This window comes from Bradyrhizobium sp. 521_C7_N1_3 (genome assembly GCF_052075975.1).
In the GTDB taxonomy this organism is placed as follows: domain Bacteria; phylum Pseudomonadota; class Alphaproteobacteria; order Rhizobiales; family Xanthobacteraceae; genus Bradyrhizobium; species Bradyrhizobium japonicum.
This window is the reverse complement of record NZ_CP197232.1, coordinates 9,228,258-9,282,938: the sequence shown is the minus strand read 5'-3', so window position 1 is coordinate 9,282,938 and position 54,681 is coordinate 9,228,258. Positions and strand designations below refer to the sequence as shown.

Below are 54,681 nucleotides of genomic sequence, written 5' to 3'. Positions count from 1 at the left end.
GAGTTCGGGGTGTCCTCCATCTCGCGGAGCAGGGCGTTCATCTCCTCGGGCCGCAGCCTGCGGCCGGCGCGCACCGAGCCGTGGCAGGCCATGGTGGCGGCGACATGCATCAGGCGGCGCTCCAGCGGCAGCGCCTCGTCCCATTCGGCCATGTGCTCGGAGAGATCGCGCAGCAGCCCGCCGGCATTGGTCTTGCCGAGCAGCGACGGCGTCTCGCGCACCGCGACCGCGCCGGGGCCGAAGGATTCGATGGCGAGCCCAAATGAGGCAAGCTCCTCGCTGCGCTCGAGCAGGCGCTCGACCGTCGCCTCGTCCATCTCGACGATCTCGGGGATCAGGAGGATCTGCCGTTGCACGCCGTTGGAGGCGAGTGAGGCCTTCAGCCGCTCATAGACGATGCGCTCATGCGCGGCGTGCTGGTCGACGATGATCAGGCCGTCGCGGGTCTGCGAGACGATGTAGGTCTCGTGGATCTGGGTGCGCGCCGCACCGAGCGGGCGGTCGACGAGGTCGCTGACGGGCTGTGCCTCGATCCGCACGTCCGCGCTCGGCGCGCCGACATCGAATGCCGCCTGTGCGCGCTCGGCGAAGACGGGCGCAGCCGATCCGTCGAACGACGGCATCGGCGCGACCGGGGCGGATGGCGAGGCGCGCCAGTCCCAGCTCGCAGGCCGCGGCGTGAACGCCGGCCGGAACGAGGACAACGCGCTCTCGCCACTGTTGGCGGCCGTGCGCCGGCCCTCCCGCGCGAGCGCGTCCTTCAATCCGTGCACGATCAGCGCGCGCACGAGGCCGGCATTGCGGAAGCGCACCTCGGTCTTGGCCGGATGCACGTTGGCGTCGACCTCGCGCGGATGGAGCGTCACGAACAACGCCAGCACCGGATGGCGGTCGCGCGGCAGATAGTCGGCATAGGCCCCGCGCACGGCGCCGAGGATCAGCTTGTCGCGCACCGGGCGGCCGTTGACGAAGAGATATTGCCCGAGCGCGTTCGCCTTGGTCAGCGCCGGCGCCGCGGCATAGCCGGCGACCACGACGCCCTCGCGCTCGGCATGGACCTCGATGGCGTGGCTGCGGAATTCTGCACCGAGGATATCGCCGAGCCGCGTCAGGCGTCCGGCGGCGCCGGGCAGCGCGGCGGTCCAGGTCACCGGCGCGCGTTCCTCGCCGGCCAGCGTGAAGGCGACGTCGGGCCGCGCCATGGCGAGGCGCCTGACCACCTCGCGGATCGCCTCCGCCTCGGTGCGATCGGTCTTCAGGAATTTCAGCCGCGCCGGCGTCGCATAGAAGAGGTCGTTGACCTCGACGCGCGTGCCGTGGGCCAGCGCCGCCGGCATGATCTCGGATTTGTCGCCGCCCTCGACTGACAGCGCCCAGGCATGTGGCTCGCTCGCGTGCCGCGTGGTGATGGACAGCCGCGCCACCGAGCCGATCGAGGGCAGTGCCTCGCCGCGGAACCCGAGCGTGCGGATCTGGAGCAGATCCTCGTCGTCGAGCTTGGACGTGGCGTGGCGTTCGACCGCGAGTGCGAGGTCCTTCGCGGTCATGCCGCCGCCGTCGTCGGTGATACCGATCCGCCGTCGGCCGCCGCCATCGGTGAAGACGTCGATCCGGCTCGCGCCGGCATCGATGGCGTTCTCGACCAGTTCCTTGACCACGCTCGCCGGACGCTCGACCACCTCGCCGGCGGCGATGCGGTTGACGACTTGCTCTGGCAGTTGGCGGACGGGCATGGGGCTTTCGATCTGGATTCGCTGACGGCGCTATTCTAGGCCGTGTTGCGTCAAAAGCATGTGTTGGGCAACAGCCGTGTGGTGGCCTGGGGAAGAGGGATGCCTATCACATTGAAGGGATTGGACGTTCGAGAAAATTGCGCAACCGGGATGGAGCGGTTGCCCTGCTACGGTCCTGATTGTGGGGGGCCGGACAGCGGTGTAGCATCGTGAAAAAATGGCAACAGGACGGGAGGACGCCATGTGCAATTTCTTCGCGCACCAGCCCCAACGCAACTACGAATCCCAGACCCGCTCGTTGCGGATCGGCGGGCACTGCACCTCGATCCGGCTGGAAATGGCGTTCTGGGACACGCTGGAGGAGATTGCGGCCAAGGAGAGCATGAGCGTCGGCAAGTTCCTGACCACGCTCTACAACGAGGTGCTCGACCATCACGGCGAGGTCAATAATTTCGCCTCGCTGCTGCGCTGCTCCTGCCTGATCTATCGCTCCAAGAGCATGGTGACGGTGCCGGAGTTCAAGGCCACTGTGACGCCCATTCTCGATGCGGCCGAGTAGAGGAGCGACACGCGTGTAGCCCGGATGGAGCGCGGCGCAATCCGGGATTCGCACCACAAGTGACGGTGGCCCCGGATTGCGCTTCGCTCCATCCGGGCTACGAGACTACCGTACTCTCTCCGCTGTCATTGCGAGGAGCTCTCGCGACGAAGCAATCCAGACCGTCACCGCAGTGGGATTCTGGATTGCTTCGCTTCGCTCGCAATGACGGCGAGAGAACACAGTTTTCTTTGGACCGTCAAATCTCCTTTTTCTGCATCGCGCCGGCGATGTAATCCGCTTGCCGGATCGCGAGCGCGACGATGGTCAGTGTCGGATTGCAGGCTGCGCCGCTGGTGAACTGGCTGCCGTCCGAGACGAACAGGTTCTTGACGTCGTGGCTCTGTCCGAACTTGTTGACCACGCCATCCCGGGGCTTCTCGCTCATTCTGTTGGTGCCGAGATTGTGCGTGCTCGGATACGGCGGCGTCGGATAGGTCACGGTGGCGCCGACGGCGTCGTAGACCGCCGCACCCTGCTTGTAGGCGTGTGCACGCATCGCGAGGTCGTTGGGGTGGTCGTCGAAATGCACGCTCGCGACTGCTTGGCCGAACTTGTCCTTGACGACGGGATCGAGCGTGATGCGGTTGGTCTCCTGCGGCATGTCCTCGCCGACCAGCCACATGCCGGCCATCCTGGGATAGCCGTCGAGCGCCGCGGTGAACGGACGGCCCCAGGCGCCGGGATTGAGGAACGCCGCCATGAACGGCAGGCCGATCGACAGCGTCTCCATCTCGTATCCGCCGACGAAGCCGCGCTTCGGATTGTTGGCGGCTTCATCGCGGATGATGCCGGCCATGGTGGTACCGCGATACATGTGCACCGACTTCTCGAACACGGCGTAGACGCTGCCCGTCATGTGCCGCATGTAGTTGCGGCCGACCTGGCCCGATGAGTTGCCGAGGCCGTCGGGGAACATGGTCGAGGCACTGTTCAAGAGCAGCCGCGGGCTCTCGATCGAATTGCCGGCCACCGCGACGATGCGCGCCTTCTGGCGCTGCATCGCACCGCTCTCGTCGGCGTAGACCACGCCGGTCACCTTGCCGCCGGCGTCGTGCTCGATCTTGATCGCCATGCTGCTCGGCCGCACTTCGAGATTGCCGGTCGCCTCGCCCTTGGGGATCTCGGTGTAGAGCGTCGACCATTTCGCGCCGGACTTGCAGCCCTGGAAGCAGAAGCCGATCTGCTGGCAGGCGCCGCGGCCGTCGCGCGGCTGGCTGTTGATCGCCATGTTGCCGGTGTGCACGGTCTTGTAGCCGAGCTTCTTTGCGCCGGCTTCGAGCACCTTGAAGTTGTTGTTGCCGGGAAGTCCGGGAATGCCGTTGGTGCGCGTCACGCCCATCTTGTTCTCGGCCTTGGCGTACCATGGCTCCATTTCGGCGAGCGTGACCGGCCAGTCCAGCAGGTTCGCGCCGGGAATGTTGCCGTAGGTGCTCTTGACCTTGAACTCATGCTCGTCGAAGCGCAGTGACGCGCCGGCCCAATGGGTCGTCGAGCCGCCGACCGCCTTGACGATCCAGGCGGGAAGGCCCGAAAAATCCTTGGCGACGCGCCATGTCCCCGACGTGGTGCGGGCATCGGTCCAGGCGAGCTGCGTAAAGCTCTCCCATTCGTCGTTGACGAAGTCCTGGTTCTCGATGCGCGGGCCGGCTTCGAGGATCACCACCTTGACGCCCTTCTGCGCGAGCTCGTTGCCCAGCGTGCCGCCGCCGGCACCGGAGCCGACGATCACCACAACGCTGGAGTCGTTCAGATCGAATTTTGCCATATGCGTTCTCCTGAACCGTTGGGGTGCACTTAGGCTTTGGGCAGCCAGTCGATGTCGGCAAAGCCGCGGTTGATGTAGCCGCCGTGCTCGGCGGAGGAGCCTTCGTAGCCGAAGCGCGGCCAGACCTCTTTCTGGTTGTAGAGCGACACGACGAGGTCGCCGCGTACCTTCTGGAAGAAGTCGCTTCCCTCGATCTCCTTCAGCAGCACCACGCGGTCGGCTTCCCATGGCACTTCGGCGTAAGCGACCTTGTGGCGATCCCGCGCATTCTGGTCGAGCCGCGTGATACCGTCGCTGATCAGCGATTTGACGGCGGGGTCCTTGGCTGCCTTGCCGTCCCACGGCTTGATCGCGATGATGTAGTAGCTGTCGCCGAGGACGTCGTGCGGATAGATGTCGCGCGCGACCTTCAGCAGCGTCTTCATCGTCGCGGGTGACAGCGTGCTGGCATCATCTGCCCAAGCATCCTCGATGCTGACGGCGACGCTGGTCGCCACAGCGACGACCGGTACGGCCGTCGCCGCGCCCTTGAGAAAGACGCGGCGGCTGTGCTTGCTTCGACGATCTATTTCTCTCATGGCATTCCTCCGTGGATTTTTGTGATTTGGATTTTTGTGATTTGTTTCAGCCGAAACGACCCCCTCGCTGGATCACCTCGATCTTGTAGCCGTCGGGATCGCTGACGAAGAAAAATCGCGCCAGCGTCTTGCCGTCGTGCTTGAAGTCGCGCAGCGGTCCCGGTGCGAGCTTCTCGCGCTCGAAGCGGGCATGTTCGGCATCGAGATCCTCGACCACCACGGCGATATGTCCGTAGCCGTCGCCGAGCTGGTACGGTTCCTTGCGATCGAAATTCACCGTCAGCTCGACCTCGAAAGGTGAGGAGGGGTGACGCAGATAGATCAGGGCAAAGTCTGAAAATTTGAGATGGTCGGCGACCTCCAAGCCGAAGGCGCGCTTGTAGAAGTCGAGCGAGCGGGCTTCGTCGAGCACGCGGATCATGGAATGAACGGGCTTTGCCATTCAATTCAGCTCCTTCAGGTAGGCGATGATGGCGGCGCGCGTCTCCGGCTTCGCCTGCCGGTAGACCATGGTCACGCCGGGAATGACGGCTTGCGGATTGCTCAGCCAGGCGTCGAGCCTGGGCTCGTCCCAGGCGAAGTCCGCTTTCGACAGCGCCTCCGAATATTTAAAACCTTCGGTCTTGCCGGCGGGACGCCCGACGACCTTCACCAGCGGTGGGCCCTGCCGCGCCGGCTCTGACAGGCTCGTCGTGTGGCACACCGCGCATTGCTGTTTGAACAGCGTCGCGCCATCCGGCGGCTTGGCGGTCGGCAAGGGCATTTGGGCATCGGCAACCCGCGTCACCAGCACCATCGCGGTGCACAATCCCAGCACGACTGCGCGCATCGCCAAGAATCCGCCCATCCACATCAACGTGCGCAAACTCTAGGCGGCGTCAAAGATGCGGTGGTAGTAGCGGGCTGTTTCGATGCGCGCGGAGATACTGGTGGCCGCGTGTGTTCCGCGATGCCTTATATGCGGAGCACAATTCCGCGAAACCGCCGTCAAATCCCTAAACGATCACCACACCATGCGCATTGCATGACGATTGCGCCGCTTGAACTCTCTACGCGATGCAATGACCCGGTGCAGGTGAGCGGCGCAGGATGCCGCCGGGCCATTCGTCGCGGAAAAATCCAGGAGAAATGGATGAAGTTGGTGAAGACCTCGATGATCGCATGCGCTCTGTCGGCTCTCATTGCGACGCCCGTGCTCGCGCAAGGCGCGCCACCCGCCAAGACAGGCGGCATCGTGCAAGGCAAGCCCATGCAAGGCGGCACGATGGGCAGCGGCGATGAGGAGATGAGTGCTCAGCCGGGCGCGGCGGGCGAGAAGACCGGCATGAAGTCGACCAAAGGCACCAGGGGCACGGTCGGCACCACCGGCAGCGCTGCGCATAAGGGAACCGCCGACGATTCCGCGACGGGCGGTGCAGCCCCGGCCAAGCGTTACTAGTCCCACCGGGTGAAGCAAGCGGACTCCGGTCGCCCTGCGGCCGGAGTTTTTTTGACTGGGTCTGCTTTGCTAGTCGTCGAAGCGGCCGCCGCCCCGCCCTGCCTTGATGTCGCTGCGGCGCTTCTTGCCGTCGAGCCGGCGCTGCTTGGAGCCAAGGGTCGGCCGCGTGGCGCGGCGCGGCTTTGGCCGTATCATCGCCTCGGTCAGGATCTCGGTGAGCCGGTCGATGGCGTCCTGGCGGTTGCGCTCCTGGGTGCGGAAGCGCTGGGCGTGGATCACGATCACGCCGTCCTTGGTCATGCGCTGGCCGGCGATGCGTGCGAGCCGGATCACCGCATCCTCCGGCAAGGTCAGCTTGCGCGTGTCGAAGCGCAGCTGCGCCGAGGTCGAGACCTTGTTGACGTTCTGCCCGCCCGGGCCGGAGGCGCGGACGAAGCCGATCTCGATGTCGTCCTCGTCGATGACGAGATCGCGGGATATCCGCAGCATGATGGCACCATTCGTGATGTCCGGACATATCGCGGACGTCCACGTTCGGCAATGGCGCATCCTGGAAACGCAAATGGCCGGGCGAGCCCGGCCATTTCAGGAAACGTCAGGAGACGTCAGTTCGACTTTGTCGCGGGTGCCGCGGCCGGTTGCGCGGCCGCCTGTGGGGCGCGGCCGACGACCACGGTCAGGAGGCCCTGGCCCCAGAGGCGCTTGGCGGCGGCCTTGGCGTCGTCCAGTGTCACCGCATCGACGATGGCGTTGCGCTTCTCGATATAGTCGATCGGCAGCTTGTCCTGCTGGTATTGCAGCAGCGCCTGCGCGAGCTTCGAGGAGGTATCCAGCGCCAGCATCTGCGAGCCCTTGAGGTAGGACTTGGCTTCGTCGAGCTCCTTCTGCGTCGGGCCCTCCTCGGCGATGCGGCGCACTTCCTTGTCGATGGCGTCGATGGTGTCGCCGGCACGGTCGGCGCGGGTGCCGGTGTTGCCGATGAAGACCGCCGAATGTTCCATCCAGAGCAGCGATTCGAACACGGAATAAGCCAGCCCGCGCTTCTCGCGCACCTCGCGATAGAGCCGCGAGGACAATCCGCCGCCGCCCAGGATGTGGTTGACGACATAGGCGGCCATGAAGTTCGGATCGCTGCGCTTCACGCCGGGGCCGCCGAAGGTGATGACGGTCTGCGGCACGTCGAGCGGCACGAAGGTGCGTTGCGGCGGTTTTGCCGCCTCGACGTCGGCGACCGGCGTGAGATTGGCCTTTGCGGGCAGGCTGCCGAACGTGTGGTCGAGCAGCTTGCCGAGCGTGGCCGGATCGACGTCGCCGACCACCGCGATCTTCAGCCCGTCCTTCGCGATCACGCGGCCGACATAATCCTTCAGGTCGGCGACCGTGATGGTCGGCACGCTGTCCAGCGTGCCATTGGTCTGCCGGCCATAGGGATGGTCGCCGAAAGCGACCTCCAGGAATTTGCGGCTCGCCAGCGACGACGGATTGGTGGTCTCGCGGCGCAGGCCCGAGATCACCTGTGAGCGGATGCGCTCGACGTCGACGGTGTCGAAATGCGGCGAGGTCAGCGCGCTCCTGAGCAGGTCGAAGGCTTCGTCCTTGTTGTCGCGCAGCATCCGCAGGCTGCCGCGGAACGTATCGCGGGTGGCGCTGAAGGAGAGCTCGATGGCGCGGCGGTCGAGCCGCTCATGGAAGGTCTTGGAGTCGAGATCGCCGGAGCCTTCGTCGAGGAGGTCGCCGACCAGATTGGCGACGCCAGACTTGTCCTTGGGATCCTGCGCCGAGCCGCCGGCAAAGGAATATTCCATGGCGATCAGCGGCACGGTCGCATCCTGTACGAACCAGGCTTCGATGCCGCCCGGCGAGGTCAGGTGCTGGATCTTTGCGGCCGCCTGTGACGGCGACACCGTAGCCAGCGCGAGTGCCGCGCCGGTGATAAGCGAGAATGCAACGCGTCGAAGGAAGGGATAGGTCACGAACGCTTCTCCTCGCGCTTGGCGGCACCGGTGTCCTTGATCAGATAGCCCGTCACCGAGCGCTTCTTCTCGAGCCATTTCTGCGCGACAGTGCGAACCTGGTCGGCGGTGACCGCGCGAATGCGATCGGGCCAGCTTCTGATGTCCTCGATCGAGAGGCCCGTGGTCAGCGCGCCGCCATACCACCGTGCCAGCACCGCCTGGTTGTCCTGGGCGTAGATCGCTTCCGCAATGAGCTGGGTCTTGACCCGCTCGAGGTCCTCGGCGCGGATCGGGTTCTGTGCGATGTCGGCGATGACGCCGTCGACCACTTGCTCGACATCGGCAAAGCTGACGCCCGGTTTCGGTGAGGCCGAGATCGCGAACTGGGTCGGGTCGAGCGAGATGCTCGAATAGCTGGCGCTGGCGGAGACCGCGAGCGGCTTGTCGACCACGAGCGCGCGGTAGAGATAGGAATTGCTGCCGCTGCCCATCAGCTGCGCCAGCACGTCGAGGGCGGCGCTCTCGCCGGCCGCGGCCGTGGTCGCGGAGGGCACCAGATAATAGCGGCGCAGGCTGGGCTGCTCGACGCGCGGGTCGGCCAGCGTGACGGTGCGCGGCGCCGCGGGCTCCGGCTCCTGCGGGCGGACGCGCCGCGCCGGGATTGCGGGCTGGGCCGGAATGGAGCCGAAATTGCGTTCGACCAGCGGACGGATATCGGCGGCTTCGACGTCGCCGGCGATCACCAGGATCGCGTTGTTCGGCGCGTAGAAGCGGCGGTAGAAGGCGAGCGCATCCTCGCGGTCGAGCTTCTCGATCTCCTGGTGCCAGCCGATCACCGGCCGGCCGTAGGGATGATTGAGATAGAGCGCGGCCATGATCTGCTCGTTGAGCCGCGCATCCGGATTGTTGGCGACGCGCATGTTGTACTCTTCGAGCACGACGTCGCGCTCAGGCAGCACGTTCTCGTCCTTGAGGATCAGGCCGGTCATGCGGTCGGCCTCGAACTCCATCATGGTCGGCAGCTGCTCTTTCGGCACGCGCTGGTAGTAGTTGGTGTAGTCGACCGAGGTCGAGGCGTTCTCGTTGCCGCCGACGCGGAGCACGGTCTGGGAGAATTCGCCGACCGGGTGCTTCGACGTGCCCTTGAACATCAGATGTTCGAGGAAGTGCGCGAGCCCGGACTTGCCCGGCGTCTCGTCGGCCGAGCCGACCTTGTACCAGATCATCTCCGTGACCACGGGCGTGCGGTGGTCCGGGATCACCACGACCTGCATGCCGTTGGCGAGCGTGAAGCTGGCGGGCGGGGCCGATGTCACGGTGGTCTGGGCGAGGGCGGCGCCGGCCGAGAGGACACTCGTCGAAAGCAGCGCGGCAAGGAGGCAGGCGGCCGATCGGTAAGCGGACATCATAATCCTTATGAAAAGGCCGAGCCCGGATGTCCGGCTCGGAGGCACGGCATGCTACACCGTGCGGCTGAGGCTTCGCGTCACGAAGCAGAGAACTCAACGCGTAGGCAAGTTACTGATTGGCAATTTGCAGACGGCGCCCGGCGTGCATAAGCCGCCGGTGCCAGGTTGGCGCCTGTCAGGATGTCGCGGTGGGGCAGGAACGCTATTATTCCTTGTCCTTGCCCGACATGATGTCGAAATAGGTCCGGCGCGACTTGTCCTCTCCGGCGCCATAGGCATAGCTCGGCGAAGGCGTCTGATAGCCCGGCGGCGGCTCGACCAGCGACTGGCGCGGCGGCTCGCTGGTGAATTGCTTGGTCTCGCCCTTGCCGCCCTTCATCATGTTCCACAGGCCGCCGGCGAAACCGAGTTCGGAGGGACTGAGCGACGGGTTACCGTTGGTGCCCGGCTGGATCGGATCATTGCTTGTACGGGGGGCTGCGGCGACCTCGCCGGCCTTCATCTCGGCGGGCGTCAGAGGCCGGGCGGCCTGCCAGTTTTCGGTTTCCTTGGTAGCCTTCTTGCGCGCGGCAATGGCTTCCTTGCGGCGCTTCTCCTCGGGGTCCTTGGGCCAGTTCGGCGCATTCTTGGCCTGCGTCGCCGGCGGCGGCAGGTCCAGCTTGGGCGGCACGACCAGCGGGGAGCGCTCGCGGTATTCGATGCCGGGCTTTTCCATGCTCTTGGCGCCGATGCCGGACATCAGATTGTCGATGATCTTCTCTTCGAAGGTCATCCCGTCATCATCATCGTCGTCGTCACCAGCACGGACCGGGCCTGCCGTCATGACGAGGCCGATGCCGAGCGCGACAGCGGACAATTTCAACGCCCGCCAGAACCCCGCTTTGGAGTCTCGAACCATCGAACCGCTGGTCTCGGAGCTGCGCATCACTGTACCTGTTCCATATTGTGGCAGATTGCTGCACTTTGCCGCTCGCACGCGGCCAATCCTCGCAAAAAGCAGGGTTCCACCTGCCGGTCCGTATCGGCCGGGATCAGGGCGCTTTTGCGGCGGGTACCCCCAAGAAGGAATCATACAATAGCGCCGCCACCCCGACAACGATGGCCACGTCCGCGAGATTAAACACGTACCAGTTATAGGTATTTCCGACGATCTCGATGTGGAACAGGGCGAAATCGACCACCGCGCCGTAGGCGAAGCGGTCGATGCCGTTGCCGATCGCGCCGCCGATGATCAGCCCGAGCGCGACGGTCGCCAGTAGGGTGTGCGAGCGGGCCATCCAGATCGCCAGGGCGACCACGGCGACGACCTTGACCGCCATCAGCGCGATCTGCGCCGACTGGCCGTCGTTCTGGAGCCAGCCGAAGCTGATGCCGATGTTCCAGGCCAGCACCAGGTCGAAGAACGGCGTTACCTTCACCACGCCCTTACGGGCGAGGTCGAACCCGTTCAGCAGCCACAGCTTCGAGGCCTGGTCGGCCACGAGCGTGACGATGGCCGCAAGGATGCCGGCGCGAAGAGGGGTCATGGCCGGGGATCAGACCCCCACCCCCAGCGTCTTCCATTCGCGCAGCGCCTGGGCGTCGCGCGGGGTGACGTCAGGGTATTCAGGGTCTTCACCGACCATGGGCGAGATCTTCCAGGAGCGGGCGCATTTGGTGCCCATAGCCTTCTCGACGACGACCGCGACGCCGGGCACGGCATCGAGACGGAACGCGCCCGCAGGCGCCTCGCCCTCACGCACCTCGTAGTTCGAGGTGATGCAGACCTCGGCGAGATCGGTGTCGAACAGCGTCGCCAGCATGTCGCGGTCGGCGACGTAGATCACCGGTGAGGCCTCGAGCGACGAGCCGATGTTCTTGGCAGCACGTTCGAGCTCCAGCGCGCCGGTGACGACGCGGCGGACGTTGCGGATGGTCTCCCACTTCGCGGCGAGCTTGTCGTCGCGGAGCTTCTCGATGCCTTCGGGAAACAGGGTCAGATGGACGGAAGGCTCCGCGTTCGGCCGGAACATGCGCCAGGCTTCATCGGTCGTGAAGCTCAGGATCGGCGCGAGCCACTTCAGGAGCGCATCGCACAACAGGTCGATCGTGGTGAGCGCGGCCTTGCGCGCCGCCGAGGACGGCGGGTCGCAATAGAGCGTGTCCTTGCGGATATCGAAATAGAACGCCGACAGCTCGGAGTTCATGAAGGCCGCGAGGCTCGCGACCACGGTCTTGTAGTCGAAGGCGGCATAGGCGTTGCGAACGGTTTCGGCATGGCCGGCCAGTTCGTGCAGCATCAGCCGCTCGAGCTCGGGCATCTCGGCATAGGCGACCTTCTCGCTCGCCTTGAAGTGATGCAGCGTACCGAGCATCCAGCGGATCGAGTTGCGCAGCTTGCGATAGGTCTCGATCGTGTTCTTCAGGATCTCCGGGCCGATGCGCTGGTCGTCGGCATAGTCGGTGGCGCAGACCCACAGGCGCAGGATGTCCGCGCCCGAATCCTTGATCACCTTCTGCGGCTCGACGGTATTGCCGAGCGACTTCGACATCTTGCGGCCGTTCTCGTCGAGCGTGAAGCCGTGAGTGAGCACGATGTCGTAGGGTGCGCGGCCCCGCGTGCCCGCGCTTTCCAGCAGCGAGGAATGAAACCAGCCGCGATGCTGGTCGCTGCCTTCCAGATACATCACGGTGTCGTTGCCGCCGTCGATCTTGCGGACGATGTTGCCGAGCTGCGGGAAGTTCTGGCGATCCTCGAGCACGAAGGCGTGCGTCGAGCCCGAATCGAACCAGACGTCGCAGATATCGTCGACCTTCCTCCAGTCCTCGCTCGCGCGGGACCCGAGGAAGCGTTCGCGGGCGCCGTCCATGTACCAGGCGTCGGCGCCTTCCTCCATGAAGGCTTCGGCGATGCGCTGGTTGACGATCTCGTCCTGCAGGATCTCGGCCGAGCCATCGCTCTTCTCGCGCACGAACACGGCGATCGGCACGCCCCAGGCGCGCTGGCGCGAGATCACCCAGTCCGGACGATTGGCGATCATGCCGTTGATGCGGTTCTCGCCCGACGGCGGCACCCATTGCGTGACCGAAATCGCGCGCAGCGCGCGGGCGCGCAGCGTGTCGCCCTTCTTCGCATGGCCGTCATCGCTGATGTCCTTGTCCATCGCGATGAACCATTGCGGCGTGTTGCGGAAGATCACCGGCTTCTTCGAGCGCCACGAATGCGGATATTGGTGCTTGAGGCGGCCGCGCGCGAGCAGCTTGCCGCCTTCGATCAGCGCCTTGATCACGGCCTCGTTGGCATCGCCCTTCTCGCCCTTGTCGTTGAGCACGCGCTTGCCGGTGAAACCGGGGGCCTGCGCGGTGTAGGCGCCGTTCTCGTCGACGGTGTAGGGGATCGCAGTCGGGATGCCGCGCGCATCGAGCTCGCGGGTGTTGGCCGTCCAGACGTCGAAGTCCTCGCGGCCGTGGCTCGGCGCGGTGTGCACGAAGCCGGTACCGGTGTCGTCGGTGACATGCTCGCCGGCGAGCAGCGGCACGATGAACTCGTACCCGCCGTCGAATCCGCGCAGGGGATGGGCGCATTCCACGGCATCCAGCGTGTCGCCGGGAATGTCGCGCACCTTTTCGTAAGACGTGACGCGCGCCTGCTTGAACACCTCTGCGGCGAGCGCATCGGCCAGGATCAGGAGATCGCCGGTCTTGGCCCAGTTGTCGGCGGGCGCATCCGTCACCTTATAAAGGCCGTAGGCGATCTTCGGCGAGAACGAGATCGCGCGGTTGCCGGGCAGCGTCCAGGGCGTGGTGGTCCAGATCACGACGGAGGCACTGGCGAGTGCGCCATGCGCCGGTGACGTGACGGGAAACTTCACCCACACCATGTCGGAGGTGTAGTCCTCGTACTCGACTTCGGCTTCCGCAAGCGCGGTCTTCTCGACCACGCTCCACATCACCGGCTTGGAGCCGCGATACAGCGTGCCGTTGGCCGCGAACTTCATCAGCTCGCGGGCGATCTGCGCTTCGGCCGGATAGCTCATCGTCTGATAGGGATGATCCCAGTCGCCGATGATGCCGAGCCGCTTGAACTCCTCGCGCTGCACGTTGATCCAGTGCGTCGCATAAGCGCGGCATTCCTTGCGGAACGCCACCATCGCCGCGGAGTCGCGGAAATCGGGCTTCTGCTTGCCCTTCTTGCGGTAGTTCTCCTCCTCGATCTTCCATTCGATCGGCAGGCCGTGGCAGTCCCAGCCGGGCACGTAATTGGAGTCGAAGCCGAGCATCTGCTGGCTCTTGGTCACGACGTCCTTGAGGATCTTGTTCAGCGCGTGCCCGATATGGATGTTGCCGTTGGCGTAGGGCGGGCCGTCATGCAGCACGAATTTGGCGCGGCCCTGGGCTTCCCGGCGCAGCTTGTCGTAGAGGCCGATGTCGTTCCAGTATTTCAGCAGTTCCGGCTCGCGCTGCGGCAGGCCGGCGCGCATCGGGAAATCCGTCTGCGGCAAATAAAGGGTCTTGGAATAGTCTTTGACTTCAGACTTTTGGGACTTTTGCGGCTTTTCGGACATGGGGCTGACTGGCTCGGAAGGGCGCGGAAACGGATAGCGACTGGAATCGCGGGGTGAAACGACAAAATCCCGGTCTTGCGCCGAGCCTTCAGGCTCAGGCGGAAGCCGGGCCGCTAATCCCTATGATGCGCCGCGCAAACATGGGCTCTCCATAGCAGGGGGGCAAGGGAAGCGCAAAAGGTAGAAGCGCAAAAGGTTCGGCGGGCCGGATTTGGGCCTCAATCGATCACGCCAAGCCGCGGAAACGCGTCCGGGGCGGCGGCCAGCATGGCGCGGGCGCGGGCGGAATCGTCGTCCATCTGGCGGATCAGGGCCTCCAGGCTGTCGAATTTCAGCTCCTCGCGGATGAAGCCGACGAAGGCGCAGTCGAGCGTTTGTCCGTAGAGGTCGCCCTTGAAGTCGAACAGGAAGATTTCCAGCAGCGGCGCGCCATTATCAAAGGTCGGACGGCGGCCGAAACTCGCCACCCCGTCCAGCCGCTCGGCGCCGCGGCCGACCCGCACCGCATAGATGCCGTGCTTGAGGCCGCAATTGGCATCGAGGCGGATGTTGGCGGTGGGATAGCCGAGGTCGCGGCCACGTTTCTCGCCGTGGATCACCTCGCCGGTGATGAACCAGGGCGCGCCCAGCATGGTGGTGGCCTCGTCGATGAGGCCCTCGGCGAGCGCGATCCGGATGGCGCTGGAGGAGACCGGCCGCTCGTCGATGTCGACATGGGCCTGCACGTCGACTTCGATGCCGAGCCGGGGCGCCTCGTTGACCAGGAGGCTCGGCGAGCCGACGCGACCCTTGCCGAAATGGAAGTCGTAGCCGACCGCGATGCCGCTGACGCCGAGGCGCCCGATCAGGTCATGGTGAATGAAGTCTTGCGCGCTGGTCCCGGCCCTGGCCTTGTCGAAGGTCATGACCACGGCGCCGGCGAGTCCGGTGCCGGCCAAAAGCCGCAGCTTGGCCCGCTCGTCCGTCAGGCGGAATTGCGGGGTGTTCGGGCTGAAAAACCGGCGCGGATGCGGTTCGAAGGTCAATGCCAGCGCAGGGCGGCCATGCGCCCGGCCCATTTCCAGGGCCGCTGCGATCACCGCGCGATGGCCGAGATGAACGCCATCGAAATTGCCCATGGCGACCACGGCGCCCCTCAAAATCGCGGAATCCGGCGTTGTGTCGCGGATAACGGTAAAATGCGGGACCATCAGGGGAATTCTCGAAGCGGCAGGACCTGCGGACCGTGGCTTGACCGGCCGGACGAAGTCAAGCGGCAGGGGAGCGGCCGCATTGAACGTGATTTCAGTCCTTCGGAGGCGTCCCCAGTTAACGCGCTGTTTAACGCCTTGGTGCTAGTCCTTGAAATGTGGAACAGCGGGGCTCCGGCCCCGGTGGGTCCGATCGTAATAATTCCTGGGTTTGCGTTGGGGGAGTCGAGATGGCGGTTGATTTGTCGATGTCGGTTCTGGTGGTTGATGACTACAGCACCATGATCCGTATCATCAGGAATCTCCTGAAGCAGCTTGGCTTCGAGAATATCGATGATGCAAGCGACGGTTCGGCGGCGCTGAACAAGATGCGTGGCAAGAAGTACGGGCTCGTGATTTCCGATTGGAACATGGAGCCGATGACGGGTTACGACCTGCTGCGCGAAGTGCGCGCGGATCCGAACCTCGCCACCACGCCTTTCATCATGATCACTGCGGAATCGAAGACCGAGAACGTGATCGCGGCCAAGAAGGCCGGCGTGAACAACTACATCGTCAAGCCGTTCAACGCGGCGACGCTGAAGACCAAGATCGAAGCGGTCTTCCCGGACATGGCGAGCGCGTAAGCGCCGCCTGACCGCACAGCAGCTCTCCATAGAGATCGTCATGCCCGGGCTTGTCCCGGGCATCCACGTTCTTGGATCCTGCAAATGAAGACGTGGATGGCCGGGGGCATAGGCGAGCGGAAGCGACGCCGTCCTTCGGACGGCTATGGCGAGCGGAAGCGACGCCGTCCTTCGGACGGCTAAGCCCGGCCATGACGGCATTCGGGTCTAAGCAATTGGTCTAAGCCCGCAGCACCTGCGTGGGCTCCACCATCACCACTTCAATTCGCGCATCAGCGCCTTCGGCGGGTGGCCGAACAACTCCATCACCGATTTCGGGTCGAGCTGGTCGAGGCCCTCGAACTCCTCGGCATGGATGCCGCGGGTGACGAACAGGCAGTCGATGCCGAATTCGCGCGCGCCGGTGAGGTCGGTCCGGACGGAATCGCCGATCGCCAGCACCTTTTTCCGGTCGATCATGTGGCCCTGGCGCTCGCCGGCGAGCATCATCGCGCGCTCGTAGATCGGGCGATGCGGCTTGCCGTAGAAGATCACCTCGCCGCCGAGTTCGCGATAGAGTTCCGCGATCGCGCCGGCGCAATAGATCAGCCGGTCGCCGCGCTCCACCACGATATCGGGATTGGCGCAGACCAGCGTCAGCTTGCGCTCGCGCGCCTTCAGCATCATGCCGCGATAGTCTTCCGCCGTCTCGGTCTCGTCGTCATAGAGGCCGGTGCAGACGATGTAGTCGGCTTCTTCCAGCGGCGCGGTCGTCGCATCGAGGCCGCGATAGATCGAGTTGTCGCGCTCGGGTCCGAGCCAGAACATCTTGCGGCCGGGATGCTCGGCGACATAGAGCCGCGTCAGGTCGCCCGACGAGACGATCGCGTCATAGGTCTCGTCCGCGACGCCGAGCTTGCGCAATTGCCGTTGGACGGAGTCGGCCGGGCGCGGGGCATTGGTGATCAGGATCACCGTACCGCCGCGGCTGCGATAGGTATGCAGCGCCTCGCAGGCCTCGGGGAAGGATTCCAGGCCGTTGTGAACCACGCCCCAGATGTCGCTGAGCACAACGTCAACGCCGCCCACGAGCTCGCGCAGGCTTTCGGCGAAATGCAGCGTGGTCATGATGCGAGCGGCCGATCAGATCCGGCGCGCGAGCGCCGCGTTGCCGGTGATACGTGGGGCTGGAGGCGCTGAAGACGCGGCACCAGATGTCGCGCCTTGGCTGGGAGAAGCGGAGCCATTGGATCCCTGAATTTCCTGCGCCGGGTTCGGCGAGGCCCCGCCGGTAGCAGATGCCCCCTCAGGCCGCAATGGCCGGGGCGGCGCGAACAGGAACCCCTGACCGAACCGCACGTCAAAGTCGAGCAAATCGACCACTGCGCGCTCGCCCTCGATCCGTTCGGCGATCAGGTCGATGCCGAAGCGGCCGAGCAGGTCGGAGAGGTCGGAAGGATGGATGTCCGAGGTCGAGGCCTGCCTGGGGTCGAGCAGCAGGGACGCCGGCACCTTGATGAAGCGCACGCCGCGATCGGCGAGCTCGCGCGGCTCGATCCTGAGGTCTGTGACATGGTCGATCGAGAAGCGGAAGCCGCGCTGGGCGAGCGCCGCGAGATTCTCGGTCTCGGCCGGGCCGAGGTTGCGGAAGGTCGACTGCTTGAACTCCAGCACCAGCGATGGCGCCAGCGCCCGGTTGGCCTCGAGGAAGTCGAGGCACTGCGCGAAGCTGGTGGAATTGCCGAGCGTGGAGGCCGCGACGTTGCAGAACACGCCGACATCCTTGTTGCGCACCATCAGGCGCCGCAGCACCTGCACACAGCGCAGCATCACCATGTTGTCGATGCGTCCGATCAGACCCGAGGCTTCGGCGATGCTGATGAATTCCTCGGCGGCGATCAGCTGGTCGCGCTCGTCGCGCAGGCGCGTCACGGCTTCGTAGAACCGCACCTTGCGCTGCGGCAGCGTCACCATGGGCTGGAGGAAGATGTCGATGCGGTTCTCGTCGATGGCGTTGCGCAGTGTCGTCAGTAATTGGGTCTGGTTGCGGCCATTGGCCGCCTGAACCGGAACGGCGGCCTGGGTCTGGATCGCCGGTGCTGGCCGCGGCGGCGGTGCGGGCCGTGGCGGAGGGGCGGCTGGCCGCTCCTCGAAGGCCGCAATCAGGTCGAGCGGTGCCTCCGGCTCCGGCCGGGCGACCGGGGCGGGGGTCGGCGCGGCCCCGGCCAAGAGGTCTTCATGGGCTGACACGGTGGTGGCGAGCTGCCTAACCAGCCCGCCGAGCTCGTTGATCTCGCCGACCACGGACTGGATGCGGTCGGAGTTGGTCGAATTGGCCGAGGCGATGCGCCCCTCCATCGCCGCGAGCCGGCGGCCGAACTCGGCGACCTGGCGGGCGAGGTCGGCGGTGCCGCGCGAGAGGTCGGCGATCTGGCCGCCGACGTCACTGCGATCGCGCAGCCGCATCGAGACCGCGTTGTAGAGGATCAGGAAGGTCAGCGCGGTCAGCGCCACGATGGCGGATTCCGTTCCGCTGATGCCGGCGACCGAGTAGAGGACAAGCCCGAGCGAGGCCGCGACCAGAACCATGCAGATGGCGATGAAGATCGTCGAAATGCGAATCATGCCGCGCGTTACGCCTCAAAGAGCTGACTGCCTCATCCGGGAAAACACGGGCCAGTGTGCGAACCCCGTCACGCCTCGTGCTCCCCCAAGCAAGGCGACCTTAACATCATTGTTGATTCGAGGGGATAGCGGCCTGTTCGCGGCGCCGGAGCATGATCCGGAAAAGTGCGCAGCGGTTTTCCCTCGCGACAAACGCGGAAAGCGTTTGCGCGGAGATCATGCCCGGACAGTCTAGGTCAGGCCGGCCCGGCGAAAGGCTTCGAGGTAGTGCTCGCGGTCGGCGGCGAGCTTGATCGGCATGAACTCGGCGATCCAGGCGAGCGAGACGTTGGGCTGGGCACGGTGGAGTTCCTTCAGTGCCGCGCGGGCGGTCTCGGCTTGCCCGGCCATGGCCGCGGCCGCGGTCAGCACCCGGTGCCCGCCGACGAAGTCACTGCGCTGGCGCAGGGCCTCCTGTGCGAGCCGGATCGCTTCCGCATAGTCCCTGCCGAGGAAGCGGGCAAAGGCGGCGATGCCGAAATAGACGGGCGCATAGGGGTCGCGCGGGCTGAGGCGGATCGCCCGCCGCGCGGCTTCGTCGGCATCCCGCCAGCGGCCGCAATAGCTGAGCGTCAGGCCATAATAGCCCTGTGCCAGCGCGAAGTTCGGATTGAGCCGCAGCGCGGTCTCGAATTCGGCAAGCGAATCCTCGAACCGGCGCGCGAACAGATCGACATGGCCGAGCGCATTATGCCCAGGCATCCTGGTCGTCGGCGCGGATCGCGGCCCGCGCCGCGCGCTCGGCCACCGGCAGCACCGCGGCCATCTCCATCCAGCCCATATGCGCCGTGAACATGTAGCTGGTGCCGAGCAGCCCGAGCGCCTTGCCGTAGTTCGGGTCGAGCGCGATGGCCTTTTCGAGCAGGGCTCGCGCCGCGACGTGATCCTGCCGCGTCACGCGCCAGTAATGCGAGAGGGCGCGCATCAGAAGGTCCCAGGCGTCCAGGCTGTCGGGCGGCTTGCGCTCGGCGCGAAAATTCTCCGCGGCATAGAGCTGCGGCTCGATCGCGGCGACGATGCGTTCGGTGATCTCGTCCTGTACGGCGAAGACGTCGGCGAGCTCGCGGTCGTAGCGTTCGGCCCAGAGATGACTGCCGGTGGCGACATCGTTGAGCTGCGCGGTGATGCGAACGCGATCGCCCTCCTTGCGGACGCTGCCCTCGACGACATAGCGCACGCCGAGCTCCTCGGCGACCTGCCGCAGGTGAACCGTGCGACCCTTGTAGATGAAGGACGAGTTGCGCGCGATCACGAAGAACCAGCGCAGCTTCGACAGCGCGGTGATGATGTCCTCGCTGATGCCATCGGAAAAATAATCCTGCTCGGCCTCGCCGCTCATGTTGGTGAAGGGCAGGACGGCGATTGCGGGACGATCGGGCAGTGGCAATTCCGTCGGTGTTGCGATGGGCGGCTTGCCCGGCGCCGGCGATGAGGCTGCGGCGGTGCGTTCGGTCACTTCGCCGACGAACCGCACGCCCTTGCGCGCGACGGTGCGGATCAGCCGCTGCTCTTCGCCATTGTCGTTGACCGCGCGCCGCGCCGCGTTGATCCGGCTGGTCAGCGTCGATTCCGAGACGACGCGGCCGTTCCAGATCGCGTCGAGCAGATTGTCCCGCGTTACCACGCGCTCGCGGTTGCGGATCAGATAAAGCAGGAGATCGAACACCTGGGGCTCGAGTGCGACGAGCGTCTCCGCGCGCCGCAATTCGCGGCGCGCGGGGTCGAGCACGAAATCCTCGAAATGAAATGTCACGCCGCCCTCGGCTCGCGCGGGGAAATCAAGATGTTCTCAGCGTAAAATAACGCCGCTCTCAAGGCCAGCGAGCCGCATGCGCCCTATCGTCCCGGCGTCTTCAACCGCAGGAGAATTGCCATGTCGACATCCGCCGCGCTCAAGCCGGCCATCGCCCAACCCGATCTCGCCGCCGTCAAGCAGCGCCAGCACGGCGCCTGGTCATCCGGCGACTATGCCATTGTCGGCACCACCTTGCAGATCGTCGGCGAGCAGCTCTGCGAGGCGCTCGACTTGCGCGCCGGCAGCAAGGTGCTTGATGTCGCCGCCGGCAACGGCAATGCGACGCTGGCCGCCGCACGGCGCTGGTGCGACGTCACATCGACCGATTATGTTGCAGCGTTGCTCAAGCGGGGACGCGAGCGGGCCGCGGCGGAGCATTTGATGATCGAATTCCGTGAAGCGGATGCCGAAGCGCTGCCGTTTGCGGATGCCAGCTACGACGTCGTGCTCTCGACCTTCGGCGTCATGTTCACGCCGGATCAGGACAAGGCGGCGTCCGAGCTCGCGCGGGTCTGCAAGTCCGGCGGCAAGATCGGCCTCGCCAACTGGACGCCCCAGGGCTTCATCGGGCAGGTCTTCAAGACCATCGGCAAGCATGTGCCGCCGCCGGCGGGCGTGAAGTCGCCGGCCTTGTGGGGCACCCCGGGGCGGCTCGAAGAGATGTTCGGCAGTCAGGCCTCCGAGATCGCCGCCGAGCCGCGCATGTTCGTCTTCCGTTATCGCTCGCCGGAGCATTGGCTCGAGGTTTTCAGGTCCTATTACGGGCCGATGCTGAAAGCGTTCGCGGCGCTGGAAGAGACGGGCCAGGCCGCGCTGCGGCGCGATCTCATGGCGCTGCTCGGCGAGTTCAACCGTGCCGACGACGGTACGGTGGTGGTGCATAGCGAGTATCTGGAGGCGGTGATCAGCAAGCGCTGAATTGCTGTCGCGATCCGGTCAGGCCGAGCCCCGGCCTGACCGCCGGCAATCAGGATGGCGCGGCGGCGCCGACCGTGTCGGCCGAGACGGCCTGCCGGGTGCCGAGCGGCTTGGGCGGCCCGGTGGTCGTATCCCGAAGGGTCTGCCGTTCGATCTCCGAGTTCAGCTCGGCCCCGAACATGATGACGATCGCCGACATCCACATCCACATCATCAAGCCGATCGCCGCGCCGAGCGAGCCGTAGGTCGCGTTGTAATTGGCGAATTCCGAGAGATACCAGGACAGGAGCGCCGAGCCGGCGATCCAGAGGATGGCGGCCGTCAACGCGCCGAGGCTCAGCCATTGCCAGCGCGGCGCGTCGCGGCTGGGTGCGAAGCGGTAGAGGACGGCAAGCGCCGCCAGCAGGATGATGAACAGCACCGGCCATCGCCCGAGAGCGACGATCAGCTTGCTCTCGGGCGCGATGCCGAGATGGTTGAGCGCGAGCGGGAAGGCGACCACGGTGCCCACCATCAGCAGCAGCGCCGCGATGCCGCCGAGGGTGAAAGCCAACGACACCGTGTTCAGCCGGATGAAGCTGCGCTTTTCGCGCTCCTCATAGGCGACGTTGAGGGCATCGAAGATGGCTTTGACGCCCGCATTGGCGCTCCAGATCGCGAGCAGGAGGCCAAACAGGAAGGTGACACCCAGGGCGGTATTGCCGTGGGACACCACGCGCGCGACCTGGTCCTCGACTATCTGGAACGCGCCCTCCGGCAGCATCATCGCGAGCGAATGCAGGTTGGAACTGATCGTCGAGGGATCGGCAAACAGGCCGTAGGATGAGACCAGCGCGGTCACGGCGGGAAAGATCGCGAGCAGCCCGAAGAAGACGACGCCGCCCGCGGTCGCGAGCAGACGATCGTCGTCGATGCGCTGATAGGTGCGCCAGAAGATGTCGTTCCAGCCCGCCCACGGGATCGCGAAGGGGCTTTTCGCGCGCCGGCCGTGGCCGGGCTGCATCGCTGCGCCGGCCGGGCTCGTTTCCGGCGAATTTGCTTCATTGTTGCGATGGTCTTGCGGAGGCCCTGACCGGATCGGGCCGGACTCCTGAAAGTAGCGTTCCGCAGACAGCACGAAGACGGCGGTGGCGGCGACCAGCAACCAGCTGTCGAGGTGCGCGGTGTGCCGCGCGCGCATTTCAAGCGTCCAATCTGTGGCCGTGCCGGCGCCGGCGTGCGGCCGTGAAGCCCAGCAGCCCGACGGCTGCGAGCATCAGACCCAGCTGCACGGGCCGGTTGGTCCGAGCCGACACGGCGTTGCCGCCACGGCCACGTTCGCCCGGTGCGAGCGGCACCAGCGGAATCGTCGTTGCGACCTCTTTCACCGCCTGCTTCACCGTTCCGCGCGGGATCCGCGGGGTGGCGATCGCAACGCGCATACGGCTGGCAAGCGGCACGATCGGCTTGTCCCGACGCTTCATTTGGGCCAGAGCCACGCCGGCGCAGGATACGGCCAGCACCAGGAGCACGGCCGCGACGGCACCAAAGCCCCAGAATTGTCCGTGAGTGATCGCGACCCAACGATAAAGGGCCATCAGGCCGACAAAGAGGGTGGCGATCAGGAACAGCCCGGCCAGTGCGAACAGTCCTGCCGCAACCGCATAGGATGTCGCGCGGCCGGTGGCCTGATTGGTGCGGTCGCGCAGGTAAGATCGCGCGGCGCGCTTGAGGTGATTGATCTTGAGCGCCATGCCGGCGCGCAGCAATTCGCCCGATGGCGCGAGCATGCGGACACCCTCCGAGAACGAAACATTCGTCGGGAGATGAACGTGGCGGAACTTCACTTGTTCCGCGCGGAGCGCCGGTGCCGGGACGGATCAGCCGAGATCGGCGGCCGCGATCCAGAACACCTCGCCCTCGGATTCCTCGGTGTCGAGCCAGAGCAGCGGCAGTTCCGGAAAGGCCTCGTCGACGAGTTCGCGGCCGCGGCCGATCTCGCAGATCAAGCCGCCATCCGGCGTCAGGTGATCGGGCGCATCGCGCAGGATCCGGCGCACCACGTCGAGACCGTCGGGACCGCCGTCAAAGGCGAGCTTTGGTTCGGCGCGGCATTCCGGCGGCAGCGCGGCCATGCCGTCCGCATCGACGTAAGGCGGATTGGTGATGATCAGGTCGTATCTGTTGTCGCCGAGCGGGGCGAACAGGTCGCCGCGATGCAGGCTGATCCGGTCATCGAGCCCGAATTCGCCGACATTTCGCGTGGCGACTTCGAGCGCGCCCTTGGAGATGTCGACGGCATCAACGGTGGCATTCGGGAAATGATGCGCGGCGAGGATGGCGAGACATCCCGAGCCCGTGCAGAGATCGAGCACGCGTTCGACGGCCGTGGGGTCGTCGATCAGCGAGCCCGCCTCGCCGTCGCCACCGAAATGCGACTCCAGCAGTTCGCCGATGAAGGAGCGCGGAACGATGACGCGCTCGTCGACATAGAAGGGCAGGCCGCGCATGTAGATCTTGTTGACGAGATAGGCGGTCGGTTTGCGCGTGGTGACGCGCTGATGGATGAGGTCGACGATGGTCTTGCCTTCCGCCGGCGTGACGCAGGCATGGGCAAAGATCTCGAACTGGTCGGGATGCAGATGCAGGGCTTCGCAGACCAGGAAGGCTGCTTCCGCGACCGGGTCGGTCGTGCCATGGGCGAAGGCGAGTTTTGCTTCAACGAAGCGGCTCACGGCATAGCGGACGAAATCGAGCAGCGTGAGCAACTCGCCGCGGCCGACCTTCGCGAGCTTTGGCGCGGCGCGGCCGCGCGTGGTCTTCTTGGGTGCTCTTGCCATCAGGATCGGGTCCAGCGTGCGGCGGCCTCGTCGTCACGGGCGTGGGCTTCGACCCAGCCGGTGCCGGTGGCGCTCTCTTCCTTCTTCCAGAACGGCGCGCTGGTCTTGAGATAATCCATCAGGAACTCGGCCGCCTGGAACGCTGCCTGGCGATGTTGTGAGGCCGTTAGCACCAGCACGATGTTCTGCCCCGGCATGAACCGCCCGACGCGATGAATGATGGTGACGCCGTTCAGCGGCCAGCGCGATGTGGCTTCGTCGGCATGGCGCTTGATCTCTTCTTCCGCCATGCCGGGATAATGTTCGAGCGTGAGGGCGGCGATCTTCGCGCTGTCCTCGTCGCCGCGGCAGATGCCGGAAAAGCTCACGACCGCGCCGATGTCGGTGCGGCTTCCGGTCAGGATCGCGATCTCGCGCGCGATGTCGAAATCGTCCTGCTGGATGCGGATGGTGACGGGGCAGGGGCTGACGGGGGAGGTGCTTACGGGGGAGGTCATGGCCTAGCCGCCGGTCATCGGCGGGAAAAACGCGATCTCGCGGGCGCCCGCGATCGCCGCGTCCGATTTGACGTGGGCATGATCGATCGCGGTACGAATCACCTTCGGCTTCTCGAAGGCGTAGGCATAGGCCTCGCTCTGGCCGGACAGCCAGGCGATCAGCTCCTCGACGGTGCGCACGGTCGCCGGCGGCTCGATGGTCTCCTCGGCCTTGCCGACGCGCTCGCGCACCCAGGCGAAGTACTTCACCTTCATGCCTCATCCTCCTTGATGAGGTGATGGATGCCGGCGCGGAAATAGTCGTAGCCGGTGTATATGGTGAGGATCGCCGAGGCCCAGAGCAGCGCCAGCCCGATCATCGAGACCACGGGCACCACCTCATCGCCGGCCGGGCCCGCGAGCAGGAAGCCGATGGCGATGAGCTGAACGGTCGTCTTCCACTTCGCAAGCTTGGTCACGGGAACGCTCACCCGCAACGCCGCGAGATATTCGCGCAGGCCCGAGACCAGGATCTCGCGGCACAGGATCACGATGGCGGCCCACAGCGACCAGCCATGGATGATGCCGTCGGCGGCGAGCATCAGCAGGCAGGAGGCGACCAGCAGCTTGTCGGCGATCGGATCGAGCATCCGGCCGAATGCGGATTGCTGATTCCAGATCCGCGCGTAATAGCCGTCGAGGTAGTCGGTCACTGCTGCCGCGATGAAGATGGCGACCGCGACCCAGCGCAGCCACAGCGGCTGATCCAGAATCGACTGCGCATAGATGCACCCGACCACGACCGGGATCGCGGCGATCCGGCCATAGGTCAGGATGTTCGGGAGGGACATCGCGCGGCTGGTCGTCCCTCGTGTCGTGGCGATGTTCATCCGTCCTACCAATACCGCTCGTGCCTGAAGGTCAACCGTCCCGCTCCCCAAATGAGGTGCAGCATGCGACGACCATATGACCGCGGCCCCCTTAGTTCACCCCGGCTGGGGATGGAAATAGTCGAAAATCCTGCGAGCGCTCTCGGCGCTCACCCCCGGAACCTTGCCGAGATCGGCGATCGAGGCCCGCTCGATCTCCTTCAGGGTTCCGAAATGGTGCAGCAAGGCACGTTTGCGTGACGGGCCGATGCCCGGAATCTCCTGCAAACCGGCCTCGCGGATGTCCTTCTTGCGCAGCTTGCGGTGCGAGCCGATGACGAAGCGGTGGGCCTCGTCGCGCAGGCGCTGGATGAAATAAAGCACGGGATCGCGCGGCTCCAGCTTGATCGCCTCGCGCTCCGGCATGAACAGGGTTTCGCGGCCGGCATCCCGGTCCGGTCCCTTGGCGACCGACATCAGCGACACCTGGGTCAGGCCGAGATTCGTAAAGATCTCCCGGACGGCGTTGAGCTGGCCGCGACCGCCGTCGATGATCACGAGGTCGGGCCATTGCGGGAAGTCGTCGTCCTTGGCCTTGCCGGCGGCGTCCTCGGGCGGATTGATCAGGCGCTTGAAGCGGCGTTCCAGCACCTCGCGCATCATGCCGTAATCGTCGCCCGGCGTGAGCCCTTCCGACTTGATGTTGAACTTGCGGTACTGGTTCTTCACGAAACCATCGGGGCCGGCGACGATCATGGCGCCGACCGCATTGGTGCCCTGGATGTGGCTGTTGTCGTAGACCTCGATGCGCTTGGGCGAATGCGGCAGGCTCAGCGTCGTGGCCATGGCGTCGAGCAGCCGGCTCTGCGTCGCGGTGTCCGCGAGCTTGCGGCCAAGCGCCTCGCGCGCATTGGTCAGCGCGTGGGCGACCAGCTCCTTCTTCTCGCCGCGCTTGGGCGCCGTGACCTCGATCTTGTGGCCGGCCTTGATCGACAGCGCGTTGGCGAGCAGCTCGCTCTCCTCGATCTCGTGCGAGAGCAGGATGTTCTTCGGCGGCGGCTTGTCGTCGTAGAACTGGGCGAGGAAGGATCCCAGCACTTCCTCCGGCGTATAGGTCTTCTCCGCGCGCGGGAAATAGGCGCGGTTGCCCCAGTTCTGCCCGGTGCGGAAGAAGAACACTTCGACGCAAAAGAAACCGCCCTCCTGGTGGACCGCGAACACGTCGGCTTCTTCCACCGTGCGCGGATTGATGCCCTGCTGCGACTGGATCGCCGACAGCGCGGCGAGGCGGTCGCGGTAGAGTGCGGCGGTCTCGAATTCGAGCTCGCCGGAGGCCTTCTCCATCTCGCCGGCAAGCTCCTGCTTCACCGCGTGGCTCTTGCCGGAGAGGAAGTCGGTCGCCTCGCGCACCAGCGTCGTGTAGCCGGGGAAGTCGATCTCGCGGGTGCAGGGGCCGGCGCAGCGGCGGATCTGGTAGAGCAGGCAGGGCCGGGAGCGGCTCTCGAAGAAGGAATCGGTGCAGGAGCGGATCAGGAACGCACGCTGCAAGGCGGTGATGGTGCGGTTGACCGCGCCGGCGGAAGCGAACGGGCCGAAATAGCGCCCGGGCCGGGTCTGCGCGCCGCGGTGCTTCAGGATCTGCGGCGCCCAATGGTCGCCGGTGATCAGGATGTAGGGAAACGACTTGTCGTCGCGCAGCTGCACGTTGAAGCGCGGCCGGAGCTGCTTGATGAGATTGGCTTCCAGCAGCAGCGCTTCGGTCTCGGTGTTGGTCGAGACGATCTCCACGGTCACCGTAGCGGCGATCATGCGCAGGATGCGCGCCGGTTGCGGCGCGGTCTGGCGCGCATAGTTCGACAGGCGCTTTTTGACGTTCTTGGCCTTGCCGACATAGAGCACGTCGGCATTGGCACTGAGCATGCGATAGACGCCCGGCGAGGTGGGCGCGAGGCGGACCGCGCGCTCGATCGCCTCATGGCCGGTCGCCAGCGGCTCTTCGCCGACCGCGCCGCTCTCCTCCAGGATGTCAGGCACCAGCGCATCGTCCTCGTCCTCGCCAGCGGTGGTGGCGGGATCGAGGTCCGGTGGGGCCAGGCTCTCTGGCGGGGCGTCGGCCGTCGTGCCGCGCGGAGATTTGCGCGCGCGCGCGTCGTCCGGATTGTCGGTGGAATCGTGAGCCATGATGCGAATTTAGGCGCTGGGGGTGCCGATTTGAAGTTCCAGCCTTGCGGCACACACAGGATGGCGGCGCGGTTCCGGGTAACACTTGCTTAAGCCTGTTAAGAGCACGGTAACCCGGCTTAACAGGCCTTTAACTTAAAACTCTCGATAAATCTTACGCGAAAAAGAGGAGGTTCCGTAACCATGCGATCTTGCCTTGCGCGGCGGCGCAGGCATCGCGGGGAGCGGCAGTTGCGTTGGAGAGTACCGATGAGGGCGTTCGTTGTAGGCGCAGCCGTGTTGGTTGCAGCCGGCTGGACAGCTTCGGCAGAGGCCGCCGATCTCAACTACGGGCAGGGTGCGCCCTACACCGTCAATCAGCCGCTCAATGCCTATAGCTGGGCCGGTCCGTATCTCGGTGCCAATCTCGGCTATGAGTGGGGCTCGGTGAGTAACTCGCCCGTCAACCCCTCCGGTTTCGTCGGCGGCGTGCAGGCCGGCTACAATTTCCAGAACGGTCCATGGGTGTTCGGCGTCGAGGGCGATATCCAGGCCGCCGGCGCAGATGACACCTTCGCGCCGTGGAAGTTCTCCAACCCCTGGTTCGGCACGCTGCGCGGCCGCGCCGGCTATGCCTTCAGCAACGTGCTGTTCTACGGCACCGCCGGCCTCGCCTTCGGCGAACTGCGCGCGCAGACATTCGGCTGGACGGAGTCGCACACCACCGCAGGCTGGACCATCGGTGCCGGCGCGGAAGTCGGCTTCGCACCGAACTGGAGCGCCAAGCTCGAATATCTCTACATCGATCTGTCGACGAGCCAGTTCGCAATTACAGGCGTGTCGAACGGCTATAGCGCCAGCGTTGTGCGCGCAGGCGTGAACTATCACTTCTGATAGTTGAAGAAGAAAATACCGGACGACAGCCTCCCGGCCGCTCGCGGCCGGGATTTTTTCGCCAGGTGTTCGCTCGAAAACGCTCTAGGAGAGGATGACCAAATTGACCGCCTTTGGTCCCTTCCCCTTCTTGTCCGGCTCGACTTCAAAAGTAATGCGCTGTCCTTCGGCGAGGTCTTTCAGTCCCGCCCGCTCCACAGCAGTAATGTGCACGAAGACGTCGCGGCCGCCATCGTCGGGCTTGATGAAACCGTAGCCGCGCTCGCCGTTAAAAAACTTGACCGTTCCCGTCATGGCCATCGGGAAACTCCCCCTCATTGCTCCTCCGTCGCGACGCAGACTCACGTCACGACATGACCGGGCCTTACGAAGCCCGGGAGCTGGCCATCCTTGGGCGGACCTTTCGGTCCGGTCGGATCTTTCTTAGGCCTTCACTCCGCCGCAACCATTCGCGGAAGCGGAACGTAAAGCCAGTCACGCAAACAGCATAATACGGTTCTCTGCAGATTGACTACCGCTCCTGCATCTTTTTCCCAAGAATGCCGGGGTGTTACGGCTTCGGCACCTCTAATCGGAATCTGGCAGCTCCGCCCTGTCCGAGCGGTATCTCCAGCTCGGGCAGGATCGTCTTGAGCTCGCCATGCAGCGTGTACGGCGGATTGACGATCAACAATCCGGCGGAGGTGAGGGCGGCGCCATCAAGCTGCGGCGCGACACTGAATTCGAGACGCAGACATTTTCCTGGTGGTTTTGCTGCGGCTGCGAGCCGCGCCACTGATTGCACCAGCGTGTCGGTGGCGCGCCGGCTCTTGGCCGGATACCAGATTACATAGATACCGGTCGGCCATTTCGCGAAAGCCGCCGAGAAGGCGTCGCCGAGCTTTTCGAACTCGTCTTTCGCCTCGAACGGCGGGTCGATCAGCACGAGCCCGCGCCGTTCCTTCGGTGGCACGAAGGCCGGCAGCGCGACCCAGCCGTCGAGATCGACCACGCGCGCCTGTTCGTCGCGGCGCAGCACACCGATCAGCGCCTTGCGCGCCTTCGGCTCGAGCTCGCAGGCAACGAGGCGGTCCTGCGGCCGCAGCAGGCCGCGCGTGATCAGCGGCGAACCCGGATAAGCCCTAAGCTCGCCCTTCGGATTGTAGGCGCGAACGATGTCGAGATAGGGCTTGGCCAGCGCAACAGTGTCGTTCGACAGGCGCGCCTGCATCAGCCGCGCGATGCCGGTCAGCCATTCACCGCTGCGGCGCGCCTCGTCGCTTTCGAGATCATAGAGGCCGGCGCCGGCATGGGTGTCGATGACACGGAATGCGCCCGGCTTGTCCTGAAGGTAGGTAATGATGCGTGCCAGCACGATGTGCTTGATGACATCGGCGAAGTTTCCGGCGTGGAAGGCGTGACGGTAGTTCATGAGACAGGACTACGCTACGTCACGGCTTGAGCAAAGCGGCATGCGCGTCTGTCCCGGACGCGCCGCAATGCTCTTAATGTTGTGGGCCAGGCCCGGGGTCTGGATTCCCATGGAGCATTGACCCCGATTCTGCAGCGCACCGCCGAAGCGGCGCTGCGTCCGGGGCACGAGCGCTTGGACTAGCCACCTCTGATCGGCGGCATCGTCACCTGGTCGCGGCGGCAGGCGCGGCGCTCGATCTCCTCGCAGGCCCGGAATTGCAGGTCCTTGCTGAGGCAGATGCGGACCTCCGAGAGCCGGGTCCGGTTGCAGGTGACCGAGATGGCCGCGTTGCTCAGGCCCGCATTGGCTTTGATAAAGGCTTCCTCCACCTCGCCCGGCGCGACGGTCTTGGCCTGCGACAGTTCGAGATATTCCGCCGGGATCTTGATCGCGGCGCGCGCCTTTCGGATCGTCTCGAAATAATTGCGGCTGTCGAGCCCGGAGCAGGTGCCGTGCTTGTCCCACTCGTTGAAGATCAGCCCCGGCGCCGGCATCAAATCGAGCATCGAAGAGACGATGTTGCGGTTCAGGCGTGGCGACGGCCGCTGGCAATATTCGGGGAAGCCGTTCTCGTATTGCGGCCACAGCCCGTGCACCACGAACGCGTAGGGCCGCCCGCTGCACTGCATCTGCGAGCGACCACCGCCGCCGCCGCGGTTGCGCTCGGACGCCTCCTCGCAGAACGAGGGCGACCATGACAGCGACAGCACATAGAAGTCGAATTCGCCGGGCGCGTTCTGCCGTTTGTCCTGGGCCTTCGCGCCGCCCGGCAACGCGACCAGCCCGGCGGCAAGGACCAGGGGGAGGGTCAGTGAGATCACGAGACGGGTGAACGAGTGCAATCTAAAATGAAACATGGCGACGCCCCTCAACTAGACTGTGCAATCAGCCTAGCAGGCAACAAGAACATTTCAAGAACAAAATACGAGATAGCCGTCAGCCGCCTGATCAGTCCGATTCAGGCCTTTCCGGTCAAGGCTCGTCTATCAAGGCCTGGCGGCGCGGCAGGACGGATTGTAGGCCCAGTTGCGGTCGAGCCCGACCACGCACCATTCCACGCCATTGCCGTAGCCGGCGAAGCCGCCATCCTCGATGATCGAGAAATGCACCTTGCGCACCTTGCCGTCATTGAGCATGGCGTCACCGGTGCAATAGCGGCGCGGAATGTTGTCGGACTGCCAGGGCCGGAACGCGATCTCGTGAACGGCGGCGAAACCGGTGATCTTCAACGAGGAATTCCAGAACGAGCTTTCCTTCTCCCAGAACTGGGTGGCGATGGTCGGCAGCGCCCTCTCGCAATCGACGACGGCGCCGTCATAGCGCGGCCCGTTCAGCCAGAAGTTCAGCTCCAGCGGATTGGCAGCCCTGGCCTCACCGAGCGACAGCGCCCCGAACATGAGGCCGAGCAAGGCGGCAAAGCGGAGCGATTTCAGGGTGAGGGCGCGCATGGGCAATCCGGACAGCTGGGTCTTGCGAAGCATGGACGGTGCCGCGAAGGCCGGGGCAGGTCAAGTGCAGCGCGGCAACACTTGGCCAAGAGTTGACCCTGGCGCGGCAGCCGGCGGGGCATCAGTTCTTTTCATGGACATCCCGGCACCGTAAACTGGCGCCAACCAATTGGAGTGACGGGAATGCGAATCATTGCGGCCGCGGGCCTTCTTGCCCTGGGGATGATGGCCAGCCAGTCGGCACGCGCCGATATGCTTCCGGTGCCCCCGTTCAAGGGCAACGACACCGGCGGCATCATCGCTTATTCGATGGCGACCCAGACCGATGCGCGGCAGGTCGCGGTCGATCACTGCGCGCGCTACGGCAAGGTCGTGAAATTCCTCGCGGTGCAGGCCTTTGAGGGCGGCTATATCTCGTTCTCCTGCCGCTGGGTGCCCTATGGCGCCGCCCAGCAGCCGATCCGCACGCTGTACTGAGGCGCTTTCGGAACGTCGGGAGCTTCCCACATGACGCGCAAGCTCGCTTTGCTCGGCTCGGCCCTTTGCCTTGTGTTACAGGCAGGCAGCGCCGGCGCCGACGATCTGCCGGTGCGCAAGGCCGGTCTCTGGGAAATGAAGATGGTCAGGACCGGCACGCCGATGCCGGAGATGACCATGCAGCACTGCACCGACGAGACCGTCGACAAGGAGATGAACAACAACGTCTCCCCGATGGCCAAGCAGATCTGCGCCAAGCAGGACATTAAGAAGACCGCGACCGGCTATGTCAGCGATTCCGAGTGTAGCGTCGCCGGCATCAGCACGACCTCGCATGCCGAGATCACCGGCGATTTCAACTCGGCCTATACGGTGAAGACCTCGTCGCATGCACAAGGCGGCGCCGCCGGCGCAGCAGGCCGCGACACCACGATGCAGCTCGAAGCCAAGTGGCTGGGGGCCTGCAAGCCCGACCAGAAGCCCGGCGACATCGTGATGCCCGGCGGCTTCAAGATGAACGTGCGCGACATGGACAAGCTGAAGGCGCTGCTGCCGAAGTAGGTTTGTCTTCCCCTCTCGCCTTCTCCCACAAGAGGAGAAGGAAGAGCAGAGCTACACCGGAATCCTGACGCTCGCCCTTAATCCCCCCATCGGGCTGTCGCCGAGGGTGATGTCGCCGCCATGCGAGCGCGCGATGTCGCGGGCGATGGCTAGCCCCAAGCCGGTGCCGCCTTCGTCCTGGTTGCGGGCGTTGTCGAGCCGCAGGAACGGCTTGAACACCTCTTCGCGCAGATGCGCGGGAATGCCGGGGCCGTCGTCCTCGACCGTCACGGTCAAATAACGGTGATCGCGCTGGCCGTTGATGGCGATGGCCTTGCCGTAGCGCGCCGCGTTGGTGACGAGGTTGGCGAGGCAGCGCTTGAACGAGGCCGGCTTCACGGTCACCACGGGCAGGCCGTGGAACGCGACGGTCGCGGTGTGGCCGTGGCGCTCGGCGTCGCTGCGCAGCTCCTCGAGCGCCTGCGCCATGTCGGTCGGCTGCGACTGCTCGCCGGAATCGCCGCGGGCAAACGCAAGGTAGTCCTCCAGCATCATCGACATCTCGTCGACGTCCTTGCGCATGCCCTCGAGCTCCGGGTTGTCGCCAATCAGCGCCAGCTCGAGCTTGAAGCGGGTCAGGATGGTGCGCAGATCGTGGCTGACGCCGGCAAGCATCGCGGTGCGCTGCTCCATCGTGCGCTCGATGCGTGACTTCATCTCGAGGAAGGCGACCGCCGCGCGCCGCACCTCGCGCGCGCCGCGCGGCCGGAAGTTCGGCGCCTCGCGGCCCTTGCCGAAGCTTTCTGCGGCGTCCGCCAGCCGCAGGATCGGCTTGATCTGGTTGCGCAGGAACAGCACCGCGACGATCAGGAGGATCGAGGACGTGCCGACCATCCAGAACAAGAAGATCTCCGAGTTCGAGGCATAGGCGGCGCTGCGCTGCGCGAACACGCGCATCACGGCATCGTCGAGCTGGATCCGGATCTCGACGAGGTTGGAGCGGCCGACGGTGTCGATCCAGAACGAGCGTCCGATCTGGCGACCGAGCTGCACCGACAGCGTCTGGTCGAGCAGCGAGAAGAACGGCTTCGGTCCCGGCGGCGGCATGTCGCCGGCCGGCAGGAAGTCCACCACGAGGCCGAGGCGCTGCTGCGCGATGCGGCGGATCTGGTCGCGGTCCTTGTCCTGCGGATAGCCCTTGTAGATGTCGATCAGCGCGGCGATGTCCTGCACGACAGCGGCCGACAGGCGGCGCGTCACCGTGTTCCAGTGCCGCTCCATGAACACGAAGGCGACGACCGATTGCAGGATCACCATCGGCACGATCATGATCAGCAGCGCACGCGCATAGAGGCCGGTCGGCATCCAGCCCTTGAACGCGTTGCCCATCCAGCCATTGGCGGCGGAGACGCGGCCGGCGGCGCTCTTCAACAGCGTCAGGCCGGTATCGATCGTGCTCATCGGTCGCGCTTCACTGCTTTATGGCGAGCCCACCAGGCGGTAGCCGATGCCGCGCACCGCCTGGAGGAACAGCGGATTGGCGGGGTCGGTCTCGATCTTGCGCCTGAGGCGGTTGATCTGAACGTCGACGGCGCGCTCGTTGACGCTGCCATTGCCGGTGAGCGCGCTGCGCGGCACGGTCTCGCCGGGGGTCTCCGAGAGAATCCGCAGCATCTCGCGTTCGCGGTCGGTGAGGTGAATGACCTCCTCGCCCTGGCGCAGTTCGCCGCGATCGAGATGGTAGACGTAAGGGCCGAACGCGATCTTCTCCACCGCGGCGGTTTGCGGCGGCGGTGCGGCGCGCTTGAGGATGTTGTTGATGCGCAGCGCAAGCTCGCGCGGCTCGAACGGTTTTGCCACGTAATCGTCGGCGCCGATCTGCAGGCCTTCGATGCGGGCTTCGGCCTCGTGCCGCGCCGTCAGCATCACGATCGGCACCGAGGAGGAGGTCCGGATGAAGCGGGCGAGATCGAAGCCGGTCTCGCCGGGCATCATGACGTCGAGGATCAGGAGATCGAAATGCAGGCCCATGAGCTTCGAGCGTGCATCGCCGGCGCTTGCCGCAGTGGTCACGCGATAACCTTCGCTGGCGAGGAAGCGCGACAACAGATCGCGGATGCGGCGGTCGTCGTCGACCAGCAGCAGATGCGGCGCATCGTCGGCCGGTTCTACCGGCGGGCGGGCGAGCGTGGCAGCGAACGGCACGTTCACTCCTTTCCGTCCTGATTGACGTTGGCGAAGATCGTCTCCAGCACCTTGTCCGGATCGTCGCGGTCGATCATCGCGCGCAGGAAGCGCTTGACGGTCTCGGCATCCTGCGGCGCCAGCTCGGCGAGCGCCTTGGTGATCCGCGTGGTCTGGAGCCCGGCGAGCTTCTGCACCAGCGCCTCGCCCTTCGGTGTCGCGTAGAGCAGGCGCTGGCGGCGGTCATTGTCGCCGGTCTTCTGCACGATATAGCCCTCGTCCAGGAGCTGCTTGAGCACGCGGCCAAGCGACTGCTTGGTGATGCGCAGGACATCGAGCAGGTCGGCGACCTTGAGGCCGGGATAACGATAGACGAAATGCATGACCCGGTGGTGGGCCCGGCCGAAGCCGAAAGCCTCCAGCTCCTGGTCGGGATCGCCGACGAAATCACGATAGGCGAAGAACAGCAGTTCAATGATATCCCAGCGCAAATTGCCTCCATCGCCTGCGGCCGGCCGCGGCTCGGCTGCGTCTTGAGAGGGAGTTGCGAAATTTATGTCAGGCATATTGACGTATCTTGGGTTCAATGTTACAAAACGATCAGCCCGCACGAAATTTTAGATCGCTTCGCGTCGGGTGGCAGTTCTAGGAGCGGCCGGAGAGAGCCGGACAGGCGACGACGGCCGACGCAGATCTACCGTGCGATTGTCGAGCGGCATTTTCGGCAAAACATACTGGACTTCCGCCTTCCGCAAAAGCATGTCCTCGGCGACATGCTGGCCACGGAAACCGGCCGTAACAAGGCTGGCGGCGATCCAGCCACAACCTAATCAAGCCAGCCGGGCCCAAACAGGGCAGGCGGGCGCCAGAACAGCGCCGCTACCGGCAGCGGGAGGCAAGGACATGAGTATGAAATTCGACATCCAGCCCGCATCCAATCCGACATCCGAGAAGGACCGCGTCGCCAAGCTGGTGGATCCCGGCTTCGGGCGGGTCTTCACCGATCACATGGCGATCGTCCGCTACAACCAGGCGAAGGGCGGCTGGTACGAAGCACGCGTCGAGGCGCGGGCCAACTTCCAGCTCGATCCGGCCGGCGCGGTCCTGCACTACGCGCAGGAAATCTTCGAAGGCCTCAAGGCCTACAAGCGTGACGACGGCGGCGTGAACTTGTTCCGCCCCGACGCCAATGCGCGACGCTTCAAGGATTCCGCCGACCGCATGGCGATGGCGCAGCTGCCCGAGGACGTCTTCATCGAGGCGGTCGAGCAGGTCGTGCGCATCGATCGCGCCTGGATGCCGGGCGGCGAGGGCAGCCTCTATCTGCGCCCCTTCATGATCGCGAGCGAGACCTTCCTCGGCGTCAAGCCGTCGTCCGAATACATCTTCGCGGTGATCGCTTCGCCGGTTGGCTCCTATTTCAAGGGCGGACCTGCGCCGGTCTCGATCTGGGTCTCGGAGAACTACACTCGCGCCGCGATCGGCGGCACCGGCGCCGTCAAGTGCGGCGGCAATTACGCGGCGAGCCTGCGGGCGCAGGCCGAAGCGATCCAGCACGGTTGCGATCAGGTCGTCTTCCTCGACGCGGTCGAGCGCCGCTACATCGAGGAGCTCGGCGGCATGAACGTCTTCTTCGTGTTCGATGACGGCTCGCTCTCGACGCCGCCGCTCGGCACGATCCTGCCCGGCATCACCCGCGACTCCATCATCGCGCTCGCGAAGGATGCCGGCAAGACGGTGCGCGAGGAGCCGTACTCGCTCGACCAGTGGCGCAAAGATGCGGCGAGCGGCAAGTTGAAGGAAGCGTTCGCCTGCGGCACCGCTGCCGTGATCTCGCCGATCGGCAAGGTGCGCTCGGTGAGCGGCGATTTCGAGATCAGCGGCGGCGCCGCCGGCCCCGTCGCCATGGGCCTGCGCAAGCAGCTCATCGACATCCAGTACGGCCGCACCAACGATCCGCACAACTGGATCCGCAAGGTGTTTTGATCGACGGCGATTACGTTTCCCCTCTCGCACCAGGGAGAGGGGAAACGCGCAACGTTTGTGGCTTATTGCGCACTGAACGCGCTGCTGCCGACACGCGACAAAGCCAGGAGACATCAAAGCATCCTGGACATCGCGATCATGGCAACACAACTCTCCCAGCCCCTGAAATGGGTCGTTCTTGCCGCAATCACCGGCGTCAGCGTTTTCGGTATCCTGACCATCGGCCCCACGCCCGAGGTCGCCGCACAAGACCGCTCGCCGATCGTCGACGTGCGCACCACCGATCCCGAGATGAACACCGCGATCGCGCGCGCCCGCGGTATGCTCCCGACCTTCTGGGCGTCCTATGACGCGCCGAAGCCGTCGGAGACCGGGCACGCCTTGAAAGTGCGCTTTTCGACCCGTAGGGGCGGGGAGCATATCTGGATCGGCGACGTGAAGAAGCTGCCGAACGGCACCTATTCGGGCCTCTTCGCCAACGAGCCCCGCGATCTGCCGGGCAAACGGGCCGGCGACGCGGTCAAGTTCAGCGAAGCGGACATCTCAGACTGGATGTTCATGCGCAACGGCAAGATCGTCGGCGGCGAAACCATCAAGCCGACGCTGAAGTCGCTACCAAAGGCGGATGCGGATGCTCTGAGGGCCCGGATGGAGCAGCCGTAGGGATGCAGTCGTCATTCCGGGATGGTCCGAAGGACTAGACCCGGAATCTCGAGATTCCGGGTTCGATGCTGCGCATCGCCCCGGAACGACGGCGAATGGGCTGGCCCTATGGGCTCCCGGCAGGCCGCAGCGGTTGCCGCCTCCCGCGTCGGCTGGTAAACGCCGCGCATGGCCGAGAAACCCAAAAAACCCCAGAAACTGAAGGCGCGCCTGCCGCGCGGGCTCGAAGATCGCGATCCCGCCGCGATCCGGGCGACGCGCGAGATGGTCGAGAAGATCCGCGCCGTCTACGAGCTCTACGGGTTCGAGCCCGTGGAAACGCCGGCGATGGAATACACCGATGCGCTCGGCAAGTTCCTGCCCGACCAGGACCGCCCGAACGAGGGCGTGTTCTCGTTCCAGGACGACGACGAGCAGTGGATCAGCTTGCGCTACGATTTGACCGCACCGCTCGCGCGTTACGTCGGCGAGCGATACGGGACCGACGGTCTGGTCCTGCCCTACCGCAGCTACCGCGTCGGCTATGTGTTCCGCAACGAGAAACCCGGCCCCGGCCGCTTCCGCCAGTTCATGCAGTTCGATGCCGACACGGTCGGCTCGGCGACGCCGGCGGCGGATGCCGAGATCTGCATGATGGCCGCGGACACGATGGAGGCGCTTGGTATTGCGCGCGGCTCCTATGTCGTGAAGGTCAACAACCGCAAAGTGCTCGACGGCGTTCTGGAAGCCATCGGGCTTGGCGGCGACGAGAACGCCGGGCGCAGGCTGACCGTGCTGCGCGCGATCGACAAGCTGGACAAGTTCTCCGCCGACGAAGTGCGCAAGCTGCTCGGTCCCGGACGATGGGATGGCGGCGAAGAAGGCAAGGGCGACTTCACGAAAGGCGCCAATTTGAGCCCGGCGGAGGCTGATGTTGTTCTCGCCATCACCAAACCGCGCGACGATTGGAAAGACGCGATCGCCGCGGCGGAAACCTACCTCGCCAAGAGCGAGATTGGTCAGGCCGGCGTAAGCGAGCTGGAAGAGATTGCCAAGCTGGTCACGGCGTCGGGTTACGGCGCAGACCGCATCAAGATCGATCCCTCCGTCGTGCGCGGCCTCGAATATTATACCGGCCCCGTCTACGAGGTCGAACTCCTGCTCGAGACCAAGGACGAGAAGGGCCGCCCGGTGCGCTTCGGCTCGGTCGGTGGCGGCGGACGTTACGACGGCCTCGTCTCGCGCTTCCGCGGCGAGCCGGTGCCGGCGACCGGGTTCTCGATCGGCGTGTCCAGGCTCCAGGCCGCGCTGACGCTGCTCGGCAAGCTCGACACGCGGCCCGAATTCGGCCCCGTCGTTGTCACCGTGTTTGATCGCGATCGTGTCGCCGACTACCAGAAGATGGTGGCGTCCTTGCGCGCTGCCGGCATTCGTGCCGAGCTCTATCTCGGCAATCCCAAGAACATGGGCAACCAGCTCAAATATGCCGACCGCCGCAACTCACCTTGCGTGATCATCCAGGGCTCGGACGAAAAGGCGCGCGGCGAGCTGCAGATCAAGGATCTGATCGAAGGCGCCAAGGCCGCCGCCGCGATCGCCTCCAACCAGGAGTGGCGCGAGAGCCGCCCGGCGCAGTTCTCGTGCAGCGAAGCCGACCTCGTCGCAAAGGTGCGCGAAGTCCTGGACCGCCATGACGTAAAGTGGGGATAGCCATTCCGGAAGGCCGTCACGCCCGGGCTTGTCCCAGGCATCCACGTCTTGTTTGATGGCGACCGTCAATGGCCGGTGTTCGGCCGCAAGGGAGAGAACGATGCCTGAGATTACCGTCAGCATGGCCGAAGGCCGCACCGACGAGCAGAAGGCCGGCATGATGCGCGACATCACCCAGGCCCTGGTGAAGAATCTCGGCGTCGATGCCGATGCCGTCGTCATCCAGATCAACGAAGCCCCGCTCCGCCACAAGATGAAGGGCGGCAAGACCTTTGTTGAGCGCGCGGCGGCTGCGAAGAAGTAGCCAGCGCTATATCGGCAGTCTCCACTGTCGTCCCCGCGAAAGCGGGGACCCATAACCACAGGAAGTGGTTGTGGGGGCGAGCTGGTAACTCCGAGTCTTCGCCAAACTCGGTCGTGTGGTTATGGGTCCCGGATCTGCGCTTCGCTTGTCCGGGACGACACTGAGCAAGCCCCATGGACGCACGCGACTTCATCAAGGTCGGCATGAGCGCCGAGCGCACGCTGGTGGTGCCGGCTGAGCGCACGGTCGGGCATTTCGTGCCCGGCATGCCCATGGTCTATGCGACGCCGATGATGATTCTGGAGATGGAGATGACGTCGGGCGATGCGATCCGCGCCGCGCTGCAGCCGGGCTGGGTCACCGTCGGCACCGAAGTCGATATCCGCCATCTCGCAGCCGCTCTCGTCGGCGCAACCGTGCGGACCACCGCGAAGGTGGTCGCGGTCGAGCGCCGCGTCATCCGCTTCGAGGTCGAGGCGTTCGAGGGCACGCGCAGGCTCGGCGAGGGCCGCCACGCGCGCGGGCTCGTCAATGTCGAGATGTTCAACAAGCGGCTAGCCGCAGGCTCGAAACTGTAGTCGTAGGGTGGGCAAAGGCGCGAAGCGCTGTGCCCACCATCCTTTCGGGATCGCGAACGAAGTTGGTGGGCACGCTTCCGCCTTCGCTCGTCGAGCTTCGGCGGACAAGTCGCTTTGCCCACCCTGCGAGACCTCACTACTTCGCCAGTTCCTTCGACCGCTTCGTCGCGGCCGCGATCGCGCGGATCATCAGATCGCGCAGGCCCGGCTCATCCATCAGCACACCGAGTGCCGCGGCGGTGGTGCCGCCCGGCGAGGTGACGTTCTGGCGCAACGTGCTGGAGGGAAGCTCCGACTGATGCAGAAGCTCACCAGAGCCGGCGACGGTTTCGCGTGCGAGCTTCGTCGCCAGCGCCTCGGGCAGTCCGGCCTCGACGCCAGCGCGCGCGAGCTCTTCGGCGAGCAGGAACACATAGGCGGGGCCTGAGCCGGAGACGGCAGTCACTGCATCCATCAGGCCTTCATCCTCGACCCATTCGACCGAGCCGGTGGCGCGCAGCAGCGCATCGGCCACCGCGCGCTGAGCGGCACTGACGTTCTTCGCGGCGACAGCGACCGTGATGCCGCGACCGATCGCGGCCGGCGTGTTCGGCATCGCGCGCACCACGACGCCACCGCAGACCTCTTCGAGCGATGCGATTGTGGTTCCCGCCATGATCGAGACCACCGAGGTCTTGTCCGAGACGAATTGCTTCAGCCTGGCGCCGGCCTCGCGGAACATCTGCGGCTTCACCGCGACGACCAGAGTCTCGACCGTGCCGACGGTCCTGACATCGGGATTGAGCATAACGCCGTTAGCGGCCAGCGCGGTGATCTCAGATGAGATGTGGGGATCGATCACCGCGACGCGGCGCGGGTCGAGTCCGCCCGAAAGCCATCCGGTCAGCATCGCGCCGCCCATCTTGCCGGCGCCGGCGAGGAGGATGGTGCCGGTGATGTTCTTGAGAGTGCTGCTGTCTGCCACTGTGGTCACCACAAACATAGGTGTCGTCCCGGCGAAGGCCGGGACCCATAACCACATGCGGTTCTAGTGGATGGAGGGCGGAGCAACAAGCATCGCGCGATACGGAGAAATCACGCGGTCTGGGGTCCCGGATCTGCGCTCCGCTTGTCCGGGACGACGCTGAGGAGGGCGCGCGAGCCCCTCACTATCTTGGAGAGAGGCCTTACGCCTCTCCCACCGTGTCGAACATCGCCGCGTCCATCGCCTGCGCGGTGGTCTTGCCCGCCCACACCACGAACTGGAACGCCGGAAAGTAGCGCTCGCAGGCGTCGATGGCGCCGGCGAGCATGGCTTCGCATTGCGCGGTCGAGGCGGTGAGCCCGCCCGGTAGCACCAGCGCCTGGCGGTGCATGATCATGCCGGTGTTGGTCCACAGGTCGAAATGGCCGACCCACAACTGCTCATTGACCGCGGCGACCAGCCGTTGCACTTCGTTCCGCCGCGCAACCGGAATCTTCATGTCGAAGGCGCAGGCGAGATGCAGCGCCTCGATCTCGCCCATCCAGGTGAAGGAGATCTGATAGTCGGTCCATTGTCCCTTGGAGACAATCGTGAGCTCGTCTTCGCCGGAGCGTTCGAACGGCCAGTTGTTGCTGGCAGCGATGTCCTCGACCACCGCGAGCGGGTGATTTCTGGAATCGATAGTGCCTTCGAGCAGGGACATTCCGTCTCGACCTCTTGCCTTCTTGTTGTCTTTGATACGCACCCGGTCGGCCCGGCGCGCTCCCTCAACGTCGCTGTCGCGATCCCCTCGGATCAGCGCGAGCCTGTCGCGGATCAAGTGATGTGATTTGCGGAATCTGCGCAACTGGCTGCCGAGTCCGTCCACAAGCCAGGACTCGTTCGTCCACAGCTCATCTCCGCCACAATTCTTAACGAATGAGAACAAATCGGAATCGGATTCGCCGATGACGCGCCAATCGTTAATTCCGCCGGGCGAGGCCACACCCGTCATGGCGGTATGGGACCATGCGGTTTTTCATGCGGAACGCGCTTGCTGCGGCCGCCGGGCGGCGTCATATTTCCGGTCAGGCCGTTCATCCCGGGCGGCCGATGTTCTCAGGGCGGGGTGAAAGTCCCCACCGGCGGTAAGGGTCGCAAGGCCCAAGCCCGCGAGCGCCTTCCCCCAGGAATCTTCCTGAAAAGGAATTTTGCCGAAGGGAAGGGTCAGCAGATTCGGTGCAACTCCGAAGCCGACGGTTAAAGTCCGGATGAAAGAGAACGGTCGGTGGCAGACGCATCGCAAGGTGCGGCTGCTTGTCGTTCCGTGTGCCCTGATTCTGGTCCTTTGAAAGAAAGCCATGAATCAGATGTTGCAAGACCCCCAAACCGAAACTTCCGAAGTCACCCAACCGCCGGTTCCGCAGGATCCGGCACCCGAGCATCCGCGCTTCGCGAAACCGCAGCGGGTGGCTTTCGTGCAGGCCTGCTGGCACCGCGACGTGGTCGAGGAGGCCCGCATCGCCTTCGTGAAGGAGGCAGCCGCGCGTCACCTCAATCATGTCGACGTGTTCGAGGTGCCGGGCTCGTTCGAGATCCCGCTGCATGCGCAGATCCTCGCCAAGACGCGGCGCTACACCGCGATCGTCGCGGCGGGCCTCGTCGTCGACGGCGGCATCTACCGACACGAGTTCGTCGCCGACACCGTGATCAAGGCGCTGATGGACGTGCAGCTGCGCACCGAGGTGCCGGTGTTCTCCGCGGTGCTGACGCCGCAGCAATTCCACGAGACCGAGGTGCACTACGACTTCTTCCGCAGGCATTTTGCGATCAAGGGCGTCGAGGTGGCGGAAGCCTGCGCCAACACGCTGCTCGGGCTTGAGCGCCTGCGCGGTCAGGTCGCGGCGGGCATCGTGTAGCCGTCCGCTCACACGCCGCTGATTGTCAATCCCGCCGCCGTCCCTATAAAGTCGGCGGCGGGAGGAGGCCGTGCCGTGGAGACGGGCGGCCGACAAGATCATGTTCGAAGGACACGATCCCTATCTCGTCGCGCTCTCTGTGGCGATCGCGAGTCTGGGTGGCTATACCGGCTTTGCGCTTGCTGCTCGCATCCGCAACACGCCCGGCGTCAGCAACCGCGTTCTGCTCGCGGGTGCGGCAGCGTTTCTGGCCGTCGGCATCTGGACCATGCACTTCGTCGGCATGCTGGCTGCGCCGCTGCCGCCCGACACCGTCTATCTCGTCCTGCCCACCATCATCTCGTTCCTGATCTGCGCGCTGGTGGTCGGCATCTCCTTGTTCTTTGTCTCGATCGGCGAGCCATCCCTGAAGCGGGTGGCCTCGTCGGCCGTTTTGCTCGGCGTCGGCATCGCCAGCATGCATTATGTCGGCATCCACGGCCTCGCCGGTCATTTCGGTATCGTCCACGACCGGACCATGGTGCTGCTCTCGGTCGTGGTCGCGATCGTCACCGCCTATGGTGGCCTGCGCGCCTTCCTGGCGCAGCAGGAAGGCATCCGGCTGATCGTCAGTTCGGTTGCGTTCGGCATCGCTGTCTCCGGCATGCATTACACAGCCATGCTGGGCATGCATTTCGAGCCGCTGACCGGGGCTGCGCATCACCATGCCGGCGGCGGTCTTGCCGCGTCGCAGCAAATCCTGTCGATCGTCGTTGCGGTGCTGTGCTTCGTCATCGCAGCCGGCTTCCTGCTGTCGCTGGTTCCCGATCAACGGCGTCAGGCGTCGAACTCTGTTGCTGCCGAACCGGCTGCTTCGCCGGTCGCGGCCGCCGCCATCGAACTGATCGCAGCGCCGGCTGCAGCTCCACGCCCGGTGGCGCCGCTCGGCGGTCTCGGCCAGCCGCCCCGCGCGCCGGTTCCCCGGTTGCCGGTCGAGAGCGCCGACGGCACGCACTTCATCGAGACAGCCAATGTCCGCAGCGTGCGGGCCGATGCGCATTACACCCGTGTCCATGACGGCACCCGCGAGCGAATGTGCCCCTGGTCGATCTCGGAGGCCGAGGCTCAGCTCGATCCCTCGCTGTTCCTGCGGGTGCACCGCAGCCATATCGTCGCGATCCCCCATGTCGCGCTGGTCCGGAGAGAGGGGGATGGCGCCGTGCTCGAACTCGACGGCCCGTCGCCGCACCGGGTCCCGGTCAGCCGGGCCAAGATAGCCGAGGTGAAGGCGCGGCTGGGGCTGGCGAACCGGCGGCAGGCGTAGGACTCAAACCACACGGGAAGTGCTCGCCCTTACCCTCCCCTAGAGGGGGAGGGTCGATCGCGCGCGGCGCGAGCGGAGGGTGGGCATCCTGCGCCATAGGTCGTTGTCTCTGTCGCAGTTCGTGCTCTTCCAGCCGCATCTCGTGCGAAAAACCTGGATTTGTGCCCGAATAGTTGCGGCGGCCCCAACGCAAGAGTGAGCCTCCCCCCAACGTCCGCGCCGTCACGCGCAAAGGACGACGAGGAGGAGATGATGATCCCAGGCTCATTCAGTTATCACCGGCCGGCGAGTGTCGCCGATGCCGTCAAGCTATTGTCAGACCTCGGCGAGGATGCCCGGCCGCTGGCCGGCGGGCACAGCCTGGTGCCGATGATGAAGCTTCGGCTCGCCACACCCGCCCATCTGATCGACCTGCACGGCATCGCCGCCCTCAAGGGCATCAGCCGCGACGGCAACAATCTGGTCATCGGTGCGATGACCACCCAGCACGAGTTGCTGGCCTCGGACGACGTCGCCAAGTCGATGCCGATCCTGCATGAAGCGGCACCGCTCATCGCCGACCCGCAAGTGCGCTACCGCGGCACGATCGGCGGCAATGTCGCCAATGGCGATCCCGGCAATGACATGCCGGCGCTGATGATGACCTTGGGGGCAACCTATCGCCTCGAAGGCCCGGGTGGCTCCCGCGACGTCGCGGCGGCCGATTTCTACCAGGGCGCCTATTTCACCGCGCTCGAGCCTGGCGAAATCCTCACCTCAGTCTCGGTTCCCGTGCCGGCAGCCGGCCACGGCTACGCCTACGAAAAGCTCAAGCGCAAGGTCGGTGATTACGCGACTGCCGCTGCCGCCGTCGTCCTCACCATGTCCGGCGGCAAGGTCGCGACCTGTGCGATCGGGCTGACCAACGTCCACGAGACGCCGCTGCTCGCCGCTGATGCCGCCAAGGCCGTGATCGGCACCAGCCTTGATGCAGCCACGCTCAAGAAGGCGGCTGCCGCCGCCGAAGCGATCATGGCGCCAGCCGCGGATGCCCGCGGCCCGGTCGAATACCGAAAACATGTCGGCGGCATCATGGTGACGCGCGCGCTGCAGCGCGCCGCCGCTGTCGCGAAATAAGGGAGAGGGATCGATGGCTAAAACACACGTCACCATGAAGGTGAACGGCGCCGAGGTCGAAGGCCTCGTCGAGCCGCGCACGCTGCTGGTGCATTTCATCCGCGAGAATCTGCAGATGACCGGCACCCATATCGGTTGCGAGACCACGCATTGCGGCGCCTGCACCGTCGACATCGACGGCATGTCGGTGAAGTCCTGCACCATGTTCGCGGTGCAAGCCCAGGGGAGCGACATCACCACGGTCGAAGGCATGGCCAATGCCGACGGCACGCTATCGGCCCTGCAGGAAGGCTTCCGCATGATGCACGGCCTGCAATGCGGCTTCTGCACGCCCGGCATGATTGTCCGCGCGCATCGGCTGCTGAAGGAAAATCCCTCGCCGAGCGAGCCGGAAATCCGCATGGGCATCTCCGGCAACATCTGCCGCTGCACCGGCTACCAGAACATCGTCAAAGCCATTCAATACGCCGCCGCAAAAATCAACGGCGTGGAATTCCAGGAGGCCGCAGAATGAACGACCTCACTCCCACGCGGGAACAACGTACCGCCGCACTCGAAGGCATGGGCTGCAAGCGCAAGCGCGTCGAGGACATCCGCTTCACCCAGGGCAAGGGCAATTACGTCGACGACGTCAAGCTGCCCGGTATGCTGCATGGCGACTTCGTCCGCTCGCCGCACCCGCATGCGCGCGTCAAGAAGATCGACGACAGCGAGGCGCTGAAGGTGCCGGGCGTGCTCGCGGTCATCACCGCGGAGACGCTGAAGACGGTGAATCTCGCCTGGATGCCGACGCTCGCCGGCGACGTGCAGATGGTGCTGGCCGACGGAAAAGTGCTGTTCCAGAACCAGGAGGTCGCCTTCGTCGTCGCCACCGACCGCTATGCCGCCGATGACGGCATCAACAAGGTGATCGTCGAATACGAGCCGTTGCCGCCGCTGGTCGATCCCTTCAAGTCGATGGACAAGGATGCGCCGGTGTTGCGCGAGGACCTCGTCGGCAAGATGTCCGGTGCCCATGGCCCGCGCAAGCACGACAACCACATCTTCGAGTGGACCGTCGGCGACAAGGAGCTGACCGACGCCGCCTTCAACAAGGCCGAGGTCAAGATCAAGGAGATGATCTCCTATCACCGCACCCATCCGTCGCCGCTGGAAACCTGCCAGTGCGTCTGCTCCTTCGACAAGATCAAGGGCGAGCTGACGATCTACGGCACCTTCCAGGCCCCGCACGTGATCCGCACGGTGGTTGCGCTGATCGCAAAGCTGCCGGAGCAGAAGATCCACGTGATCGCGCCCGATATCGGCGGCGGCTTCGGCAACAAGGTCGGCGCCTATCCCGGCTATATCTGTGCGGCGATGGCCTCCATCGTCACCGGCAAGCCGGTGAAATGGGTCGAGGACCGCATCGAGAACCTGACCGCGACCTCGTTCGCGCGCGACTATCACATGACCACCGAGATCGCCGCGACCAAGGACGGCAAGGTGACGGGCCTGCGTGTGCACGTGCTCGCCGATCACGGCGCGTTCGACGCCTGCGCCGACCCGTCGAAATGGCCGGCCGGCTTCTTCAACATCGTCACGGGATCCTACGACTTCCCGACCGCGCATCTGGCTGTCGACGGCGTCTACACCAACAAGGCGCCCGGCGGCGTCGCCTACCGTTGCTCGTTCCGCGTCACGGAGGCCGCCTACTGCATCGAGCGCGCCATGGATATTCTGGCGCAGAAGCTCAACATGGATCCCGCTGAACTCCGGCTGAAGAACTTCATCAAGCCGGAGCAGTTCCCCTATCATTCGGCGCTCGGCTGGGAATACGATTCCGGCGACTACCACACCGCCATGCGCAAGATGATGGAGACGACCGGCTACGCCGCGCTCCGGAAAGAGCAGGCGGAGAAGCGTGCCGCGTTCGCGCGGGGCGAGACCCGCGAGATCATGGGGCTCGGTATCTCCTTCTTCACCGAGATCGTCGGTGCTGGCCCGTCGAAGAACTGCGACATCCTCGGCATCGCGATGTTCGATTCCTGCGAGATCCGCATGCATCCGACCGGTGCGGGCATCGCGCGCATGGGTACCAAGAGCCAGGGCCAGGGTCACGAGACCACCTGGGCCCAGATCATCGCCACCGAGATCGGCATTCCCGCCGACAACATCATGGTGGAGGAGGGCAATACCGACACCGCGCCTTACGGGCTCGGCACCTACGGTTCGCGCTCGACACCGGTGGCGGGCGCCGCGATTGCGATGGCTGCGCGAAAGATCAAGGCCAAGGCGCAGATGATCGCGGCCTACAAGCTCGAAGTCCATGAGGACGATCTCGAATTCGACATCGACGGCTTCCGGGTGAAGGGCCTGCCGGAGAAGTTCATGTCGATGAAGGACATCTGCTGGGCAGCGTACAATTCGGTGCCGCCAGGCATGGAGCCGGGGCTGGAGGCGGTCAGCTATTACGATCCACCCAACATGACCTATCCGTTCGGCGCCTATCTCTGCGTGATGGACATCGACGTCGATACCGGCGTGTACAAGGTCCGGCGCTTCTATGCGCTCGACGATTGCGGCACCCGCATCAACCCGATGATCATCGAGGGCCAGGTGCATGGCGGCCTCACCGAAGCCTTCGCCATCGCGATGGGCCAGGAGATCCGCTACGACGAGGTCGGCAACGTCGTCACCGGCTCGTTCATGGACTTCTTCATGCCGACCGCGGTGGAGACGCCGCATTGGGAAACCGACTTTACCGTCACCCCGTCGCCGCATCACCCGATCGGCGCCAAGGGCGTCGGCGAAAGCCCGAATGTCGGCGGCGTGCCGGCCTTCTCCAACGCCGTTAACGACGCGTTCTCGTTCCTGGGCTCCACGCACATCCAGATGCCGCACGATTTCTGGCGCAACTGGAAAGCGGCGAAGGATCTGGGAGCGGTGGCGTAGTGTTTTGATCTCGTCGTTCCGGGGCGCCCGAAGGGCGAACCCGGAATCTCGAGGTTCCGGGTTCGATGCTGACGCATCGCCCCGGAACGACGGAGGCTTCATGAAAAACCGAGACGAAATCGCGCAAGCCTTGGCCGCATCGGGCTACATCGCCGATGCGGATCTCGCGACCGCGATCTCGCTGATGCAATTGTTGCGGCGTCCGCTGCTGCTCGAAGGCGAGGCGGGCGTCGGCAAGACGGAAGTGGCGAAAGCGCTTGCAAAAGTGCACGCGACGGAGCTGATCCGGCTGCAATGCTACGAAGGCCTCGACCAGTCCTCCGCGCTCTACGAATGGAACTACCAGCGCCAGCTGCTGGCGATCCAGGCCCATCGCGGCACGGACAGCATCGAGGACCAGGTCTTCTCGGAAAAATACCTGCTGGAGCGTCCGCTGCTTGCCGCGATCCGCCGCGCACAGGCGCCGGTGCTGCTGATCGATGAGATCGACCGCGCCGACGACGAGTTCGAGGCCTTCCTGCTGGAGCTGCTGTCGGACTTCCAGGTCTCGATCCCCGAGCTCGGCACGATCGCGGCCGTTACGATCCCGCATGTCGTGCTGACCTCGAACGGCACGCGCGAGCTGTCCGACGCGTTGCGCCGGCGCTGCCTCTATCATTATGTCGACTATCCCGACGTCGACCGCGAGACCCGCATCATCCTGGCGCGCGTCACGGGCGCCAGCCCGTCGCTGTCGCTTCAGATCGCGCGCATGGTCGAGGGTGTGCGCAAGGAGGAGCTGCGAAAAGTCCCGGGCGTGGCGGAGACGCTGGATTGGGCGGCAGCGCTCGTCGGCCTCGACGTAACCAATCTTCACGACGCGCCCGAGACTGTGCATGAGACGCTCGTCTGCCTGTTGAAGACTCACGAAGACCGCGCCCGTGTCACCCCCGAAGTGACGCAACGCCTGCTGGGGAAGGTCGCATGAGTTGCTGTGGTTCCAGCCCCGGATATGACGACCTCAGCGAGGTCTCCCGCCTCGTCTCCGCAAGGCTGGCCGCCTTCTTGCGCACGCTGCGCGAGGCCGGCTTCCGCGTCGGGCTCGCCGAGGGGCAGGATGCCGCGACGCTGATGTCGTCGGGCTATTCGGCACGGCCGGGTCTGCTGCGCGCGGCGTTCAAGCACCTGTTCTCGGCACGCAAATCCGACTGGGACAAGTTCGACGGTCTGTTCGACGCGTTCTGGTTGGGCAAGCGCGTGCGCTCGCGCTCCCGCACGATTGGATCGACACCGGGCGCCAGCAATCCCTCGCTGAAGAGCTTGCAGGATGCCGCGGCGGAGCAGGGCAGTCACCAGTCCGCCGTCGACCAGCTTCCGTCCTCCGACGGCGCACCGGAAGGCCGCTCCGGCGAGGGCCGCATGGAAGGTGCTTCACGCGCCGACAATCTTGCCGAGGTCGATTTCAGGAAGCTCAGCGATCCCGATCAGGTCGCACAGGCCCATGAAGCCGCAGCACAACTCGCCAGGGCGATGCGCACACGCCTGACCCGGCGCGATCTGGCGCGCCGGCGCGGCTACCGGCTTGATCTCCGCCGCACCATTCATCGCAACATCAGCCATGGCGGCGTTCCTATCAGCCTGGTGAGGCGGCAGCGCAAGGACAAGCCGCTGCGGCTCGTTGTGCTGCTCGATGCCTCTGGCTCGATGAGCATGTATACCGCCGTGTTCCTGCGCTTCATCCACGGCGTCCTCGACCAGTTCCGCGAGGCCGAAGCGTTCCTGTTCCACACGCGCCTCGCCTACGTCTCCGACGCGATGAAGGAGAAGGACGCCGGCCGCGCGCTCGACCGGCTCTCGATCATGGCGCAAGGCGCGGGTGGTGGCACCAGGATCGGCGAGAGCCTGCAAACCTTCAATCGCTGGCACGCAGCGCGCGTGATCCATTCGCGTAGCTGCGTGATGATCGTGTCCGACGGCTACGAGACCGGGGATGCCGCATTGCTTGGCCGCGAGATGGCGGCGTTGCACCGGCGCTGTCGCCGCATCGTCTGGCTCAACCCGATGATGGCGTGGGAAGGCTACACGCCCGAAGCCAGAGGCATCAAGGCGGCACTGCCGCATGTCGATCTCTACGCGCCCGCCAATTCGCTGCAAAGCCTGCGCGCGCTCGAACCCTATCTGGCGAAGCTTTGAGGAGGCTTCCGATGACCGCCCATGTCGAAGTACTCGATCTCGTTGCGCAGATGAAGGCGGCCGAGCGCGCCTTCGTGCTCGCGACGGTGGTGCGCACGGTGTCGGTGACCGCGGCGAAGGCTGGCGCCAAGGCGATCATCGCCGCCGACGGCACCATCGTCGCGGGTTGGATCGGCGGGGGCTGCGCCAAGGGTGCGGTGCTGAAGGCGGCGCGCGAGGCGCTCGCCGATGGCGAGCCGCGCATGGTCTCGGTGCAGCCGGAGAACCTGCTGGCCGAGCTCGGCGTCAGCGCAGGCGAGAGCCGCGACGGCATTCGCTTCGCCAGCAACATGTGCCCGAGCAAGGGAACCATGGACATCTTCGTCGAGCCGGTGCTGCCGCATCCCTCGCTCGTCATTCTCGGTGCGAGCCCGGTGGCGCTGTCACTTGCGGCGCAGGCGCGCGTGCTCGGTTATCACGTCACGCTCGCCGCGCCCGCTGCCGATCGCACGGCGCAGCCCGATGCCGATGCGGTCATCGATGGTTATCACCTCGGCGAGCTCAACGACGCAAAGCGCTTCGTCGTGGTCTCGACGCAAGGCAAGGGCGATGAAGCCGCCTTGCGTGCCGCGGTCGCGACCAAAGCCGACTACCACGCCTTCGTCGGCAGCCGCCGCAAGATGGCTTCGTTGCGCGCCAAGCTTCTCGCGGAAGGCACCAATGCCGCCGCGATCGACGATTTCAAGGCGCCGGCCGGGCTCGATCTCGGCGCGATCACGCCGGAGGAGATCGCAATGTCGATCCTCGCCGAGATCACCAGGGAACGCCGGCGTGGCCAGCGCGCGGCCAATCAAGCAGCAAGCAGAGAGTGAGACACCGATCATGCAGATGAACGACAGCCAGCGCATCCCCGCCTCGCGCGAACAGGTGTGGGCGGCGCTGAACGATCCCGCTGTGCTGAAGCAGTGCATCCCCGGCTGCCAGTCGCTTGAGGTGACCACGCCGAACGAGATGACCGCGACGGTGGTTTTCAAGGTCGGCCCGGTGAAGGCGACTTTCAGCGGCAAGGTGACGCTGTCCGATTTCGATCCGCCCAACAGTTACCGTATCTCAGGAGAGGGCTCCGGCGGCGTCGCCGGCTTCGCCAAGGGTGGGGCGGTGGTGCGGCTGGAATCCGAGAGTGCAGACGTGACGGTGTTGCATTACGAAGTCGATGCGCAGATCGGCGGCAAGCTCGCGCAGTTGGGAGCGCGGCTGATCAACTCGACCGCGACCAAGTTGGCCGGGGAATTCTTCAAGTCGTTTGCAGAGGTGGTGAGCGCGAAGGCCGAGGCGAGTTAGGTCTCGTAGGGTGGGCAAAGCGAAGCGTGCCTACGCATTTTTCGTGATCGAGAGAGCTCGTGGGCACGGTGCAATCGCGCCTTTGCCCACCCTACGGCAGCGCCGGTGTAGCAATCAGACTTCGTTCCGCTCCGGCTTGAGCAGCCGATAGTGCAGCCGCGCATAATTGCCGAGCCACCGGACCGCAGCATTGAGTCCAAGCGCGAGCAACGCGGCGAATCCCGCTCCCGTGGTGACCAGAGCGGCGCCTGCGAGCCCGCGCAGGATCAAATTGACGACGTGGCCGTCGCCAAAATGCTTGTAGACGCTGATCAGCAGTCCGATGCCGACGATCCCCAGTATGCACATCACGAAGGCAATCACGAGCAGGATGAGGAGAACGGCCAGCAGTAGCGGCAGCAGCAGGACAATGTCGACCACGGCGAGTCCACTGAGCGCGAACAGCGCGGCCGTGGAATTGCGGAACGAGTGATGGTTCTCCCACCGGCGTAGTCCCGTCTCGGCGCGCAATTCGCGCGCCAGCCGTCTGGGGTCACCAAGCGCGGAGGCGACCTCCTGCTCGGTCCGTCCCGAGGCGCGGGCCTCTTCGAAATGCGCGGCGTAGTCGGCGAGGATATCGTCGATCTCACGCGCGGGCATTCCCTGGAGCCCATCGGCGAGGATGTGAAGGAAGTCATCACGGCTCATTTGGCGTCTCCGAGGAGGCGATCCACAGCGTCTGAAAAATTTCGCCATTCGCGTTTCTGCGCGGTGAAGGCGGCGCGGCCGGCGGCCGTCAACCGATAATATTTGCGCGGCGGGCCGCTGCTGGATTCCTCCAGGCGGGTGTCGACCAGCCCGTCATCCTGCATGCGCCGCATCAGCGGATAAATCGTGCCTTCACCCATGCCGACGCCGGCCGACAGCGTGCTCGCGATCTCATAGGCATAGCTCTCGTCGCGCGCGAGCAGAGCGAGCACGCAGAGCTCCAGCGCGCCCTTCTTGAGCTGAACCTGATTCGACGAGTCGGCCATTTCCTCCTTGACTACACTGCTTCGAAGGGAGCTTATATAGCAAGGTACTGTGTATTACAAGGTACCTGTGAATACCCAATTCCGGAGGAGACGAGCTATGGCCCATCTGAATCGCCGTGATTTGCTGGCTGGTCTTAGTGCGAGTGTGGCCTTGTCATGTAGCTTCCCTTGGGCCAGGCCTGCCGTTGCCGCATCGTCGGATGTTGCCGAGCGGCTCGCCGCGCTCATGCAGGCTGGAAAGGCGCCCGGCTTGCATTCTCTCCTGGTGAGCCAGGGCGGCAAGCTCGTGTTCGAGCATTACGGGCAGGGGGCGGACGAGCGGTTGGGCGTCCCGCTCGGCGACGTCGTCTTTGGCCCCGACGTACTCCACGATCTGCGCTCCGTCTCCAAGAGCATCGTCGGTCTCGCTTATGGCATTGCGCTCGCCGAAGGTAAGGTGCCGCCGCCGGACGCAAAGCTCTACGCGCAGTTTCCGGAATATGCCGATCTCGCCGCGCAGCCCGGCCGCGACAAGCTCACGATCCATCATCTGCTCTCCATGACGCTCGGTCTCGATTGGGATGAGCTCACGATCGTTTACGGCGATCCACACAACGGTGAGACAGCAATGGAAGCCGCACCCGATCGCTATCGCTTCATTCTCGAGCGGCCGATCGTCGGTGAGCCCGGCGAGAAGTGGACCTATTGCGGCGGCGCTACAGCGCTGCTCGGCCGGCTGATTGCCAAGGGCACCGGCGTGGCGCTGCCGGCTTATTGCCGTCGCGTACTATTCGATCCCATGGGCTTTGGTCCGTCCGAGTGGAACGTCGGCCGCGATGGCGAGCCGCGCGCGGCGTCAGGCGCGCGTCTGCTGCCGCGGGACCTCGTCAAGATCGGACAGCTCATGCTGGCGGACGGTAGCTGGAATGGAAAGTCCGTCGTTCCGCCCGATTGGGTGAAGCGCGTGACGACGCCGGTCGTCCCGATCAGGGCCGGTCGCGATTACGGCTATCAGTGGTACATGGGCGAGATCGCTGCGCAGAGGCTGCGTTGGTTCGGTGGTATCGGCTGGGGTGGGCAGTATGTCTTCGTCATCCCCGCACGCGATCTTGTCGTCGTGATCCACTGCGGAAATTACCGGAGATCGGGCCAGGAACAGACGGCCGTGATGCTCGCGCTGATGAATGAGCTCGTGTTGCCGAGCTTTGCCTGAATCCCGTCACCCCAACGACACCCCCGCCTTGGCCCGGCTGATTCCCAGCGTCAGGATGCGCTGCAGGAGATCCGGATATTTGAGCCCTGCATGTTGGGCCGCCGTGGCGAACTCCTGGCTCTTGGCGATCTCGGGGTTGGGATTGGCTTCGATGAAATACGGCGTGCCGTCGGCGGCGAGACGAAAATCGATGCGTGCGTAGCCGTCGAGGCCAAGCGCCCGGTAGATGCGTTTCGCGGCGCGCTGGATGCGCGCGGTGACTTCGGGTGCGAGGTCCTTCGCCGGCCCGTCGACGATGCCGAGCTTCTCCTGATAGTCGGTGTCGTGCTTGGCCTTCTCCGTGGCGATGTGCCGTGATCTGCGCCCGCCCATGCTGCCGAATTTCAGTTCCCAAACCGGCAGGACGCGCAGCCGGTTGTTGCCGAGCACGCCGACATAAAGCTCGCGCCCCTCGATGAACTGCTCGGCGATGGCGGCGGATTCGACCCGCTCGTGGATGAAGGCGACCCGTTCCGCGAGCTTCTCGTCGGTGTCGACGATCGAGGCCTGCGAGATGCCGAAGGACCCGTCCATGTTCAGGCTCTTGACGATCAGCGGCAGCGCAAGGCGCGTCGGGCGTTTCACCTTGCGGCGCATCGGGAAGACGGCGAAGGCCGGCGCCGCGATCCGGCGGTGATGCACCAGCGTCTTGGACAAATCCTTGCCGCGCGCCAGGATCAGCCCGCGCGGATTGCACCCGGTATAGGGGACCTTCATCAGCTCGAGATAGCTGGCGATGTGCTGGTCGTAGGCGACGTTGTTGTGGAATTCCTCCAGCAACGTGAAGACCACGTGCGGCTTGAACTCTTCGATCGCCTCGCGCACCGGCTTGATTTCGTCCTGCGCGCCGAGGGCGCGAACCTCGTGGCCGGCCGCGCGCAAGGTGCTCACCACGTCGTATTCCGTTTTCCACGCGTTGATTTCCTGCGCGGTGTATCCGTCGCTTGAGTCCGGAGGCATGAAGTCCGGATGCATCAGCACCAGAATGCGTGAGCGTC

At 65.1% G+C, this 54,681-nt stretch carries 55 protein-coding genes, 1 pseudogene and 1 riboswitch (2 of these 57 running past the window's edge); of the genes and pseudogenes, 22 read left to right on the top strand and 34 right to left on the bottom strand.

Features of this window, described 5'->3' with window-relative positions:
* Positions 1–1,733, bottom strand: partial view of a DNA mismatch repair endonuclease MutL gene (gene mutL, locus AB7008_RS44025; protein ID WP_441260901.1) — the 5' portion only. Its footprint begins 79 nt before the window's first position; 1,733 of the gene's 1,812 nt are visible here — the first part of the coding sequence; it begins with the start codon at positions 1,731–1,733; its stop codon lies beyond the left edge, outside the window.
* Positions 1,734–1,974: 241 nt separating this feature from the next.
* Here mutL and AB7008_RS44020 point away from each other — a divergent pair, with 241 nt between their 5' ends.
* Positions 1,975–2,292, top strand: coding sequence for a ribbon-helix-helix domain-containing protein (locus tag AB7008_RS44020; RefSeq protein WP_441260900.1), 318 nt, complete (start codon positions 1,975–1,977; stop codon positions 2,290–2,292).
* 238 nt (positions 2,293–2,530) lie between these two features.
* Here the strand turns inward: AB7008_RS44020 and AB7008_RS44015 are convergent, their stop codons facing one another.
* The 4 genes from AB7008_RS44015 to AB7008_RS44000 are packed head-to-tail and all read right to left on the bottom strand — an operon-like array spanning position 2,531 to position 5,506.
* Positions 2,531–4,099, bottom strand: coding sequence for a GMC family oxidoreductase (locus tag AB7008_RS44015; RefSeq protein ID WP_441260899.1), 1,569 nt, complete (start codon positions 4,097–4,099; stop codon positions 2,531–2,533).
* A gap of 29 nt (positions 4,100–4,128) precedes the next feature.
* Entirely contained in the window at positions 4,129–4,677 is a 549-nt protein-coding gene (locus AB7008_RS44010) for a gluconate 2-dehydrogenase subunit 3 family protein (RefSeq protein ID WP_441260898.1), read from the bottom strand.
* Between the two features lie 46 nt (positions 4,678–4,723).
* The gene (locus tag AB7008_RS44005; RefSeq protein WP_014491955.1) at positions 4,724–5,119 is read right to left on the bottom strand and encodes a VOC family protein; all 396 of its coding nucleotides are present in this window, start codon (positions 5,117–5,119) and stop codon (positions 4,724–4,726) included.
* On the bottom strand, positions 5,120–5,506 hold the full coding sequence (locus AB7008_RS44000; protein WP_441260897.1) for a c-type cytochrome: 387 nt from the start codon (positions 5,504–5,506) through the stop codon (positions 5,120–5,122).
* A gap of 303 nt (positions 5,507–5,809) precedes the next feature.
* Here AB7008_RS44000 and AB7008_RS43995 point away from each other — a divergent pair, with 303 nt between their 5' ends.
* Positions 5,810–6,115: a hypothetical protein gene (locus AB7008_RS43995; protein WP_441260896.1), complete on the top strand. Its 306-nt coding sequence runs from the start codon at positions 5,810–5,812 to the stop codon at positions 6,113–6,115.
* A 69-nt stretch (positions 6,116–6,184) separates the two neighbouring features.
* On the opposite strand, the gene arfB is transcribed toward AB7008_RS43995, so the two are convergent.
* The 7 genes from arfB to AB7008_RS43960 form a co-directional block, all read right to left on the bottom strand.
* Positions 6,185–6,604 carry an alternative ribosome rescue aminoacyl-tRNA hydrolase ArfB gene (arfB, locus tag AB7008_RS43990; RefSeq protein ID WP_014491958.1) on the bottom strand — a complete coding sequence of 140 codons (420 nt, stop codon included), beginning with the start codon at positions 6,602–6,604 and terminating at the stop codon, positions 6,185–6,187.
* Positions 6,605–6,720: 116 nt separating this feature from the next.
* The gene (locus tag AB7008_RS43985) at positions 6,721–8,088 is read right to left on the bottom strand and encodes a M16 family metallopeptidase (protein ID WP_248880088.1); all 1,368 of its coding nucleotides are present in this window, start codon (positions 8,086–8,088) and stop codon (positions 6,721–6,723) included.
* Positions 8,085–9,476 (bottom strand): M16 family metallopeptidase, encoded by a 1,392-nt coding sequence (locus AB7008_RS43980; protein WP_248880087.1) that lies wholly within the window; start codon positions 9,474–9,476, stop codon positions 8,085–8,087. The genes AB7008_RS43985 and AB7008_RS43980 overlap by 4 nt, the downstream gene beginning before the upstream one ends.
* Before the next feature lie 208 nt (positions 9,477–9,684).
* The gene (locus tag AB7008_RS43975; protein ID WP_028157956.1) at positions 9,685–10,404 is read right to left on the bottom strand and encodes a hypothetical protein; all 720 of its coding nucleotides are present in this window, start codon (positions 10,402–10,404) and stop codon (positions 9,685–9,687) included.
* Between the two features lie 106 nt (positions 10,405–10,510).
* Positions 10,511–11,005 (bottom strand): signal peptidase II, encoded by a 495-nt coding sequence (gene lspA, locus AB7008_RS43970; RefSeq protein WP_441260895.1) that lies wholly within the window; start codon positions 11,003–11,005, stop codon positions 10,511–10,513.
* Positions 11,006–11,014: 9 nt separating this feature from the next.
* Positions 11,015–14,023: an isoleucine--tRNA ligase gene (gene ileS / locus AB7008_RS43965; protein WP_441260894.1), complete on the bottom strand. Its 3,009-nt coding sequence runs from the start codon at positions 14,021–14,023 to the stop codon at positions 11,015–11,017.
* Between the two features lie 218 nt (positions 14,024–14,241).
* Complete coding sequence (locus tag AB7008_RS43960; protein WP_248880084.1) at positions 14,242–15,213, bottom strand: bifunctional riboflavin kinase/FAD synthetase; 972 nt, start codon at positions 15,211–15,213, stop codon at positions 14,242–14,244.
* A 230-nt stretch (positions 15,214–15,443) separates the two neighbouring features.
* Between AB7008_RS43960 and AB7008_RS43955 the strand changes: the two genes are divergently transcribed.
* Complete coding sequence (locus AB7008_RS43955; RefSeq protein ID WP_007596883.1) at positions 15,444–15,839, top strand: response regulator; 396 nt, start codon at positions 15,444–15,446, stop codon at positions 15,837–15,839.
* Positions 15,840–16,091: 252 nt separating this feature from the next.
* On the opposite strand, the gene AB7008_RS43950 is transcribed toward AB7008_RS43955, so the two are convergent.
* The 3 genes and pseudogenes from AB7008_RS43950 to AB7008_RS43940 all read right to left on the bottom strand — a co-directional run bounded on the left by AB7008_RS43950 (position 16,092) and on the right by AB7008_RS43940 (position 20,235).
* Positions 16,092–16,946 (bottom strand): TIGR01459 family HAD-type hydrolase, encoded by an 855-nt coding sequence (locus AB7008_RS43950; RefSeq protein ID WP_014491965.1) that lies wholly within the window; start codon positions 16,944–16,946, stop codon positions 16,092–16,094.
* 15 nt (positions 16,947–16,961) lie between these two features.
* On the bottom strand, positions 16,962–18,443 hold the full coding sequence (locus AB7008_RS43945; RefSeq protein ID WP_441260893.1) for an EAL domain-containing protein: 1,482 nt from the start codon (positions 18,441–18,443) through the stop codon (positions 16,962–16,964).
* 231 nt (positions 18,444–18,674) lie between these two features.
* Positions 18,675–20,235: pseudogene (locus tag AB7008_RS43940) on the bottom strand (winged helix-turn-helix domain-containing tetratricopeptide repeat protein).
* A gap of 120 nt (positions 20,236–20,355) precedes the next feature.
* Here AB7008_RS43940 and AB7008_RS43935 point away from each other — a divergent pair.
* Entirely contained in the window at positions 20,356–21,195 is an 840-nt protein-coding gene (locus tag AB7008_RS43935; RefSeq protein WP_304491560.1) for a class I SAM-dependent methyltransferase, read from the top strand.
* Positions 21,196–21,244: 49 nt separating this feature from the next.
* Here the strand turns inward: AB7008_RS43935 and AB7008_RS43930 are convergent, their stop codons facing one another.
* From AB7008_RS43930 to uvrC, 7 genes are all read right to left on the bottom strand, one after another.
* Positions 21,245–22,375 carry a YihY/virulence factor BrkB family protein gene (locus tag AB7008_RS43930; protein ID WP_304491559.1) on the bottom strand — a complete coding sequence of 377 codons (1,131 nt, stop codon included), beginning with the start codon at positions 22,373–22,375 and terminating at the stop codon, positions 21,245–21,247.
* A gap of 1 nt (position 22,376) precedes the next feature.
* The gene (locus AB7008_RS43925) at positions 22,377–22,964 is read right to left on the bottom strand and encodes a phage holin family protein (protein ID WP_014491970.1); all 588 of its coding nucleotides are present in this window, start codon (positions 22,962–22,964) and stop codon (positions 22,377–22,379) included.
* A gap of 90 nt (positions 22,965–23,054) precedes the next feature.
* The gene (prmB, locus tag AB7008_RS43920; protein ID WP_304491558.1) at positions 23,055–24,014 is read right to left on the bottom strand and encodes a 50S ribosomal protein L3 N(5)-glutamine methyltransferase; all 960 of its coding nucleotides are present in this window, start codon (positions 24,012–24,014) and stop codon (positions 23,055–23,057) included.
* Positions 24,014–24,511, bottom strand: a complete 498-nt coding sequence (locus AB7008_RS43915) for a molybdenum cofactor biosynthesis protein MoaE (RefSeq protein ID WP_304491557.1) — start codon at positions 24,509–24,511, stop codon at positions 24,014–24,016. Before AB7008_RS43915 ends, prmB begins: the two co-directional genes overlap by 1 nt.
* A gap of 3 nt (positions 24,512–24,514) precedes the next feature.
* Positions 24,515–24,766, bottom strand: a complete 252-nt coding sequence (gene moaD, locus AB7008_RS43910; protein WP_018318355.1) for a molybdopterin converting factor subunit 1 — start codon at positions 24,764–24,766, stop codon at positions 24,515–24,517.
* Positions 24,763–25,380, bottom strand: a complete 618-nt coding sequence (gene pgsA, locus AB7008_RS43905) for a CDP-diacylglycerol--glycerol-3-phosphate 3-phosphatidyltransferase (RefSeq protein WP_014491974.1) — start codon at positions 25,378–25,380, stop codon at positions 24,763–24,765. The genes moaD and pgsA overlap by 4 nt, the downstream gene beginning before the upstream one ends.
* A 96-nt stretch (positions 25,381–25,476) precedes the next feature.
* The gene (gene uvrC / locus AB7008_RS43900) at positions 25,477–27,540 is read right to left on the bottom strand and encodes an excinuclease ABC subunit UvrC (RefSeq protein WP_441260892.1); all 2,064 of its coding nucleotides are present in this window, start codon (positions 27,538–27,540) and stop codon (positions 25,477–25,479) included.
* A 249-nt stretch (positions 27,541–27,789) separates the two neighbouring features.
* Between uvrC and AB7008_RS43895 the strand changes: the two genes are divergently transcribed.
* Entirely contained in the window at positions 27,790–28,413 is a 624-nt protein-coding gene (locus AB7008_RS43895; protein WP_028157969.1) for an outer membrane protein, read from the top strand.
* Positions 28,414–28,497: 84 nt separating this feature from the next.
* Here AB7008_RS43895 and AB7008_RS43890 read toward each other — a convergent pair whose 3' ends face one another.
* The 4 genes from AB7008_RS43890 to AB7008_RS43875 all read right to left on the bottom strand — a co-directional run bounded on the left by AB7008_RS43890 (position 28,498) and on the right by AB7008_RS43875 (position 31,314).
* On the bottom strand, positions 28,498–28,713 hold the full coding sequence (locus AB7008_RS43890) for a cold-shock protein (RefSeq protein ID WP_008544396.1): 216 nt from the start codon (positions 28,711–28,713) through the stop codon (positions 28,498–28,500).
* Between the two features lie 250 nt (positions 28,714–28,963).
* Positions 28,964–29,824, bottom strand: coding sequence for a 23S rRNA (adenine(2030)-N(6))-methyltransferase RlmJ (locus AB7008_RS43885; protein WP_441260891.1), 861 nt, complete (start codon positions 29,822–29,824; stop codon positions 28,964–28,966).
* A 179-nt stretch (positions 29,825–30,003) separates the two neighbouring features.
* Positions 30,004–30,723, bottom strand: coding sequence for a ribonuclease T2 family protein (locus tag AB7008_RS43880; RefSeq protein WP_085403341.1), 720 nt, complete (start codon positions 30,721–30,723; stop codon positions 30,004–30,006).
* Positions 30,724–30,852: 129 nt separating this feature from the next.
* A complete protein-coding gene (locus AB7008_RS43875) occupies positions 30,853–31,314 on the bottom strand; it encodes a hypothetical protein (protein ID WP_028157971.1) in 462 nt (153 codons plus the stop codon).
* A 183-nt stretch (positions 31,315–31,497) separates the two neighbouring features.
* Between AB7008_RS43875 and AB7008_RS43870 the strand changes: the two genes are divergently transcribed.
* Together AB7008_RS43870 and AB7008_RS43865 are read left to right on the top strand one after the other, a co-directional pair.
* Positions 31,498–31,791, top strand: coding sequence for a hypothetical protein (locus tag AB7008_RS43870; RefSeq protein ID WP_028157972.1), 294 nt, complete (start codon positions 31,498–31,500; stop codon positions 31,789–31,791).
* 30 nt (positions 31,792–31,821) lie between these two features.
* Entirely contained in the window at positions 31,822–32,352 is a 531-nt protein-coding gene (locus AB7008_RS43865) for a DUF3617 domain-containing protein (RefSeq protein WP_028157973.1), read from the top strand.
* A gap of 51 nt (positions 32,353–32,403) precedes the next feature.
* Here the strand turns inward: AB7008_RS43865 and AB7008_RS43860 are convergent, their stop codons facing one another.
* The 3 genes from AB7008_RS43860 to AB7008_RS43850 are packed head-to-tail and all read right to left on the bottom strand — an operon-like array spanning position 32,404 to position 35,081.
* Positions 32,404–33,792 (bottom strand): ATP-binding protein, encoded by a 1,389-nt coding sequence (locus tag AB7008_RS43860; protein ID WP_028157974.1) that lies wholly within the window; start codon positions 33,790–33,792, stop codon positions 32,404–32,406.
* A gap of 18 nt (positions 33,793–33,810) precedes the next feature.
* Entirely contained in the window at positions 33,811–34,542 is a 732-nt protein-coding gene (locus AB7008_RS43855) for a response regulator (protein ID WP_441260890.1), read from the bottom strand.
* Positions 34,539–35,081, bottom strand: a complete 543-nt coding sequence (locus tag AB7008_RS43850) for a MarR family winged helix-turn-helix transcriptional regulator (RefSeq protein WP_028151547.1) — start codon at positions 35,079–35,081, stop codon at positions 34,539–34,541. The genes AB7008_RS43855 and AB7008_RS43850 overlap by 4 nt, the downstream gene beginning before the upstream one ends.
* 337 nt (positions 35,082–35,418) lie before the next feature.
* On the opposite strand from AB7008_RS43850, the gene AB7008_RS43845 reads away from it, so the two are divergent.
* The 5 genes from AB7008_RS43845 (at position 35,419) to AB7008_RS43825 (ending at position 39,735) form a co-directional block, all read left to right on the top strand.
* Positions 35,419–36,501 (top strand): branched-chain amino acid aminotransferase, encoded by a 1,083-nt coding sequence (locus AB7008_RS43845; RefSeq protein WP_028157976.1) that lies wholly within the window; start codon positions 35,419–35,421, stop codon positions 36,499–36,501.
* 138 nt (positions 36,502–36,639) lie between these two features.
* Complete coding sequence (locus AB7008_RS43840) at positions 36,640–37,164, top strand: YegJ family protein (protein WP_304491554.1); 525 nt, start codon at positions 36,640–36,642, stop codon at positions 37,162–37,164.
* Between the two features lie 168 nt (positions 37,165–37,332).
* Positions 37,333–38,853 carry a histidine--tRNA ligase gene (gene hisS, locus AB7008_RS43835; RefSeq protein WP_441260889.1) on the top strand — a complete coding sequence of 507 codons (1,521 nt, stop codon included), beginning with the start codon at positions 37,333–37,335 and terminating at the stop codon, positions 38,851–38,853.
* Positions 38,854–38,908: 55 nt separating this feature from the next.
* Positions 38,909–39,157 carry a tautomerase family protein gene (locus AB7008_RS43830; protein ID WP_071909549.1) on the top strand — a complete coding sequence of 83 codons (249 nt, stop codon included), beginning with the start codon at positions 38,909–38,911 and terminating at the stop codon, positions 39,155–39,157.
* A gap of 173 nt (positions 39,158–39,330) precedes the next feature.
* Positions 39,331–39,735, top strand: coding sequence for a thioesterase family protein (locus tag AB7008_RS43825; protein WP_282522016.1), 405 nt, complete (start codon positions 39,331–39,333; stop codon positions 39,733–39,735).
* Between the two features lie 136 nt (positions 39,736–39,871).
* Here the strand turns inward: AB7008_RS43825 and proC are convergent, their stop codons facing one another.
* Together proC and AB7008_RS43815 are read right to left on the bottom strand one after the other, a co-directional pair.
* Positions 39,872–40,717, bottom strand: a complete 846-nt coding sequence (gene proC, locus AB7008_RS43820; protein ID WP_441260888.1) for a pyrroline-5-carboxylate reductase — start codon at positions 40,715–40,717, stop codon at positions 39,872–39,874.
* 184 nt (positions 40,718–40,901) lie between these two features.
* On the bottom strand, positions 40,902–41,402 hold the full coding sequence (locus AB7008_RS43815) for a YbjN domain-containing protein (RefSeq protein WP_441260887.1): 501 nt from the start codon (positions 41,400–41,402) through the stop codon (positions 40,902–40,904).
* Positions 41,403–41,789: 387 nt separating this feature from the next.
* Positions 41,790–41,965: riboswitch (FMN riboswitch) on the top strand.
* Positions 41,966–42,039: 74 nt separating this feature from the next.
* Here AB7008_RS43815 and AB7008_RS43810 point away from each other — a divergent pair.
* The 9 genes from AB7008_RS43810 (at position 42,040) to AB7008_RS43770 (ending at position 51,439) form a co-directional block, all read left to right on the top strand.
* A complete protein-coding gene (locus tag AB7008_RS43810; protein ID WP_014491991.1) occupies positions 42,040–42,597 on the top strand; it encodes a 6,7-dimethyl-8-ribityllumazine synthase in 558 nt (185 codons plus the stop codon).
* 100 nt (positions 42,598–42,697) lie between these two features.
* Positions 42,698–43,900 carry an MHYT domain-containing protein gene (locus AB7008_RS43805; protein WP_041954053.1) on the top strand — a complete coding sequence of 401 codons (1,203 nt, stop codon included), beginning with the start codon at positions 42,698–42,700 and terminating at the stop codon, positions 43,898–43,900.
* Between the two features lie 252 nt (positions 43,901–44,152).
* On the top strand, positions 44,153–45,016 hold the full coding sequence (locus AB7008_RS43800; RefSeq protein WP_441260886.1) for an FAD binding domain-containing protein: 864 nt from the start codon (positions 44,153–44,155) through the stop codon (positions 45,014–45,016).
* A 13-nt stretch (positions 45,017–45,029) separates the two neighbouring features.
* Positions 45,030–45,530 (top strand): (2Fe-2S)-binding protein, encoded by a 501-nt coding sequence (locus AB7008_RS43795; RefSeq protein WP_441260885.1) that lies wholly within the window; start codon positions 45,030–45,032, stop codon positions 45,528–45,530.
* Positions 45,527–47,947: an aerobic carbon-monoxide dehydrogenase large subunit gene (locus AB7008_RS43790; protein WP_441260884.1), complete on the top strand. Its 2,421-nt coding sequence runs from the start codon at positions 45,527–45,529 to the stop codon at positions 47,945–47,947. Before AB7008_RS43795 ends, AB7008_RS43790 begins: the two co-directional genes overlap by 4 nt.
* Before the next feature lie 100 nt (positions 47,948–48,047).
* Complete coding sequence (locus AB7008_RS43785; RefSeq protein ID WP_028157984.1) at positions 48,048–48,914, top strand: AAA family ATPase; 867 nt, start codon at positions 48,048–48,050, stop codon at positions 48,912–48,914.
* Positions 48,911–50,119 carry a vWA domain-containing protein gene (locus AB7008_RS43780; RefSeq protein WP_441260883.1) on the top strand — a complete coding sequence of 403 codons (1,209 nt, stop codon included), beginning with the start codon at positions 48,911–48,913 and terminating at the stop codon, positions 50,117–50,119. The genes AB7008_RS43785 and AB7008_RS43780 overlap by 4 nt, the downstream gene beginning before the upstream one ends.
* Positions 50,120–50,130: 11 nt before the next feature.
* Positions 50,131–50,970 (top strand): XdhC family protein, encoded by an 840-nt coding sequence (locus tag AB7008_RS43775; RefSeq protein WP_441260882.1) that lies wholly within the window; start codon positions 50,131–50,133, stop codon positions 50,968–50,970.
* Between the two features lie 10 nt (positions 50,971–50,980).
* Positions 50,981–51,439, top strand: coding sequence for an SRPBCC family protein (locus tag AB7008_RS43770; protein ID WP_441260881.1), 459 nt, complete (start codon positions 50,981–50,983; stop codon positions 51,437–51,439).
* 114 nt (positions 51,440–51,553) lie between these two features.
* Here the strand turns inward: AB7008_RS43770 and AB7008_RS43765 are convergent, their stop codons facing one another.
* Positions 51,554–52,126, bottom strand: coding sequence for a DUF1700 domain-containing protein (locus tag AB7008_RS43765; RefSeq protein WP_028157988.1), 573 nt, complete (start codon positions 52,124–52,126; stop codon positions 51,554–51,556).
* Positions 52,123–52,452 carry a PadR family transcriptional regulator gene (locus tag AB7008_RS43760; protein WP_304491547.1) on the bottom strand — a complete coding sequence of 110 codons (330 nt, stop codon included), beginning with the start codon at positions 52,450–52,452 and terminating at the stop codon, positions 52,123–52,125. The genes AB7008_RS43765 and AB7008_RS43760 overlap by 4 nt, the downstream gene beginning before the upstream one ends.
* 145 nt (positions 52,453–52,597) lie before the next feature.
* Between AB7008_RS43760 and AB7008_RS43755 the strand changes: the two genes are divergently transcribed.
* Positions 52,598–53,644, top strand: coding sequence for a serine hydrolase domain-containing protein (locus tag AB7008_RS43755; protein WP_441261285.1), 1,047 nt, complete (start codon positions 52,598–52,600; stop codon positions 53,642–53,644).
* A gap of 6 nt (positions 53,645–53,650) precedes the next feature.
* On the opposite strand, the gene AB7008_RS43750 is transcribed toward AB7008_RS43755, so the two are convergent.
* Positions 53,651–54,681, bottom strand: the 3' portion of a protein-coding gene (locus AB7008_RS43750) for a D-alanine--D-alanine ligase family protein (RefSeq protein WP_014492001.1). The gene runs 4 nt beyond the window's last position; 1,031 of the gene's 1,035 nt are visible here — the last part of the coding sequence; its start codon lies beyond the right edge, outside the window; it ends in the stop codon at positions 53,651–53,653.

Excerpts from the sequence above, each read along its gene's own strand:
- AB7008_RS43785 (WP_028157984.1), top strand. The coding sequence starts at position 48,048 with ATGAAAAACCGAGACGAAATCGCGCAAGCCTTGGCCGCATCGGGCTAC.
- AB7008_RS43995 (WP_441260896.1), top strand. The coding sequence starts at position 5,810 with ATGAAGTTGGTGAAGACCTCGATGATCGCATGCGCTCTGTCGGCTCTC.
- AB7008_RS43825 (WP_282522016.1), top strand. The coding sequence starts at position 39,331 with ATGGACGCACGCGACTTCATCAAGGTCGGCATGAGCGCCGAGCGCACG.
- uvrC (WP_441260892.1), bottom strand. The coding sequence starts at position 27,540 with ATGGCTCACGATTCCACCGACAATCCGGACGACGCGCGCGCGCGCAAA.
- AB7008_RS43870 (WP_028157972.1), top strand. The coding sequence starts at position 31,498 with ATGCGAATCATTGCGGCCGCGGGCCTTCTTGCCCTGGGGATGATGGCC.
- AB7008_RS44015 (WP_441260899.1), bottom strand. The coding sequence starts at position 4,099 with ATGGCAAAATTCGATCTGAACGACTCCAGCGTTGTGGTGATCGTCGGC.
- AB7008_RS43800 (WP_441260886.1), top strand. The coding sequence starts at position 44,153 with ATGATCCCAGGCTCATTCAGTTATCACCGGCCGGCGAGTGTCGCCGAT.
- AB7008_RS44005 (WP_014491955.1), bottom strand. The coding sequence starts at position 5,119 with ATGGCAAAGCCCGTTCATTCCATGATCCGCGTGCTCGACGAAGCCCGC.
- AB7008_RS43815 (WP_441260887.1), bottom strand. The coding sequence starts at position 41,402 with ATGTCCCTGCTCGAAGGCACTATCGATTCCAGAAATCACCCGCTCGCG.
- AB7008_RS43925 (WP_014491970.1), bottom strand. The coding sequence starts at position 22,964 with ATGCTCGCGCCATCGGGCGAATTGCTGCGCGCCGGCATGGCGCTCAAG.
- proC (WP_441260888.1), bottom strand. The coding sequence starts at position 40,717 with ATGTTTGTGGTGACCACAGTGGCAGACAGCAGCACTCTCAAGAACATC.
- AB7008_RS43775 (WP_441260882.1), top strand. The coding sequence starts at position 50,131 with ATGACCGCCCATGTCGAAGTACTCGATCTCGTTGCGCAGATGAAGGCG.
- AB7008_RS44020 (WP_441260900.1), top strand. The coding sequence starts at position 1,975 with ATGTGCAATTTCTTCGCGCACCAGCCCCAACGCAACTACGAATCCCAG.
- AB7008_RS43880 (WP_085403341.1), bottom strand. The coding sequence starts at position 30,723 with ATGTTTCATTTTAGATTGCACTCGTTCACCCGTCTCGTGATCTCACTG.
- AB7008_RS43830 (WP_071909549.1), top strand. The coding sequence starts at position 38,909 with ATGGCGACCGTCAATGGCCGGTGTTCGGCCGCAAGGGAGAGAACGATG.
- AB7008_RS43885 (WP_441260891.1), bottom strand. The coding sequence starts at position 29,824 with ATGAACTACCGTCACGCCTTCCACGCCGGAAACTTCGCCGATGTCATC.
- AB7008_RS43765 (WP_028157988.1), bottom strand. The coding sequence starts at position 52,126 with ATGAGCCGTGATGACTTCCTTCACATCCTCGCCGATGGGCTCCAGGGA.
- AB7008_RS44010 (WP_441260898.1), bottom strand. The coding sequence starts at position 4,677 with ATGAGAGAAATAGATCGTCGAAGCAAGCACAGCCGCCGCGTCTTTCTC.
- AB7008_RS44000 (WP_441260897.1), bottom strand. The coding sequence starts at position 5,506 with ATGCGCGCAGTCGTGCTGGGATTGTGCACCGCGATGGTGCTGGTGACG.
- AB7008_RS43805 (WP_041954053.1), top strand. The coding sequence starts at position 42,698 with ATGTTCGAAGGACACGATCCCTATCTCGTCGCGCTCTCTGTGGCGATC.
- AB7008_RS43960 (WP_248880084.1), bottom strand. The coding sequence starts at position 15,213 with ATGGTCCCGCATTTTACCGTTATCCGCGACACAACGCCGGATTCCGCG.
- AB7008_RS43895 (WP_028157969.1), top strand. The coding sequence starts at position 27,790 with ATGAGGGCGTTCGTTGTAGGCGCAGCCGTGTTGGTTGCAGCCGGCTGG.
- AB7008_RS43945 (WP_441260893.1), bottom strand. The coding sequence starts at position 18,443 with ATGATTCGCATTTCGACGATCTTCATCGCCATCTGCATGGTTCTGGTC.
- AB7008_RS43840 (WP_304491554.1), top strand. The coding sequence starts at position 36,640 with ATGGCAACACAACTCTCCCAGCCCCTGAAATGGGTCGTTCTTGCCGCA.
- AB7008_RS43955 (WP_007596883.1), top strand. The coding sequence starts at position 15,444 with ATGGCGGTTGATTTGTCGATGTCGGTTCTGGTGGTTGATGACTACAGC.
- AB7008_RS43845 (WP_028157976.1), top strand. The coding sequence starts at position 35,419 with ATGAGTATGAAATTCGACATCCAGCCCGCATCCAATCCGACATCCGAG.
- AB7008_RS43875 (WP_028157971.1), bottom strand. The coding sequence starts at position 31,314 with ATGCGCGCCCTCACCCTGAAATCGCTCCGCTTTGCCGCCTTGCTCGGC.
- ileS (WP_441260894.1), bottom strand. The coding sequence starts at position 14,023 with ATGTCCGAAAAGCCGCAAAAGTCCCAAAAGTCTGAAGTCAAAGACTAT.
- AB7008_RS43850 (WP_028151547.1), bottom strand. The coding sequence starts at position 35,081 with ATGCCTGACATAAATTTCGCAACTCCCTCTCAAGACGCAGCCGAGCCG.
- AB7008_RS43810 (WP_014491991.1), top strand. The coding sequence starts at position 42,040 with ATGAATCAGATGTTGCAAGACCCCCAAACCGAAACTTCCGAAGTCACC.
- lspA (WP_441260895.1), bottom strand. The coding sequence starts at position 11,005 with ATGACCCCTCTTCGCGCCGGCATCCTTGCGGCCATCGTCACGCTCGTG.
- AB7008_RS43935 (WP_304491560.1), top strand. The coding sequence starts at position 20,356 with ATGTCGACATCCGCCGCGCTCAAGCCGGCCATCGCCCAACCCGATCTC.
- arfB (WP_014491958.1), bottom strand. The coding sequence starts at position 6,604 with ATGCTGCGGATATCCCGCGATCTCGTCATCGACGAGGACGACATCGAG.
- AB7008_RS43795 (WP_441260885.1), top strand. The coding sequence starts at position 45,030 with ATGGCTAAAACACACGTCACCATGAAGGTGAACGGCGCCGAGGTCGAA.
- AB7008_RS43865 (WP_028157973.1), top strand. The coding sequence starts at position 31,822 with ATGACGCGCAAGCTCGCTTTGCTCGGCTCGGCCCTTTGCCTTGTGTTA.
- AB7008_RS43770 (WP_441260881.1), top strand. The coding sequence starts at position 50,981 with ATGCAGATGAACGACAGCCAGCGCATCCCCGCCTCGCGCGAACAGGTG.
- AB7008_RS43950 (WP_014491965.1), bottom strand. The coding sequence starts at position 16,946 with ATGACCACGCTGCATTTCGCCGAAAGCCTGCGCGAGCTCGTGGGCGGC.
- pgsA (WP_014491974.1), bottom strand. The coding sequence starts at position 25,380 with ATGAACATCGCCACGACACGAGGGACGACCAGCCGCGCGATGTCCCTC.
- AB7008_RS43930 (WP_304491559.1), bottom strand. The coding sequence starts at position 22,375 with ATGCGCGCGCGGCACACCGCGCACCTCGACAGCTGGTTGCTGGTCGCC.
- AB7008_RS43790 (WP_441260884.1), top strand. The coding sequence starts at position 45,527 with ATGAACGACCTCACTCCCACGCGGGAACAACGTACCGCCGCACTCGAA.
- AB7008_RS43980 (WP_248880087.1), bottom strand. The coding sequence starts at position 9,476 with ATGTCCGCTTACCGATCGGCCGCCTGCCTCCTTGCCGCGCTGCTTTCG.
- AB7008_RS43890 (WP_008544396.1), bottom strand. The coding sequence starts at position 28,713 with ATGGCCATGACGGGAACGGTCAAGTTTTTTAACGGCGAGCGCGGCTAC.
- hisS (WP_441260889.1), top strand. The coding sequence starts at position 37,333 with ATGGCCGAGAAACCCAAAAAACCCCAGAAACTGAAGGCGCGCCTGCCG.
- AB7008_RS43915 (WP_304491557.1), bottom strand. The coding sequence starts at position 24,511 with ATGACCTCCCCCGTAAGCACCTCCCCCGTCAGCCCCTGCCCCGTCACC.
- AB7008_RS43760 (WP_304491547.1), bottom strand. The coding sequence starts at position 52,452 with ATGGCCGACTCGTCGAATCAGGTTCAGCTCAAGAAGGGCGCGCTGGAG.
- AB7008_RS43975 (WP_028157956.1), bottom strand. The coding sequence starts at position 10,404 with ATGCGCAGCTCCGAGACCAGCGGTTCGATGGTTCGAGACTCCAAAGCG.
- prmB (WP_304491558.1), bottom strand. The coding sequence starts at position 24,014 with ATGGCAAGAGCACCCAAGAAGACCACGCGCGGCCGCGCCGCGCCAAAG.
- moaD (WP_018318355.1), bottom strand. The coding sequence starts at position 24,766 with ATGAAGGTGAAGTACTTCGCCTGGGTGCGCGAGCGCGTCGGCAAGGCC.
- AB7008_RS43780 (WP_441260883.1), top strand. The coding sequence starts at position 48,911 with ATGAGTTGCTGTGGTTCCAGCCCCGGATATGACGACCTCAGCGAGGTC.
- AB7008_RS43860 (WP_028157974.1), bottom strand. The coding sequence starts at position 33,792 with ATGAGCACGATCGATACCGGCCTGACGCTGTTGAAGAGCGCCGCCGGC.